Here is a 54,101-nt window from a genome sequence, read left to right on the forward strand (position 1 = left end):
CCCCTCACCGGCTCATGGAACGTCAGGACTGACCCAGCCTCAGGTCTGTGCGGACGCGACGACACCTGTGTCGTGCAGCTGCGCGATCTCCGTTCCGTCGAGGCCGAGCCCCGCGAGGATCTCCTCGGTGTCCGCGCCCAGCAGCGGAGCCGGTGCGACGTCTCCGTAGGCGCCGTCCCAGCGCAGCGGCCCGCGCGCGGAGAGCATCGGGCCGGTGCCGGGCTGGTCCACCTCGGCCAGCACGGGCAGGGCGTCCGTCTGCCGGTGCTCGGCCGCCACCTCCGGCATCGTGCGGTACGGGCTCCACAGCACCTTGGCGGCGTCGAGTTCCTTGACCACCTGGGACAGCGGCCGCGCGGCGAACCAGGGCCGGATGACCGCGGCGATGGTCTCGCGCAGCTCGTAGCGGTCCGACTCGCGGTCCAGGTCGGCCCCGATGGCGTCCTGGAGCGCGCGGAAGACCTCGGTCGTGCCGGTGACGTTCTGCAACGCCCGCCACTGGCCCTCGGTCAGTGCGACCACCATCACGCGGCGGCCGTCGCCGCACGCGAAGTCGGAGCCGAAGCTGCCGTAGAGGTGGTTGCCCAGGCGGCGCCGCTCGGTGCCGCGCTGCTCGGCCTCGGCCAGCCAGCCCAGCCCGGCCACGGCGGCGGCTGCGACGTCGGCGAGCGCCAGTTGCATGTGGGCGCCCTCGCCGTCGATGCTCCGGCGGTGCAGCGCGGCCAGCAGCCCGGTCGTCGCGGTCATGCCGGCGAGCAGGTCCCACGCCGGGAGCACGTGGTTGACCGGTGCCGCGCTGTCCTCGGGACCGGTGATGGTCGGGATGCCCATTTCGGCGTTGACGGTGTAGTCGACCGCCGGGCGGCCGTCCGCGTGCCCCTGGATGTGCAGGTGGATCATGTCCGGGCGGCGCGCGCACAGCTCCTCGTACGTGAGCCTGTTGCGGCCGACCGCGTTGTCGACGAACAGCCCCCGCGTCGGCCCGGGGCGGGTCGCGAGCTCGACGGCGATCTCCCGGCCACGCGGCGTCCGCAGGTCCAGGGCGATCGAGCGCTTGCCCTTGTTGAGCGCGGCCCAGTAGAGGCTGGCCCCGCTGTCGGCGAGCGGCCAGCGGTTGTAGTCCGCCGCGCCGCCGATGGGGTCGATGCGGATGACGTCGGCGCCGAGCTGCCCGAGCGCCATGCACCCGGAGGGACCCGCGACGAACGTCGCACACTCGACGATCTCCAGACCGCGCAGCGGCGCGGTCCCGGCCGGGGCGGTCACGCGGCCCGGTCCGCGAGTCGGCCGGCGCTGTGCGGGACGGGGACGGTCGGAGCCGACGGTCGGTGGGGCATGGGCGGGTCTCCCTCACGTGCACGGTGGTTCGGTCCGGCGACCGCCGCGGCGGCTCGGACCGATCTCTCCGCCGTTGCAACCCCGAACCGGTCGCCCAAGATCTTCGGTGGGCCTGTGAGCGCTTCCGCAGGACCTGCGGCCGCCTCGCCACCTTCCGATCCGCCTTCGGACGCTATTGAAGGCCCCGACCCGAAGTCAACATCGACAAGGCGTGGCCGACGACGCACCATGATGCGTCGGCCGGCACGGGCCGGGTGCACCCCGGGATCAAACCGGGGCCTCCCGGCCGGGACGCCGCCCGCCGCGGCGACACCGGCGGCAGCCCGGCTGCCACTGTGCCGACGCCGCCCTCAGAGCCGGGGGCCGTGCAGGGGGACGTCGGACGGAATCCACGCGGGCGGGCGCTTCTCCATGAACGCCCGCATCCCCTCGCGCAGTTCGGAGGAGTTCGCGAGCGCCCAGAACATCGTCTGGTAGTCGACCTGGCCGTACCGCTCGTTGAGCATGCGCTTGACCTGCGCGCGGGCGTCCGGCGCGGTGCGCAGCACCTGGTGGGCCGCCTCGACGGCGGCCTCGCGCAGTTGGTCGTGGGGCACCACGCGGGTCAGGACGCCGATGCGCTGCGCCTCGGCGGCGTCGAAGGTCCGCGCGGACAGCAGCAGGTCGCGGGCCATCGCCAGTCCGACGTGGGCGGGCAGGGCGGCGGCGAAGGTGGCGTCGGGGATTCCGCGCAGCAGTTCGGGGACGCGGAAGGTGGCGCGGTCGCTGGCCACGGCGATGTCGGACATCATCGCCACCAGCAGGCCCCCGGCCTGGCAGATGCCGTTGACGGCGGAGATGACAGGGGCGTTGCTGTCGCGAATGGTGAGGAACGGCAGGATCTCGTGGCCCACCGCGTCGGGCACCGATTCCTTCTCGTTGGTGCGTCCGCCGAGGTCGCCGCCCGGCCCGAAGACGTCCCCGACCCCGGTGATGATCAAAGCGGCCAGGTCGGGGTCGGTGTTGACCAGGCGCACGGCCTTCTTCAGGCCGTAGTACATCGCCGGCGTGAAGGCGTTCCGGGCCTCCGGCCGGTCGATGTAACACCAGGCGATCGACCCTTCGCGCTCGATGCGCAGATACGGGGTCCCGAGATCGTCGGTCATGCTGTCCCCTGCCCTTGAGTTCGGTAAGCTGCCCTCATTTTTACGACCTAGTCAACTAATTTCTACCCCCGACGCCCACCGGCACCGCAATCGGTGCCGACGACATCCAGCCGACGACACATAGAGGGGAACAGCATGCAGCTCGGATTCGCCATGCCGCACATGCTGCGACTGAAGGCCACGTGCCAGCCGTGGGAGGCCGCGGTCACCGGCACCGACCAGACGCGTTTGGCCAAGTGGGCGGAGAAGCTGGGGTACGCGATGATCAGCGTGCCGGAGCACCACATCATCCCACGTGCCCACGTCGACCTCTCCGGGCCCCACTACTTCCACGCGTACACGGCCATGTCGTACCTGGCCGGGGCGACGGAGAACATACGCGTCAACTCGTGCATCGCCGTCCTGCCGCTCCAGCACCCCGTCGTCACCGCCAAGTCTCTCTCGACCATGGACTGGCTCTCCGGCGGGCGGGTGACCGTGACCTTCGCCGTCGGATGGCTCAAGGAGGAGTTCGACCTGCTCGGCGTACCGTTCCACGAGCGCGGTGCGATGAGCGAGGAATACGTCCAGGCGATCATCGAACTCTGGACCAAGGATGAGCCCGAGTTCGAGGGCAAGTACGTCTCCTTCCGGGACGTGGCCTTCGAACCCAAGCCGGTCCAACACCCGCACCCGCCGGTGTGGTTCGGCGGCGACGCCGACCCGGTGCTGAAGCGCGTCGCCCGCTACGGATCAGGCTGGTGGCCGTTCCTCACCAAACCGGAGGACATCCCGGCCAAACTCGACTACATCCGCTCGCAACCCGACTACAACGGCGGACTGACCGACGTCTTCTACGGCTTCGCCACCAGCAGGGTGGGTGAGGGCCACAGCGTGAAGAGCGACCCCCGAGCCCGCCCCGGCATGTCGAAGCAGGAGATCATCGACCGCCTGGGCTGGTTCGGCGACCTCGGCGTCACCATCAGTTCCGTGCCGATACCGGCGCTGGAGCACATCGACGCCTACTTCGACTACACGCAGTGGGTCGCGGAGGAGATCATGCCGGCGATCGCGTAGCGACGGGCTCCGGGCGGGGGAAGGAACTCTCCGGCGGCCTTCCTTTCCTCGTCTGGGGGTGGGGAAATCCGTATTTCGCGCCTCCAGCGGGTCGGTTATTCTGGCGGCGCTGTGATGATCCGTCATATGGCTTACGGGGTAGGCGAGTTCGGCACTTCGGCGGGGGGCTCGGGTGCGCTTGTTCGATACCGGCCGCGCTCCTGAGGCCGAAGAGGCGACGCGACTGCTGACGGCTGCCGAGAGCATGGTGCTGGCGGGGAAATCCGAGAGCGGCCGCAAACGCTACGAAAGGCTCGCGCAGCGGCTGGACGGGGTCGCGGGGCTGGAAGACCTGCGCGGACGCGCGCTGGCGGGCGCCGCGGCGGCGACGGCGCAACTCGGGGACGGAAGCGGCGCGCTGGCGCGCTACCGGGAGGCGTTCTGGCTCCTGAACCGCCCGACCTCGGTGCTCCCGGAGTGGGCGCTGCGGCATCTCGCACACGAGCAAGTCGTCGCGGAGCAACCGGCGTTGGCGCCCGTGCTCGCCTTCCTCGCGGTGGAGTCGACACACCCGCTGGCTGCCGCGATGACGGAGTGGGTCCAACAGTGGTGCCGGTCCGGCGACGACACGGTGACCGGGGCAGTGGTCACCGCGCTGCCCCGGACGGAGTGGGCGGTGCTGGCCCGTGCGTCCGCGCTGCGCCGTGCGAAGAGGCTCGGCGAGGCCGCGGAACTGCTCGCCGCCGCGGCGTGCCCGCCGACCGACCAAGTCGCCTTCGCGCACGGGGTCGTTCTTCTGACACTGGGCCGACACCACGCGGCGGTCGATGCTTTCACGCTCGCGCATGGCCGGCCGCGATCGCCCCACCGCCATCCCTGGTCGCGCGGACCGCAGTTGCCGGGCGAGGCGCTGCTGTACCGGGCGATGTCCCGCGACGCCGCGGGCGACGCGGCCGGCGCCGGGGCGGACCTGGCTGCGGCGGCGGAGATCCTGCCCGATGATCCCCGGGTGCTGTACGCGCTGGGGGCGGCCGCGCTCCGCGAAGGGCGCGACGGCGAGGCGCAGCCGCGCTTCGAGGCCGTCCTGGCGGCCGACCCGCACCATGCCGGAGCGCACTTGGGCCTGGGACTGGTGTACGAGCGAACGGACCGCCCGGTCGAGGCCGCGGCGGCGTACCGGAGCGCGGGACCGGTCACGCCGCGCGTCCGCGTCCGCCTGGCGTGCGTGCTCACGGCTGCCGGGCTGCCCGAACAGGCCGTCGCGCTCTGGTCGGACGCGCCTGTGCCCGGGGCCGACCGGACGCGGTGGGACGACGCGGAGCCGGTCCGCGAAGACGCCTTCCACTTGGCCGCCGCCTACTTCGCCGCGGGAGACCACGAACGCGCCGCCCGGCTGTGGGGGCTCTCCGTCCCGGGCAACGCCGCGCTGGTGTGGGACCACCAGGCGCGCGGCGCGCTCGCGGCGGGACGCGTCGACGAAGCCCGCGCGCTGTGGCGGCGCTGCGTCGCGTCGGGCGGGAAGGCCGTGTTGTACCGGCGGCCCTTGGGCGAGGCTTCGTTCCGTGCGGCGACGCACGCGTTGGTCGCGCGCGACGCCGGTGCGGCCGAGGAGGCGCTGCGCGAGGTGGCGTCGCTGCTCGGCGACGAGGTGAGGGTCCGTTCGGCCCAGGGCGCCTTGGCGCTGCTCCAGGGGCGGGCGGGCGACGCGGCGTCGCTGCTCGCCGCGATCAAGGGCCGGCCGCGCGACCGCTACCACTTGGCGGTCGCCCGCCTGGCCGACGCGCGTCCCGCGCGTACCCTCGCCCTGCTCGACGCCGACTCGGACGACCTCGCCGCGGTGCGGCTGCGGGCGGTGCTCGCGTTCCGCGCCGGGAACTGGACGGCCGCTTACGAGGGGTTCCGCTTGTGTCTGCGTGCCCTGCGTCCCAAGGTCGAGCGGGATTACGTGGTGATCCCCGCGGGCCCGCGGACAGGGGCCGCCGACGCCTCGGACGGCCTGACGGCCCCCGCGGGCACGTCCGGTGTACGACGGCCTGGTGGCCTCACGGAAGCGGACTCCCCCGAGTGTGGGATCTGCGGCCGTGTGCACGCGGCACCCGGCCCGTGCGGGACCTGTGGCGCGGCCGTGTTGGAGGCCGCGGTCGCCGCCGCCCGAGGTGCGGGGGTTCACCCGGGGCTGCTGCTGACCGGTTGGGAGGGCACGGCGCTGCACGCGGAGGCGTCCCGGCTGCGCGCTCTGCTCCTCGCCGAGGAGGGCGAAATCGACGCCGCGCTGGCGTTGTTGGAACCCGGGAACGCGGCGCGCGCGCCTCTGGTGACCCGCCGGGCCGCCGAGCCCGGACGCTCCCAGGCGGATGTGCTCGCCGACCTGCGCGAGGCGGCCGGACTACCGGACCACCATCCGGGAGTCGACACCGCGCTGGCCGTGCTCGCCGAGGAAGGGGCGCTGTTGGCCGATGCCGACGGCGAACCCGCACGTGCCGTCGAGGCGTTGCGTTCGATTCTGCGTGAGCGCGGCACGACCGAGCTGCGAGTGCTGCATTCACTCGCGATCGCGGCCCATCGCGCGGCGGCCACCGATCCGACCGCCGAGCAGTGGGACTGGGTGCTCGGCTGTTGGGCGGCCGTCCTGCACTCCCCCGGTTTCTGGGAGCAGGTCGAGGAGGCCACCGGGCGCACGGTCGAGGCCGCGCAGCGTGACGCGGCGCGCGATGCGATCGGCGACCGCATACGTCAGGACCTCGCAGCCTGGGACGCATCCCAGAGCGTCTCCCGCGACTCCGCCGACGCGGCCGAGGTCCGCTGGGGCCTGGAGTGGGAGGCCGCCCGGCTGGCCTCCGGTCAGCCGGGGCTCGTGGCCGGGCCGCGACTGCTGGACCTGCTGGCCGGGGATGGTGTCGCCGACGCCGCCGCACGTCGCGCGGCGTGGCGGAAGGACACCGGTGCCGAAGGCGCCGCGCTGTTCGGGCCGCTCGGCACCGCTCACCATCTGCTCGGGCGCGGCAGGCCGGAGGCCGCGGCGGCGGTCTTGCGCGTCCAGGCTGACGAACAGGTGCCGGGGGCAGGGGCGTTGCTGGCCATGACGCTGCTGGCGGTGGCCCGCGAGCATCACCGGCACCGGGAATGGGCCCAAGTACTCGGTGTGTTGGCCGAGTCCGGCGAGCGTACGGCCGAAACCGCGGAGCTGGCCGCGGCGGCGGGTGTCAACGCGGCGCGTGAGTGGCTGCACGACCACATCGACGACCAGAAGGGCGCCGTCGACCTCTTGGAACGCGCACACCATCTCGCCCCCGACGACGCCGGTCTGCGCGAGAACCTGGCCGCCGCGTACCTCCAGTTCGGCCGCAAGGTCAACAATGAGCAGAAGGACTACGCCCGCGCCGTGGACCTCATGCGCAAGGCCCGCTCGCTGACCGCCGAACCCGGTGGCATGGACAAGGAGTTCGTCGCGGTTCTCGGGAACCTCGCCTGGCAGAGACTCGGCGACGGGGAACCGACACGCCGTCAACTGACGCTCGCCGCACCGTTATTCGCGCAGATCGCCGCGATCTCCGGTGCCGAGGCCGACCTGCTCAACGCCGCGGGCGTGTACGCCAGGCTCGCCCACGCGAGTGCGGACGCCGGCCACCGGGATCAGGCGGTGCAGGCCATGATGCGGTCCCTCGACCACGACCCGGAGTGGGACGGCCGCGACCGCCAGGCGGCGGCGAAGACCCGGCTGAGCCGCTTCTTCCGGTACAAGCTGGTCGAAAACCCGGACGCCTCGTTCAAAGCCAAGCGCGCCTGGCTCAACAAGGCCGCGGAGTACGACGAGGAGGACACCGCCTCGGCGTACGGGCTGCTGCTCCACAACGAAGGCGTCGCGCAAGCCGAACGCAAGAAGTTCCCGCAGGCGGTGGATCTGCTGCGGCAGTCGCTGGAACGCACCGGCGACACGCTGACACGGCAGCAGCTCGCGCAAGTGCTGGCGGCCTGGGCGGTGGACCACGCCAACCAGGGCGATTGGGCAGCCGCACACCGGCACATCACGGACGCCCTCCGGCACGACCCGCGCGACTTCCACATCCGCTTGCTCGCCGATCAGATCGAGACCGGCCTGCGCCGGTACCAGCGCTGGTGAGGAGTGTCTGTTGCCACCACTCGACCCGTCGCCCTACGTCGTCCTGGGCCTCCCGCCCGACGCGACCGTCAAGGATGTCAACGCCGCCGTCGCCCGGGCCGTCCGCGCCGGGAGGTTCACGCGGCAGCAGATCAACGCCGCGACCGTCCTGCTGCGCAACCCCGCGCGGCGCCTGGAGGCCGACGTCCGGCGCCACCTGCCGCGCCCGCCCGCAGCGGACGTCACCGCCGAACTGGCCGAGGCGGCTCGCGAACCCCTGCTGCCGACCCCCGTCCCGGGCCAACTGCCGGACCCCGGGACCCTGGTGGTGCTGCGGCACGCCGAGACGGCCGCCGACTGGGAGGACCCGCCCGCGTTGGACACCTCCGCGCAACGCCCGGACACACCCGAGGAGTTCCGCCCGGACCCGGCCTTGCTTCTGCCTCCGCTGCCGCTCCCGGAGTGACCCGTACGCCCGCCTGCCGCCCGCCCCGCCCCAAGGAGCACGATGTCGGACACGCCCGTGACCACCGAACCACCGTGGCTGACCGCCCGGCCGCTGCCGGTCCCGGCAGGAGCGCGCGAAGTCGACCTGGCGAAGTCGTTCGGCCGACTGCTGATCCGCGCGTCCGCCCTGCGGCAGCGGCGCGCGGAGGACGCGCGGGAGGCCCGGGACCGGGAACAGCAGCTCCTGATGGCGCTGATCGAGACGGACGACGACCTCATGGCCCTCCACCGCGGCCGAAGTCTCGCCCCGAGCCGCGCGGCCGGCGTCGACGCGGTGCGCAGGCGGTTGCACCGGCGGCTCGCGGCGTTCGGTGTCAAGGAGATCGAGTTGGTCGGGCGGACGGTGAACACCGCGTACGCCGAGATCGCCGGCACGGAGGAGACGGACGCCGTCGCACCGGACACCGTGGTCGAGACAATGGCCGCGTGCTTCGTCCGGGACGGCGAAGTACTGCGCCCGGCACAGGTGTTCGTCGCAGTGGCGCCGAGCGTACGCCCGCAGGAGGAGGTCGCCCCCGCGGACACCGGCGAACGGAAGTCGCAGGACGGGCAACCGACGGCCACCGAGCCCCCCATCGCACCGAGCGGCGCCCCCGCCGACCCTGCCGCCGCTGCCGACCCGGCCGCCGCTGCACCGACTGCGCTGTCGGTTGACAGCGTGCGGGCCATCGCGGCACCCGTATCGCCGACCAATTCGCTGCCGGGCGCGCAGCCGTCCGGTACACCGCACGCACCGCCGACATCGTCCGACTCGTCCGACTCCTTTGCCGCGCCGCCGGCCTGCGCCACGCAGGCGCCCGGCCCGTCGTCCGACAGCGGGGAGCCGCTCGTCCGCTCCGAGGACGACGCCGAGTCCCGGCCCCGCCGGGCCGGGGCCAAGCGCGAGCAGCCGAAGCGCACCACGCGGGCGAAGCGCAAGACCTCGGCGGCGCGCGACGGAAAGCCGGGGCAGCCCCGCTGACACCAGACCGTTCGGCCACAGCGCACGTCCACGAGGGGATCACCGCAATGCTCCGCACGCTCGGCATCGACCTGGGGACCACCAACTCCGTCATGGCGCAACTCCGCCGTGGGCAACCGGAGATCATCCACAATCGGCGCAACGAGGAGGCCACCCCGTCGGTTGTCACGCGCGGGCGCCACGGCGAACTGCTGGTCGGCCAGGACGCCCGGCGCCGGACGCTGCTGGACGCGGAGAACGTCATCCGCTCCGTCAAGCGCTTCATGGGCCGCAAGTTCAACGACACCGACGTCCAGGCCGCGCTCCGGGAGCTGGACTACCAGGTCACCGCGGGGATGGACGGCGACATCACGATCGCCTTCCACGGCCGCGCGTACACCCCCATCGAGGTCTCCGCGATCATCCTGCACCGGCTCAAGGAGGACGCCGAACAGCGCGTCGGCGCCCCGTTCGACCGCGCGGTGATCACGGTCCCGGCGTACTTCGGTGAACGGCAGGTCGCCGCGACACAGGAGGCAGGCCGGATGGCCGGGTTCCATGTGCTGCGGATCATCAACGAGCCGACGGCGGCAGCGCTCGCGTACGGCCTGACCAAAGACCTCGGCGACGAGGGCCGCACCGTGCTTGTCTACGACCTCGGCGGCGGCACCTTCGACATCTCCATCCTGCTGCTCGTCCCGGGGTCGGTTTCGGTCCTCGGCATCGAGGGCGACAACCTCCTCGGCGGCGACGACTTCGACCGCGCGATCTCCGCGGCCCTGCTCGACGACGTGCGTGCCGAGTACGGGGCCTCCTACCACCCGGACCGGCGCGACCGGCCGACGCTGGCCAAGGAAGCCGAGCAGATCAAGATCCAGCTCTCCCACCAGTTGAGTGCGGACGTGAGCCTGATCGGCCTGGGCGGCGGCCGGCTCACGATGGAGAACGTCTTCGAGCGCAGCCGGTTCGAGGCGTTGATCGCCCCGCAGATCGAGCGGACCATCGAACTCACCCGCAAGGCGGTCCGCGAAGCCAACCTGACCGTCGACGACATCGACGAAGTCCTGCTGGTCGGCGGGTCGACCGCGATCCCGCTCGTGGCGCACCGGCTCGGCGAGGTGTTCGGGCACCGGCGGATCCGGCGCGACGTCAACCCGATGCAGTGCGTGGCTCTCGGCGCGGCCGTGCAGGGCGCGCTGGTCGCCGATGTGGAGTGCGCGACATGCCGAGCGCCCAACGAGCTTGTCGCCGCGTCCTGTTCTGCGTGTGCGGCGTCGCTGGTGGGGGCGCCGCGCGTGTCTTGCGCGACGTGCCACCTGCCGGTGCCGACGGAGGTGGAGTCCTGCCCGAAATGCGGGCAGGCCCCGGCGGGGGCGGACGGGCCCCCGGCGGCGCAGCACGTCCGCCTCGCGAAGAGCCGCCCGGCGGCCACGTGCCCGCGCTGCGGTACGCCGGCCGGCCCGGACGCGGCGTTCTGCGACGTCTGCGGCGAATCCTTCCGGGCCGCGGAGGCCGATTCCGAGCCCAACGGCCTGCGCTGCCCGTCCTGCGAGACCGTCAACCCGCCCGGCGCGGAGGCCTGTGCGTCGTGTGGGACGTGGATGCAGGTGACAAACCCGTTCGACATCACGCCGAAGAACCTGGGCATCGAGCTCAACGACGGCCGGATGGCGGTGATCATCCCGAAGAACACGACGTACCCGACCACCGACCCGGTCAGCCGCGAGTTCGTCGTCACCGGGACCGGCGGCCGGCACCGGCTGGAGGTCGCGGTCTACGAGGGCGAGCACGAGCTCGCCCAACAGAACGAGCTGATCGGCCATCTGACGATGCGTCTGCCCGACGGGACGACGGGCCGCACCCCCGTCGACGTGTCCTTCGGTCTGGACCGCGACCGGACGATCACCCTCGCCGTGCGCGTACACGGGGGTGCCGAGAAGACCGTCAAACTGGAGCGCGTGACCCTCGACCCGGTGCTCAAAGTGCAGGTCGAGGAGAGCCGCCGCCAACTTGAGGACTTCACCGACCGCTGGTCCGACGAGCTCACCCCGGCCGAGAAGTCCGCCGCGAAGAACCTGCTGGACACGCTCGACGACACCGCGGCGGGCCAGACCGGCGGGCGCTCGGTGGACGCCGTGCTCGCCGAGGCTCGGCAGCGCCTCGACGCGCAGTCCGAGGCCCGGTACGCGGAGGCGTACCTCACCGCGTTCATCGCGTGCACCGAGGCGGTCGTCAGCGCCGAGGACCGCGACGTCCTGCGCGGTCACCTCGACAGACTGCGCCGGGCCCGTGAGTCGGGAGATTGGCGGGCGGCGCTCGACGCGGCCCAGCGCGGGCTCGCGTTCGCCGACGAACTGGGCCACACGGCACGGATGCTGACGATGTGTCGGGTCTTTGTCGCGCAGGACATGGTCTCGCCCGCGCTGGCGCACCGGATCCGCGCTGAGCTGTCGGGCCTGGAGGCGGCGGTACGCGCGGTCAACATGGAGCAGGCCAACCGGCATCTGACGATGCTCGTGGACCTGTACGCGGCGGCCATGCGGGAGCGGGGCGAGGTCGCCCCGGACTTCGACGTGCAGACCATCCGCCCGGAGGAGGCCCGGTGAGCGCGGACGCGCCCGCGGTGGTCTGCCCGGTGTGCCGCGTCGAGGCGGATGCGGAGTCGCTCCAATGCCCGGAGTGTGCCGAGGACTTGGCTGCCCTGGCACACCTGGCGTACGCCGGCCGGATGCACTACAACACGGCGCTGGAGCACGCCCGCAACGGCGAGTGGGAGGCGGCCCGGGACGCGGTCGGGGCGGCCCTGGCCCACGAGCCGGGCCTCGCACCGGCGGTGGCGCTGCGGGACGCCTTGGTGACGGAGGGGCGCACGGGCTGACGTGGGCCCGCGCGGGCAAGGGGCACGGGCGGGCAAAGGGGACCGCGCGGGCAAAGGGGCGTGGGCGGGCAAAGGGGCGTGGGCGGGGTCGACCGCAAGGGCCCGGAACGCCGCCTTTTCCCGGTCCGCCGGCGGCCGTGACGCAGATAACTTCCTCTTGCCCTCCACGGCGTTATACGTTCGTGCAGACACGTTTTCATGCACTCGCCTAAAAATGCCTCCCACCGGAAGGACGCCATGTCCGTCGAGGACGAGCTCAACGAACTCCGCCGCGAACTGCGCCACGTCACCGACCGCATGGCGATCCTCGACTGCGTCATGAAGCAGTCGCGCGGCCACGACCGCCACGACGTCGAGCTGATGGCGAGCGTCTACCACCACGACGGCACCGACGAGCACGGGCCCGTCGTCAAGTCGGGCCCCGAGTACGGCGAGTACGCCAACCAGGCCCACTCATCGGTGTTCATCGACCACCTGCACAACATCACCACCCACACGTGCGAGATCGACGGCGACGAAGCCCACTGCGAGAGCTACGTCATCGGCGCGATGCGCGCCCGCGACGGCAAGAGCGTCCACCTTTTCGGAGGCCGCTACCTCGACCGCCTCGAACGCCGCGACGGCACCTGGAAGATCGCCCTGCGCCGCTGCACCCTGGAATGGACCATGACCGGCGACACCTCACTCCTGTCCTCCGGAGCGTTCGCCGGGTTCGTCAAGGGCACCTGGGACAAGAACGACCCGTCGTACGCACGGCCGTTGACGCTGGACAAGACCCCCGTCGAACACTGGTGAGCGACGAGTGTGCGGCCGGTGCGCGCCCACAACGGACGGGCACCGGCCGCCCGTTCGCCTGAAAGCCCGTTCGAGAGACTCGTTCAGGCCGATGTTCGCCCACGAGGAGACCACCGCGCCGCGATGTCGGACTCCTTGCCGTTGTCGCCGGCCATGATCTCGCCGACTTGGTCCTGCGCGGCAGCCGTTCCGGCCGAGGCCCACTCCTTGCCGACGGTCTACGAGGGCGCGAACTGAGTGAAAAGGCAGCGCTCTTGACCTTGAGCGGCAAAGTACCGCATGTCAATATCGATGTCGATTTCGGAATATGCCGCGAAACCGCGACTCGGGAGTGCCGTGACGACTGAGACCTTCCCCGCGGCTCCCCCCACCCTGCGCGAATTCCTGTCGCCCACCTGGCTCGACGCGGCGCTCGGCTCCCGTTTCCCCGGCGTGGCAGTCACCAAGGTCATACCCGGCCCCGTGGTCAGCCGAGTCTCCACCAACGCACGCTTCCGCATCGAGTGCGCGGACGGCCTCCCCGACGGCCTCTCCCCCGACCTGTGCGCCAAGGGCTATTTCACGGACGTGGGCGGGGAAGCGGGCTGGCAGGCCCGCCATGCCGGGGTGTTCGAGGTCTCGTTCTACCGGGACCTGGCCGCTGCCAGCGGCGTCCGTACGCTGCGCAGCGTGTACGCCGGCGTCGACCCGGAAACGCGGCACGGCGCGATCATCACCGAGGACGTCGTCGCGCAGGGAGCCGAATTCCTCGACCCCACCAGCGAGTACACCCCGGACTCGGCCGCCGAGAGCCTTGCGCAGCTCGCCGTCCTGCACGGCGCGACCTGGGGGGATCCGGCGCTCCGCACGGCGGACTGGCTGACGCCGCGACTGGAGACGTACTCGCGGGGGCGTGGCCTTGCCGAGATCCGCGGCAACTTCGAAAGCGACATCGGCGCGGGAGTACCGGAGGAAGTCCGGGACGCGGAAAGGCTTTTCGACGGTCACCGGGCCCTCGCCGCCCAGACGCGCGACGCGGAACCGTGGTCGGTGATCCACGGTGACGCGCATGTCGGCAACCTCTTCCTGGACGGCGACGGGCGGCCGTCGTTCCTGGACTGGCAGCTCGTGCAGCGCGGCCCGTGGTACGTCGACGTCGGGTACCACCTCGCCTCCACACTCACCGTCGAGGACCGTCGGCGCAGCGAGCACGACCTCGTACGCCACTACCTCGACCGGCTGCGCGCCGCGGGCGTCGACGCCCCGTCGTGGGACGACGCCTGGCGGGGCATCCGCCGGGGCATCGTCCACGGCTTCTACCTCTGGGGCATCACCCAGAAGGTCGCCCCGCCGATGACCACCGCGCTTCTGCACCGCCTCGGCACCGCGGCCGCCGACCACGACGCCTTCGCGGCGGTGGGCGTGTGACGAGCGGCTCCTGACCGCGTTCGACCCCACGTACGCGGCGTGGCGAGCGACATCAACGAACCGGGCCGGGCCAGACCGGGCCGAACCGTGCCGTGCCGTGCCGTGCCACGAACTCAGCGCTCTACGTGTCGCGGTCGCGGCGACGTGACCGTAGACGACGGCGCGCGGCCTTGGCGGTCCTGGCGACCGAGCGCTTCAGCGGACCCGACATCGCGACGGCCAACGCGAGCAGGGCTGTGTCCGACGAGTCGGTCGCACACGACCCCGCGGCGTGGCGCAGAGCAGAACCTGTCCCTCAAAGGGGTGTTTCCGACGGTCGCGGCGCCCGCGTGAACGCCACTGCCCGCGCTGCCAGTTCGGCCGGGATTCGTGCGGGCCGCACTGTCCCCCGCCTCGTGCACGCGGTCGGGTGGCGGCCCCGCGGCTGTGCGTGTCCCGGCATGGGCCACGATGACAGCAAGACCGGAACGATCACTTGTGCGGCGCGGAGCCGCCGCACCGTGGCTGGAAGGGGCCCGCATGGACATCGGCCTGCACCTCGGGAGCGTCAACCTCAGGCACTGGGCCTCGGTCGCGGAGGAGGCGGATCGGCTCGGGTTCGAATCGCTGTGGATCCCCGAACACCTCGTGGTGCCGGTCGATGTCGCCGGCAGCCCGCACGAGGGGGCGGACCATCCGCCGATTCCCTCCGACATCCCGATCCTCGACCCGCTCGGCGTGCTGAGCCATCTCGCCGCCCGCACCGAACGCATCCGACTCGGGACGCACGTCTACAACATCGGTCTGCGGCACCCGTTCACCACCGCGCGCGCGGCGGTGACCGTGGACATGCTGTCCGGCGGTCGACTGTCCCTCGGCGTCGGTGTCGGCTGGCTGCGGGCGGAGTGGGACGCGGTGGGCCTGGACTTCGACCGACGGGGTGCGCGGGTGGACGAAGCGCTCGCGGTGTGCCGTCGGCTGTGGAGCGAACCGGTCGTCGAACACCACGGCGAATTCTTCGACTTCGGACTGGTCGCGTTCGAGCCCAAGCCGGTGCGGCCGGGCGGTCCCGACGTCCACATCGGCGGCGACGGCCCGGCGGCGCTGCGCCGGGCGGCGACCGTGGGCACCGGTTGGATGCCGATGAACCACACCATCGACGACCTGCCGCGCTCCCTCGCCCGCCTCTCCGAGCTCGCCGAACGCGCGGGCCGTACCGACCCGATCGAGGTCACGCTCGCCGTCGACGACGTCAGGACGCCGACGGACGTCGAACGCTACGCGGAGGCAGGGGTGACACGCCTGATCGTTACTCCTTGGACGCGTTCCCGGGACGCGTCCGACGGCATGCGGCGGTTCGCCGAGACCGTACTCGCGCAAGCCTGACGGCGGCTCCTTCCAGGCACTGCCGAACGCGGGAGGGGACCGGGAGCCGAGCGCGATCGGTCCCGCACCCGCGGCAGCGGAAGGCGGCAGTGGAAGGCGGACAGGTCAGCCGGTGGTGCAGCCGCGAAGCCGGCGTACGATCCGCCGGACGCCGACGGTGTTGTGTGCCGCATCGCGGACCTCAGCCGAAGACCACGGGGATCTCCGTCACGCCGCGCTCGTACATGCCGATGAAGCGGGGTTGGTCGCGGTCCGGATCCAGTCGCAGATTCGGCAGCCGGTCCAAGAGGGCTTCGATGCCGATCCGGATCTCCGCGCGGGCCACGTGCATGCCGAGGCAGACGTGCGGGCCTCCGCCGAAGGCGAAGGACGCCTTCATGCGCCGGGTGATGTCGTACTCGTCGGGGCGTTCCCAGCGGGCCGGGTCGCGGTTGGCCGATCCCAGGCACAGGTGCACGACCGAGCCGGCGGGAAGGTGCGTGCCGTGGAAGTCGGTGTCACGTGTCACGTGCCGGGAGAACATCGGGTCGGTCGGCATCCACCGCAAGGCCTCCTCGATCGCCGGGCGCAGCAGGGAGCGGTCCTCGTTCACCGCCCGCAGCAGATCCGGCCGCTGCAACAGCGCGGTGATCGTGATGCCCATCTGCTTCCACGTCGTCCCGGACCCGGCGAACAGCAGCAGGAGGGCGAACGAGTAGATCTCGGCGTCGGAGAGCCGGTGCGTGGTCCCGTCGTCGTCCTTCAGTTCGGCCTGCGTCAGCACGCTGATCAGGTCGTCCTGGGGTGACTCCCGGCGGGCGGCGACGATCGGGGCGAGCATCGCGACCACTTCCGCGGGGTTGTGCAGCGCCTCGCGCACATCGAGCGCCTGCTCGACCGGGACCCCGAAGCTGCCGGTGATGGTCAGGACGGGGATGGCCGCGCAGAAGTCGACGTTGAGCTCGGCCCGTCCCTCCTCGGCGAAACCGTCGATGAGATTGTGGACCGTGTGCTGGATCCAGTTGGTGATCCACCATTGCGCGCGGGCCGGGACGAACGACGGCTGCACCAAGGCGCGGTAGCGCCGGTGACGGGTCCCGTCCATCGACAGCATGCTGTTCGCGACGGCGGTGCTGTTCGGATCGGTGTCCCCTTCCGACGAAGAGAACACCTCGGAGTTGCGGTAGATCTCGTCCAGGGCCGCGTACCCGAAGACGGAGAAGTGCGGGCGGTCCGGCAGAGGCAGTCCCTGGAACCTCAACGGCCTGTGAACGCCCGTCAGTTCGTGCACGGTGCCTTCGTGGACGACCGCACGCTCGCGCAGCTCGTGCCAGACCGGGTAAGGGTCGTCGGTGAAGTCGCCGCCGGAGACGGCGTTGTAGCTGCTGCGCAGGTCGAACAGCTTCCGGATCCGGTCGCGGCCCAGCGCCTGGGTCTCGTTCGTGCCGCTCATTTCGCCACGTACCCCCCGTCGACCGGCGGCAGGACGCCGGTGACATTCCGGGCCCTGCCGACGCCTGAGCCGGCATCGGTGACCACGGCTGTCTTTCCTTCGAGCAGCACGATCGTTCACGCTCCCTTGTCGTCGGCCACAAGTGCCAGTGCGCCTGTGGGACATCCCTCCACAGCGGTCCGCACGTCGTCGGGCGGGTCGGCCGCGTGGTCGAGCAGTACGGCCTTGGCCTCGTCGTCGTGGGTGAATGTGCCGGGCGCGTAGATGAGGCACATCCCGCTTCCGATGCACCTGTCCCGGTCGACGATGACGCGACCGTCCACCTCACACCCCGCTCTTGACCGGCGGTTCGGCCGGGGTGAAGCGGTAGAGCCGTTCGGCGTTGCCGCGCAGGATCTTGTACTGCGTTTCCTCGGGCAGGTGGCTGATGCGGTTCTTGACGACGTTGATGGAGTCGGGCCAGGTGGTGTCCGAGTGGGGGTAGTCGGTCTCGCACATGATGTTGTCCTCGGGGATCTCGCCGAGGCTGGCGATGCCGTGGGCGTCGTCGATGAAGCAGCCGAAGACGTGGTCGCGGAACGTCGCCCGCAGGTCGAGGGTGTCCAGGTCGATCGAGCCGCTGCCCGCGTGATCCATGAAGGTCTGGCCGCGCTGGACCCAGTGGCGCTGCTTGTCGAGGACCTGCTCGGCGCGCTCCAGGAAGTAGGGCATCCAGCCCACTTCGCCTTCCGACAGCGCGATCCTCAGCTTGGGGTAGCGCTGGAACAGGCCGCTGAACAGCCAGGACAGCATGGTTCCCGAAGTGCGCGTGGCCCCCCACGCGAGGTTGGCCATGAACGGCGCGTCCGAGCAGATCTGCGGGAGTTGCGACGAGGAGCCGACGTGCATCGACGCGACCATCTCCAGGTCGTTGGCCGCGGCCATGACCGGCTCCCAGTAGCCGTCCTTGTCGTGGATCGTGGGCAGCCCCAGCGGCTCCGGATTCTCCGAGAACGCGAACGTGGTGGCACCCTTCGCAGCGCAGCGCTCCATCTCCTTGACCGCAAGCTGCGGGTCCCACATCGGGATCAGGATCAGCGGGATGTACCGGCCCGGCGCCGCGCCGCACCACTCCTCGATCATCCAGTCGTTGTACGCCTTCAGGCACACCAGGCCGAACTCTCGGTCACTGGCCTCCATGAACAACTGCCCGCAAAAGCGCGTCACCGTCGGGAAGCACAGCGAGGCAAGGATGCCGGCGCGGTCCATGTCCTCCAGCCGCGCCCGCGCGTCGTAACAGCCGGGCCGCATCTCGCTGTACGGCAGCGGCTCGGGGCTGAACTCCTCCTTCGACTTGCCCACCACGGCGCTCAGGCCCGAGCTGGGGAACTTCTTGCCGTCGTAGACCCAGAAGTCCATGCCGTTCTCGTCGTACTCCATGTGCGGCGCGCGGTCGCGGTCCTTGGCCGGGACGCGGTCGACCCACACGTTGGGTGGCTCCAGCACGTGGTCGTCGACGGAGATGAGCCAGTCGAGCGAGAGGTCGGATGTCATGTCATGGGCTCCTTGTCGCGTGGTGCCTGTCAGCGGGGTTCGCCGATGCCGGGTGTTCGGCCTCCGAAAGCACGGACGCCGTCGGGCACGTCGTGACCGGACGCGGAGGCGGGGAGCAAGGCCGGGCCGACGAAGGCCTCGGTCGGCCCTGGTTTCGGTCCGGCGTCGGGGTGAAGGCAGACAGGTGCTCATCCGCCCACCGATTGCCAGGCACAAAAGGAAGCCACGACGGCGGGCGTGCCGCCCCAGGGCCCGGGACAGCGAAAGGTCGAACCAAGAAGTCGGCGTGCTAGTATTTCGGCGCCATAGCAGAAATAATAGCAGCGACCTATCGCACTCCACCAGACTCGTCTGGTGTGGGATCTCTTCGATCCAGCCGCGGCGACGCGAAGAGATTCGCCGGCCAGGGCTTCGGGGTGCCGAAACACGGGGATGTGAGCACATGCCGGTCAACCCGTCTCCGGCGGTCCAACGCGCGGGCCAGATCCTGTGGCTGATGGCCCGTCGGCCCTCCGAGTCGTACTCGGTCTCCGAACTGGCCCGAGCCGCGGGCATTCCGCGAGCGACCTGCGACTCGATCCTCCAGGCCCTCGCCGAGCAGGGCCTGGTCACCCGCCAGGAACTCCGTTACGAACTGGGCGCGTTCTGCGTCGCCCTGGGCGACGCGGCGCGGGCCGCGAACTCGGTGTTGAACGCCGCGGCCCGGGAGGGCGAGGAGTTGGCCCGCAGACTGAACTCGTACGTGATGATCTGCGCGTGCGTGGGCGACGAGGTCCGCGTGGTCACGGTCTGCGACTGGGGGCCGCCGCTCGGCATGCGTATGCGCTCCGGGCAGAGCATCCCGCTTGTCGCCCCCTTCGGCGCCGTGTTCGTCGCGTGGGACGACACCGCGGCCGAGGCCTGGCTGACGCGCGCGGACAACGCCGCCGACGCGGAGCAGGCCGACCGGTGGCGGATGGCGCTCGACGCCACCCGCAGGCGCGGTTACAGCATCTCGGTGACCGCCGACCGCGCCGCGGAGCTCGCGTCCGGCCTGGACGTGCTGATCGACAATCCGGATTCACGCGACGCCCGCCGCAGACGCGACGAGTTGATCGACGCGGTGCAGCACAGCGAATACCTCGCCGTCGACATCGACGACGACGCGGTGGCGCGGCTCTCCCACGTGTCCGCACCCGTGTTCGACCGAAGCGGCACGGTCGCCGCGTCGCTGATGCTGTTGGGCTCCCAGCACGGTCTCACCGGCCGGGAGTTGCACGCCCTCGGCCGACAGGTCGCGCAGGCCGCCGCCCGCGCGACGAAAACCATCGGCGGCAGCGGCACCTGATACGGGAGGGGAGGAAAAGGGCTCGTCGAAAGCCCTTTTCCTCCCCGGGGCCGGCTCGCGTACCGAGCCGTCAGACCAGGCGCAGACTCACGCGGGGATCAGCCGGGAGAGGTTGCCGCCCATGACCTTGGCCTTGTCGGCCTCGCTGAAGCCCTCAAGGTTCTCGACGCAGGTGATCGGGTCGCCCTTGCCCTCGGGGTGCGGGTAGTCCGAGCCGAACAGGACGCGGTCGACGCCGATCAGGTCGGCGAGGTCGCGCATGTTGTCCTCGATGAACGGGCTGACGTGGACCATGCGGCGCACCTGCTCGACCGGGTCCTCCTGGAACGTCTGCGGCATCTTCTTGTAGATGTCCGCGAGCTTTTCCAGCAGCGGCCTGACCCACGACGCACCGGTCTCGACGACGGCGATCTTCAGGCCCGGGAACCGCGACAAGGTGCCGTGGCAGGCCAGCGAGGCGACCGCGTCCTCGATCGGCCGCCACTGGCCGATGAAGCGGAACGGCTGCGGCTGGAACGGCAGGTACTCGCGCGCGACCCCTTCCCACGCGGCGGTGTAGGGCGCGTAGCCGGAGTCCGAGGCGTGGAAGGCGACCAGCGTGCCGGTCTCCTCGACGCGCTTCCAGAACGGGTCGAACTCGGGCAGCGCGAACGACCGCGAGCCACCCGGACACGGCACCGGCGCCGGGCGGACCAGGACCGCACGGGCGCCGCGCTCCAGGCACCAGTTCAACTCCTCGACCGCCTTCTCGACGATCGGCAGCGTGATGACCGGCGTGGAGTAGATGCGGTCCTTGTAGTTGAACGACCAGGTCTCGTCCATCCACTGGTTGAGCGCGTGGATGACGACGTGGGTCAGCTCCACGTCGTCCTTCATCCGCTCCTCCAGCAGGCTCGCCAGCGTGGGGAACATCAGCGTCCGCTGCACGCCCTGCTCGTCCATCAGCTCCAGGCGGGGGCCGGGCTCACGGAACGCGTCGATCGCGCGCATCGGTTCGCCGACCAGCTCGCGGTACGACTTGCCCTCCGGGTTGCCGTTCTTGAAGTAGTCCTCCTGGGCCCCGGGGCGGGCGACGACCTCGAAGGTCGGGTTGGGGATGTACTCGCTTATCTGACCCCGGACCGCGAGCTTCGTGCGCCCCCTCACCTGCACGTACTCGATGGCGCCGCGGTACGCCTTGGGCAGGTGCCGGGTGAACGCCTCCTCGGTCTCGTACATGTGGTTGTCGGCGTCGAACAGCGGATACGGCAGGTCAAGCGTCGGCATTGCGGTTGTCCTCTCGTGACCGGCTCGGCGCAGCGGGCGCACGCTTGGTTGGCACCGTGCCCGGCGAAGTACGTCGCGCCTCCGCCGCCCATCGCCCATCGCCCGGGCCGGTTCGAACCGGCCGGGGCGGCACCGGACATGGGCCTCCCGCTGCGGGGAGTTTTCGCCTCGATGACGGCGGCGTGCAGCGACGCCGATCGCCAACGCTCGAAGCATGGCATCAGTTCGCACTCTTGGCCAGCTTCATGCCGACTATTCGCCGGGGGACGGCGGCAGTTGCCGCCCGGTCCAGATGGTCTTGCCGTGGGTGCCATGCCGCAGCCCCAGCGGTCGGTCAACAGTGCGACCAGCAGCAGCCCGCGGCCTCCCTTATCGGCGCTCAAGGCCCGGCATTCGGGGCGGTGTGTCGCTCGGGTCGCTCACCTCGCACACCTCGCACACCTCGCACACCTCGCACACCTCGCGCACCTCGCGCACGAGGGCCCGGTCGCGGATCAGCCGCAGGCCGATCCGCCCGCGCGCCTGCCGGAACGCATCACGCCCCGGCCGAAATCCTCACCAGATTGCGCGCAGCCGGGCGCTGAGCGCCACCACCTCCCGGATCGTCATTCGAAACAGCGCCTGTGACGGCTTCGCACATGAACACGTCTGTCTTTCGGCGCAGTTCGGTGGTATTGGTGACGGGCTCCCAGGTCCGCGGCCGGGCCTGCCCACAAGGTTTCGAACGTTCCCGTCAGACGAGCAGAAGGAGCAGCAGATGGCCCGAGGTGTGCTCTACGTCGAAAGCCGACCGGCGTCCCCGGAACAAACCGCCGAGTACCACAAGTGGTACGACGAGACGCACATCCCCCAGGTGCTCGCGCTGGACGGATTCGTCTCGGCGCGGCGCCTCGACGCCGGGGACGGCGAGTCGTTCGTGGCGCTCTACGACATCGAGGCGGACGACGTCGACGCCGCCGTCGCCGGGCTCAACGCGGCCATGGGGAACGGCACGGTGGAACTGAGCTCCACGATCGGACTGGACCCGGCGCCGGTGATGCGGGTGCTCAAGGACCGCACGGGCTGACACACCGCCGGCACACGGCACGGCGGTCCGTCATCGGCGGCCCGCCGTGCCTGGCCCCCATCGAAAAAGGGAGACTCGGTGAACCTGCCCGATGCACCGAACGTCCGGGACGCGGCCGGGATATTCACCGACCCCCGGGCCTATGCCGACAACGAGCGCTTCCACAGCTCGGCCGCGCTGCTGCGCCGCGAGCCGCCCGTATGCCGGATCGAGCACCCGGACTTCGTCCCGTTCTGGGCGGTCACGAGGCATGCGGACGTCATGGAGGTGGCCCGCAACCACCAGATCTGGCTCAACGCGCCGCGTCCGGCGCTCGGTCCCAAGGCCAAGGACGCGAACCTTGAGGAACTGCCGGTGCGTTCGCTGGTGCAGATGGACGCGCCGGACCACCCCGTCTATCGGCGCATCAGCGCGGACTGGTTCAAGCCGAGCGGCGTACGGCAGCTCAGCGGCCGCATCGCCGAACTCGCGAAGCGGTATGTGGACCGCTTGGCCGAACTCGACGGCGAATGCGACTTCTTCACCGAAGTGGCCGCTCACTACCCGCTGTACGTCATCCTTTCCCTGCTCGGGCTGCCCGAGGACGACTTCCCGCGCATGCTGAGGCTGACCCAGGAGCTGTTCGGCTCCGCCGACACGGACCTGGCCAGGGCGGCTGGTACGGCCAGTCCTGCCGCCCGGTGCTCAGCCTCCTCGGAGGCCGTCGAGCAACAGCCCGACGGTGAAACGCACGTGCTTGTCGACCTCGGCCTGCGGCGGCAGGCTGCCGCGCTCGACCGTGCGCATCAGGCCGCCGATCACCAGGCTCATGAACGCCGCGGCGGCGCGTCTCGTGCTGGTCGGGGCGATCTCGCCGGCGGCGACCGCACGGTCGAAGACGCCTGCGACGAACTCGATGATCACGCGGCTGCTCTGTTCCGCGTTGGCGGTGAAGATCTCCGGGAAGCGGTAGCTCTCGGTGTTGATGATGCGTTGCAGGCGTACACCGTGCGGGGACATCAGTTGCCCGATGCGCAGGCGGGCGACGTCTTCCAGCGTCTGGGCGAGGTCCCCGCCGTCCAGTTCCTGTAGCGACTCCAACGGCAGGATGTGGCGTTCGATGGCCCGCTGCACCGCGGCCGCGAACAGTTCCGTCTTGTGCGGATAGCGGGCGTAGATCGTGCGGCGGGTCATGCCGACCTCGGTGGCGACCATCTCGACGGTCACCAGGTTGTAGCCGTGTTCGAGGAAGAGCTCAAGCGCGACGTCGAGGAGTTCGCCTTCCCGCGCCTCGGCCTCTTCACGGGTCGGACGACCCGGTTTGCGGCGCTTGGCGGGGCCGGGCCCCGATCGCGACCTCGCCGAGATTGCCTCTTGCGCCATCGTTCCTCCCGTCGCTAAAAATGATACACACGAATGGCCATTTCCCCCGGGTCGGCGAAACGACATTCCAGGGAAGGATGCTGCATGAGCACAGCCATCGAACAACTCACCCGCCTCGCGGAGGACGACGACCGGTTCGACCACGCGTACGCCGAGTTGCGCGAGACACAGATCGCCGCGGTCAACGAGCGGTTCCAGGAGCGCCGCGACCGCATCAAGCTGCTGAGCCGCCGCGCGGACGACGCCGGCACGACCGAGATCCGCAACCGCGCGGACATCGTGCCGCTGCTGTTCCCGCACACCGCCTACAAGAGCTACCCCGAAAGCTTCCTGATCGAGGGCAGGTGGGACCGCCTCGGCAAGTGGCTGGCCTCCGTCTCGCCGTACCCGATCGGCCCGATCGACACCACCGGCATCGACGGGATCGACGATTGGCTCGCGCGGCTCCAGGACGCCGGGCACTACGTGACCTGCTCCAGCGGTACGACCGGGAGCCCCGCGATGCTGTTGTCGTCGCAGAAGGACATCGACTGGTCGTGCAAGGACGCCGTCGCCATCTTCTCGTGGGGCTCGGGCGTGCGGCCGGAGCAGGACCGGCGCATGCTCGGACTCGGGGCCACCGCGGCAGCCGGACGGAACATCGCCATCGGGCAGGCGCTGTGGGCGGCGTTCAACGATCCCGCCAAGGAGCCATACCGGCTACCGGTCCCGCCGATCACGGTCGGCTCGCTGACCTCGATGGTCGTGCTGCGGAAGAAGGTCGCCGACGGCACCGCGCGCCCCGACGAGATCGCCGAGTTCGAGAAGACCTCCCAGGAGCGGCAGGAAGCCCTCGACAACGCCATGGTCGCGGGCGCGGAGGCGCTGATCGGGTTCCGGGACGAGAAGCTCTACATCTCCGGCATGTGGGGTCCGCTGTACCAGATCGCGAAGCTCGTGCGTGACATGGGTTATTCGGGCGAGGACTTCCACCCGGACAACTGCATATACGTCGGCGGCGGCCTCAAGCGTGCGCAACTACCGGACAATTACCAGGAGTTCGTGCATCAGACATTCAACATCCCGGCGTCCCGGGACTTCCAGATGTACTCGATGCAGGAGATCGGCTCCGGCATGCCCAAGTGCCGGAAGGGGAACAGGTACCACGTGCCGCCGTGGCTCGTGCCCATGGTGCTCGACGAGTCCGGCGATGAGCTGCTCCCCCACGAATCCGGCGAAGTCGAAGGCCGCGCGGCGTTCTTCGACATCTCGCTCGACGGGCGTTGGGGCGGCGTCATCAGCGGCGACAAGATCGCTCTCAGCCTCGATCCGTGCGCCTGCGGCAGCAAGAGCCCATCGATCCGCAACAACATCGTCCGGTACGCCGACATCAAGGGCGACGACAAGATCGGCTGCGCCGGCACCGTCGACGCCTATGTGAGGGGGCTGTCGTGACCGCGATCGACGCCGAACCGACCGCGCCCGCGGTTTCCGCACCGTTCTTCCTGCGCGGTGAGCTCGTCGAGGGCCAGGATGTCGTCCAGCGTTCGCGCGACCTGGGCATCGCCTTCGCGACGCCGAGGCTCGACCTCGACCGTGCGGTGCACCCGCGCAGCGAGGTGCCTCCGCTGCTCGATGTGCCGGTCACCGAGATCATCGACTTCCTGGTCGAGACCGGCAGGCGCCTCCGTGACCCCGGCAACACGTTCGTGACCGATTGCATCGACCGCATGTGCGCGACCCACGTGTTGCCGCGCGCGATGCTTGAGGCGCAGGTCGAGGACGCGGCCGGATATCTCGACCGGCGGGTGCTGGAAACCGTCGTCGAGCAGAACTTCCCCGATCCCAGGGCGCTGGACGAGTGGGTCCCCAAGCAGGACTTCACCGGACGCAAGAGCTTCGTCCGCGCCTTCGCACCTCGGCTGATCCACGTCCTGCCGGGGAACGCCCCGGGAGTCGCGGTCCGGTGCATCGCGCAGGCCGCGCTGGTCAAGGCGGTGAACCTGTTCAAGATGTCGTCCAGCGACCCGTTCACCCCGGTCGCGATCCTGCGGACCATGGCCGACATCGACCCGGGCCACGCCGTCGTGAAGTCGATGTCGGCCGTGTACTGGCGCGGCGGCGACGACGCGGTGGAGCGGGTGCTGTACCGCCCGCAGTACTTCGACAAGATCGTCGCGTGGGGCGGCGGCGACGCGATCAACAACGTCGTCAAATACCTCGGCCCCGGCTTCCAGTTGATCTCGTTCGACCCGAAGACCTCGATCTCGATGGTCGGCCGCGAGGCCTTCGCGTCGGAGGAGACCCTCGACGACGCCGCCGAACTTGCCGCGTCCGATGTCATGGTGCTCAACCAGGACGCGTGCGTGGCAAGCCGGTTCGTCTACGTAGAAGCGGACGAGGCCGACGCGGACCGCTTCAGCGAGCGCCTTCAGGCCCGCATCGCCGAAAAGGCAGCCGCCTCAGGCGACATCCGTCCGCTCGACCGCGAAATGCGCGAGCAGATCGACACGTTGGCGATGCTGGACGACGAATTCGGCGTGTGGGGACGGGCGGACGGCAAGGGCGTCGTCATCCGGTCGGACGAGCCGGTGGACTTCCACCCGGTCAACAAGACCGCCAACGTCGTCCGCGTCGACGCGCTCGACGACGCCGTGAAGTACGTCAACGTGGCGACGCAGACGGTCGGTTTCTACCCGTTCGACCGCATGAGCGCCTACCGCGACCGGCTCGCCGCCGGCGGCGCCCAGCGCATCGTGCGGCTCGGCGAAGCCGGTCCCAGCACCATCGGCAACCCCCACGACGCGATGTACCCCCTGCACCGCTTCGTCCACTGGATGGCCCACGAAGACGGCGTCGCCCAACCCTGAGGATTCGCAGGTCATTTCGGTGTCACCCGGCCGCCGTCGTCCCCCGTGCCGGCACGATATTGCCGGGCACTCCCGCACACCGCACCCTAGACTCGGCACGGCCGGCCGCGGGACTTCGGTTGCGACTTTCGACACCGCCTCTTAAGCGATCCCTCGCAGTTCGCTCCTCCACTCCCCGGCCGGCCCTTTGTGTCCGGCCGGGGAGGGCAGGGATGTGGACCGCCGCGAGTGGGTTGCCTGCGAGGACGTCGTGTTGTTCGTCAACGCGGCGGTGACCTCGACCGGCCAGCGCGAATTCCGCGACGGCGAGCAGGCGCAGCGCATGTCGCTCGCCTTCCTTCACGAGTACATGGTCGGCAACTACCGGGAGCTGTACGCGGCGTGCCTGGCGCTGGAGATCAACGACCACAACGCCGCACTTGTCGTCCGGCACCTGCTCCTGACCAGCCGTGACCTGCCGACCGCCACCCGCCGCCGCGAGGGCGCGCTCATCGCCCGCCGCCTCGAACTCATGGCACCGCAGCGCGTATACCGCCTCTTCCGCGAATTGGCGCGCCTCGGTGTCAACAACCGCCGCACGCGGGCCATCATGCGCGATTGGATCGCACAACGGCCCGACCCGACCTTCGATGCGGTCAAATACCGTTCCGGTGTCAAGGCCGCGGCCCGGCATGCCCACCTGCCCGTGCACGGCGAGACAGGCCTGGTCCTCTTCGCGCCCCTGCGCCGGCTGAAGGGCTTCAAGACGCCGCTGTTCGAGGCGTGGCGCCAGGCCCACTACACACAAAGCGCGCTGTACGACCTGCCGTACACCGTCGCCGAAGGCCTCGCGGCCCGACACGGCGTGAGGCGGCCCGAGTTCCTGCGTCGCATCGCCCCCAAACTCACCCGCTTGGAACGTCTGCGCCTCCAGGAGGCCGGCGAGCGGCTGAAGGTCGACGAGGTCCGCGCCGACCTGACCGCGATGCCGCTGACCAGGTTGGCGTCGTACGTCTTGTCGCTGACCCGCGAGGTACGCGCCCGCCGGCACGACGAGTTGCACGCGGCGCTGACGGCCGCGGCGCGACGCGCGGCCGTTGACGCCTCCGGCACGTGGGGGCGGGTGGTCGCGGTGCTGGACGACAGCTTCTCGTCGTTCGGGTCGACCGCCAAACCGCAGCGTCCGCTGGCGGTCGCGCTTGCGTGCCACTACCTCCTCGGCACGCTCGCCGGCTCCTACACGGCGCTGTGGACGTCGGGCGCGCGGGACGCCCTGATGGTGCGGCCGAACGGCCCGACGCGCCTCGGCGATCGGCTGATCGACGCGCTGGAGCTGCGGCCCGATCGGCTGATCGTGGTCTCCGACGGCTGGGACAACGCGCCGCCCGGGCTCGCCGCCGAAGTGCTGCGGGTGTGGCGCGCGCGGCTGGATCCGGCCGGTGCGACCTCCGTCGTCCACCTCAATCCCGTGTACGACGCAGACGACTTCGGTGTAAAGGGGATCGGGGCGGGCGTGCCGACGGTCGGTGTCCGGGACGCGGAAGACATACCGACGCTTGTCGAGCTGGCCCGGTTCGCCGAGGGACGCGCGGGCTTCGAGCAACTGGACCGCTACCTGATGGCCCGTCAAGAACGTTTTCTGGCTGGAGGGGCAGCGCGGTGAGCGGGCGCGGATTCGCACTGACGGGACTGTCCGTCCGGCCGGCGCAGGTGTGGGGCGCGATCCGGCTCGTGCCGCTGGTGCGTGACGAACCGATCGCCGGCCTGCGCCTGGACAAGCGGGTCCACGCAGTCGGCGACCCGTCGATCGTCGACGTGGGCGACGGCACCGTCTACAGCTCCTACATCCCCCACGCTTTCGTCGCCTCGTGGGGCGGGGCCGCGGAGCCGTCCGCGGCGTTCGGCACCCACCTTCAGGAGAAGCCCGCGACACCGCGCCGGGCGAAGCTGCGCGCCCCGGCACGCGCGATCCGTCGCCTGGCACGTCGGACCGCCCCGGAGAGGTTGCGGTTCCTGCCCATGCACCTCGCGATGGACGGCTATCTCGCGCTGCACTTCGGCGGCCCCGAGACGGCGTGGGAGGAGTGGACGGACGCAGCGGTCCGGCACGGTCTGTCACCGCGCGTGGAGGAGGCCTACTGCGGTGCACGGGTGCGCGGACTCGCGGACGCGCTGCGGGCGTTCGAGATCCATCCGGGTCAGTGCGGTGTGGCGCTCTACGTCGCGGACGCGCTCGCAAGCGTGTTCGTGGTGCCGCATCCCGCCGACTACCGCGCGCTGCACACGACGCTGCTGGAGGACATGTACGGCGAAGTCCTGTTCCATTACACGACCTACGTCGCCGAGGTGCCGGACTTCACCGCGGCGATCGACGCCGACCGTGTCTCGTCGTTCGCGGACCTGCGGCGCGAGGCGGTGCGGCAGTCGCAGGACTGGGCGCGGTTCCACGACGGCGCGATGGCCGCCGGGCTTCTCGACGAGGAGGCGTACGCGTACGAACGCGTCTACCGACTCGGCGAGTTCACCCTGTCGCGGATGCTTCCGCCGTTCCGCCTCAACGAGGAAAACCACATCGGCGAGCTGATCACGGCGGCCGACGGCCGCCTCGCGTACTGCAAGACGTTCCGGCTCTCCCCACCGCAAATCAAGCGCGGATATCTGCTCTCGCGCCTGCACGCGCACGACTGGGACCTGCTCTCGACGGCGCGAGCACTCGGCACCGAGCCGTCGCAACTGGCCCGTCGCATCGAGGCAGCGGGCTTCACCGGTCTGCTGCGACGCGACGTCGTGGCGCGGCTGGACCGCACAGGCCGGGCGTAGCCGAGCTGTTCGCCGCCGTCACCCCCGCGGGTGGCGGGCTTCGTCTCGGCGTCCCTGTGCGGTCGGACCCTCGGGGGCGTCGTCGTTCGACGCGTAGTCACGCGGGAGCAGCGGTCCCAAGGGGCCGAGGTCGAGATTGAGGTCGGCGGGCGTCAGGTCGAACCGTCGGCGCAGGGTCTCCATGCGGTCCTCAAGGAGCATCAGGGTCAGGCCGATGCGCTCCTCCTGGTCCTCGGTCAGGTCTCCGGCGTCGACGCGGCGCAGGGCCTGACGCTCCATCAGTTGGCGGAGCAGTTCGACGACGGTGAGGACCAGGCGTACGAGGTCGCGTTCGACGCTGTCGGGGTCCGCGTCCAGCGACCTCCGAGTGCGGCTGCCGGACTTGTCCCTCGCCCGGCCCCGGTCCGGGGCCTCGGGAGCGGGCCACCAGTCGTCGAACGGGTCGTCGCTCGGCCGACCCGAGGGGCGGCCTCGCGGGGTTCCTGCGGTCATGGCCGCCCACCCCCGACCGCCGGCGGCCCGGCCTCCGTGGGCACGAGCAGCGGAAGCGGGTCCGCCGTCCCGCCGACCGTGGCGGGGGCGATCAGCGCCCGCAGGTCGATGCGGACCAGCGGGACGTCGGCGATCGACAGGACCAACTCGCCGTGCAGGACCACGCCTCCGGCGAGCACCCGGTCGAGCAGGTCGACAAGGGAGGTTTCCGCCTGGGGCAGCGGCGGTGGGAACTGCGGGGCGGGGACACTCACGGCGCGGCCTCCCTGCTTGGCTCGCCGAGCCGACCGGGCTCGGGGGCACCACCAAAACCCGCAGTGCCAGGCGCCTCGGATCCGGCGGTGGTCGCCGACGGCTGTCCGGGGTCCGACCCGCCCGTTTCCGGCTGGTCGGTTTCCCGCCGGTCCGGCCCGGTGAACGAGTACGGCACCCACGGGCCTCCGACTTCGACGCGCAGCCCGGGGAGTGTCCAGCGGGTCAGTTCGGCACCGAATGCGTCCACGCGCTCGTCGGCGACCAGGCACGCTGCGTTCAGCATGTTGGCCTCGCCCGGCTTCGACCCCGCGTCCGCACTCGGCGGCCGCAGGGGGAGGTGGCGTACCTGGTCGGCGACCGTGCGCAGCGCGGCGTCGAGTTCCGAGACGGTCCGCAGCAGTTCCGCGCGGGCACGCTCGGCGGCCGCACGCTCGTTCCGGCGGCGGTCGAGGTAGGCGCGTCCCGCCCCGCTGCCTGTCGCCCCGGCCCGCCGCGGTGCGCGGGAGGCCGCTTCGGCCGACACGGTCCCGTAGACCTTGACGCTCCACTCGGTGTGGCCGGCGACCTCTTCCAACGTGCTGCGCAGCCGGTCCGCCTCCGTGCGCAGGACGTTCCGCACTCCGTCGTCGTCGTGGTACATCGTGGCCAGGCGCAGCGGAGCGGTGGCAGCCGACGCACCGACGGTCTGCACCACGTCGTTGTGGGCGCGGGCGATCCGTTCGAGTTCGGGTGGGTCGGTCAAACGCTGCTGGAGGGCTTCCTCGCCGAATGTCTCGACGGGCACGGTCTCCACGACGGCCACCAGGTCGTCGAGTCCGTCGGCGGCGACGGTGTGGACCGGGCCGCCGCCGATGCCGGCGACGGCGTCCAACGTCGCAGTGTCGAAGGGGCGGCACACCGCGTAGACGTAGCTCGCGGTGGGGCGGTCGTCGGGCAGGCTGCTCATCGGTCCTCCCCCGGCTCGTCGGCGTCGCGGTCGGGCGGGGCCTGCGCGTCGAGCATTTCGCGCAACCGGCGGTTCTCCTCGACGAGCGCAGGGTCCGCCGACTCGATGGCGGCGGGTGAGACGTCGCCGCGCTGGGCCAGACGCCGGCGCAGCTTCTCGTTCTCGTCGGCGAGTTCCCGGTCGGCGGCCTTCGAGGACAGGGACGGGTCGCGCTCCCACCAGTCGATGCCCATCTCCCGCGCGCGGTCGACGGATGCGACGAGCAGGCGCAGCTTGATCGTCAGCAGTTCGACGTCGACGAGATTGATCTTGATGTCCCCGGCGATCACGATGCCCTTGTCGAGCACCCGCTCAAGGATGTCGGCGAGGTTGGCCGGGCCGCCGGGCGCCTGTGGTGTGCGGCGGGCAAGAGAATCCGCCGGCCACCCGCCACCTGCGGATTCGGCGGGGGGATTGCGGCGGAACTCTCCCTGAGTCATGCGCGGTGTCCTGTCCCTTCAGAGGCCGGGAGGCCGTGGGTCGGGCGGCTACGGGAGCTCCGACGCGGTCCAGGTGCTCCCGTCGGTCGGTGCGCGGTCTGCGGCGTTGTGCTCCCAGCGGTCCAACAGCTCTTCCTCGCGTTCGTCGTACGTCGCCTCGTCGATCACTCCGTCTTCCAAGTCCTTGAGCAGGGCCGCGAGTTCGGCGCGTATGACCGCCGGGTCGTACATCTCCTGCTCGGCGGCGTCCTCGACGCGCCGCGCGACCCACACGACGCCGCGGACCGGGGCGAGCGGCAGGCCGACGAGTCCCGAGAGCAGTCCCATCCGTGTTCCTCCTCGCGTCCTGTGCGGCCGACGGCCTGCGGCTCGGTCAGCCGCCGACGGGCTCCGGGACAAAGCTGTATGTGGGCAGCGGTCCCGTGGACCGCAGCTCGATGCCGGGGCCGATGTCGCCCTGCAATCCGTCGACCGCCGCCTGGAAGGCCTCCACGCCGCCTCTCGGCACCAGGAACGACAGATTCGCGGCGTGGTCCTGCACCTTCGGCCCTTCGCTCACGTCGACCGCATAGGGCCTCAGCACCTCGGCGATCCGCGCCGAGATCTCGGCTTCGTAGCGGGACACGGCGTGCGCCACCATCTCCCCCAGCCGGACCTGTTCGTCGTAGCCGCCCAGGGTGCGCGTGCGCTCGCGCTGCGCGAGCAGGTTCGGGTCAGCGGCGACGATGTCGGCGAGCACCGCGTCCAGGTCGAGGGCCGCCTTGACGTTGATCTCCGTGTTGCCGGCCGTGCGCGCAAGCGCGTCCGCATACAGCGACGCATGTTCGGCCAGGTGCTTCTCGACTGCCGAGTCATCCGGTACGACCACGCCGAATTGCAGCGGCAGGGCCGGCCCGTGGTCGGCGAGTTCGCGGAGGAGTTCATGGTGCGCGGCGACGTCGCGGCGGCGGGCGCGCAGGTCCTCGGGCGCCGGGCCCACCACGGCGGCCAGCCCTTCGGGGCCCGCGACTTTGCGCGGCCCCTCCGCCGGGGCGCCGACGCCGAGTGCGGAGGTGGGCAGCGGATGGTCGGCCGTGACGACGGCGTACACGTAGGTGGCCATCACTCCTCCTCGACCGCGTGGCGACGGCGACTGGACCGAACCGGTTCGCGCTTTCTCTCACGCTCGCGCGGCCGCACGGCCGACTGCTCCTCCTCTTCGTCCTCGTCGTCGCCCGCGCCCACGGCGCGTCGGACCTTGCCCGCGACGGCGTCGACCGCGCCCCCGACGGCCCCTTCGGCCTTGCCGCGGCTGCCGCCTTCGGTGACCTCGTTGATCAGTCCGGGCAGCGTGGACCGGCGGCCGGTGTGTTCGAGGTCGAGGCGGTTCGTCGCCTCGGCGAACCGCAGGTACGTGTCGACGCTCGCCACCACGATCCGCGCGTCGATCTGCAAGAGCTCCAGGCCGAGGAGCGAGACGCGGACGTACACGTCGATGACGATGCCGCGGTCCAGGATCAGGTCCAGAACGTCGTACAGGTTGCCCGAGCGTGACCCGTCCTGGCCGCGGACCGCCGGCTGGTTGGGCGACCCCATGGAATTCCCGCCTCCCTGTCGGTAGGCCTGGCGACGGCGCCGCACGCCGCCGTCCCGGCCGACTGGTTGACCGGCGTGATCAACTGCCGGTGTCGCTGCGTCTGTAGCGCGCGACGCGCCGCCACCCCGCGAGTTCACCGCTGCTGTCGAGGTTCAGCTCGTACGTGGCCAGCAGACTTGTCGTGTCGGGCACACGCTCCATCTCGACGACGTCGACCCTGACCTCCCACCCGTCCTCCGAGCGCCGAAGCCCGGAGATGCCCTCCACGGGACGGTCGAGCAAGTCGTCGATATACGCCCGAGCCAGACCGACGACGTCCTTGGCCGCCAGCCGCCGTCGGGTCTCCGCCCGATGCTCCGTCCCGGAAACCGTGCGGCGGCGACCTTGTCGCTCCGCCCGGTCCTTTGAAGGGTTTTGGTCGGTCATGCGTCCGCCCGTCCGAAAGCACCGGTCCCGGCGAGGTGTCCTTGGCGACATCCCGCCGCGTGCGATCTGCCGTGGACCGGTTCCCACAATCGACACTAGCCGCTTCGGGTGAATAAACACACAAAAAGTACAATTCATCCGGACCGCCGCCTGATCCCGCACCGGCAGCAGCCCGCGGGCGACGGAACGGACGTGTCCGTGACGGCGCCGGTCGCTTAGCGCGGCCGGCGCGCCGACGCGCATGCGGGCACGCCGGGAACCACCGGCGGCCGACAACCTGCGTCTCGCCGGTCGGGACCGGGTTCCGCGCTGCGGCTGACGGCCGGGATCGCGGTGACGAGGTCCGGCGACGCCGACGCGGAGAGCGAACGGCGGCCCGGGTCCTCAGCTGTCCCACGCCGAACCGCCATTCCCCGTCTTCGGTGGAGGGCGGCGGATCCCGAGGGCTCGGGTCACGGCCGTGGGCCACTCGGCTCGCGTGGCGGCCGCGTATCGCCGTCGGCCGCCCCTGGGATGCCCCGGGTCGCGGTCGCCGCACGGCGGCCCTCCGCAGACCGGACGTCACCGCGGCGGGGGCCGAACGGCCCTGTTCCGCCGGGTTGTTGCCGCGCAGACTCGTCACACGTTCCCGACAACGGCGTTGACGACGGCTCCGCGACCACCGCCCGCCCCGGCGGAGCCCCGAGGAGGCTTCCATGAAACAGCAGCGCGTCGAATCCCTGATGACCGCCGACGTCGTCACCGTCGACACTCGGACCCCGTTCAAGGAGATCGTGCGTGTGCTGCGTGAGCACCGCATCAGCGCCGCCCCGGTTCTCGACGGCGACAAATCCGTCGTGGGCGTGGTCTCGGAGGCCGACCTGCTGCGCAAGGAGGCCGACAACGAGGGCCGTACATACCCCCGCGGCACCCACGGCCACCGGGCGGCCCGCGAAGCTCGCCGCAAGGCCGAGGCCGAGACGGCAGGCGCTCTCATGACCGCGCCCGCCGTCGTCATCAGCCCGAAGGCGACCGCCGGCGAAGCCGCCCGTCACATGGAGCGGCACAACGTCAAACGGCTGCCCGTCGTCGACCAGACCGGCCAACTGCGCGGCATCGTCAGCCGATGCGACCTGTTGCGCGTCTTCCTCCGCCCCGACGAGCACATCCGCGACGAGATCCGCAACGACGTGCTGTGCCACGATCTGTGGGTCGACCCGACGAGCATCGACGTGCGAGTGGTCGACGGAGTGGTGACCCTCGCGGGCGAGTTGGAGAACAAGACCCTGGCCCGCGTCCTGACCGGCCTGGCCCGCGGCGGGGGGGGGGGGGGGGGGGGGGACGAAANAGTGGTGACCCTCGCGGGCGAGTTGGAGAACAAGACCCTGGCCCGCGTCCTGACCGGCCTGGCCCGCGGCGTCGACGGCGTCGTCCGGGTCCACGACCGCCTGACCTACGCCGTCGACGACACCAGGATCCGCCCCGGCAGCCTCGCCTGACCCGGCAGCTCTCGCCGCACCGTCATGACGCCTGGCCACGCTCCCGGCCACCGGAAGCCGGCCAGGCGACTTCCCCGCCGTAACGCATCACCGGGTGGGGTGCGCAGCGCAGATCAGGGCCGACAGCGCAGGCGAGTGCCGGAACCGAGCCCAACAGGACCACGGCGAACAACAGCGTCGCGAACTGCCCGAGCCCCATGTCGCCATCGGTCCCCGCCATGGCCACTCGTCCTACGAACGAACCCGCCCGCCGAGAAGAGCGCCGTTCCGCTTCGGCTCAGCCCATGGACTCACGGATCTCGTCCAGGATGGCCACGGCCTCGGCGGCGTCGCGTTCGCGGGCCGACGACGTGGCCGCTGCCAGGCGGGCGGCGGCCTCCTCGGGCTTGCCGTGCGCGTACTGGTCGATCTGGGCGGCGAGGCCGACCAGGTGGGCGTACGTCTCCTGCAAGTCCGGGAGGCCCGCCTCCAGGCGGGTCGCGGCACGGTCGGCGCGATCGAGGGCGTCGCCTGTGCGTTCGGCGGTCCACAGGGCCTGGGCCCACTGCAGTTCGGTGACCGCCCGCTCGTGGGCGAGGTTCAGGTCGGGGCCGTCCGAGGCGGACTCCAGCGCCGCCGTGGCATCGGAGAACATGGCCAGCGCGGCCTGCACCGCAGCGTCGGCTTCGGCCGCGCCCTCGGTGGCGGCGATGGTGTGCCTGACCTCCAGGAGGTTCCATGCCGCGGCCCGGGTCAGGCGGACCACCGCGCCGGGGCGGTCGAGTGCCGCCGCGAGCCGGATCGCTTCGGTGAAGGCCTCTTCCGCCGCCCGGTACCGGCGCGAGGCGCTGAGTGCATGGGCCGCCTCGGCCGCCAGCAGGGCCTGGGAATCGGCGTTGTCGCCCTCCGCGGCCTGGGCCGCCGCGGCGACCAGGACTTCCGCCGCGTCGGCGGCCTGCCCGGATGCGAGCAGCGACGAGCCGAGGACATACCGGGCATGCAGGCCGGCTTCCGGGCCCATGAGTTCCTCGATCTCCGCCACGGACTCCTCCAGCACCGCGGCGGCGTCGGACGGACGGCCGCGGTCGCGCAACAGCGATGCGAGGCCCAGGCGGCAGTGCGCCGCGCCGTGCCGGTCGCCGAGCCGGTCGAATTCGTGTGCGGCCCGGAGGGCGTACTCGATGGCGGGGTCGAGGCGTCCGTTCGCGGCGGCGGCGTTGGTCAGCGTGACCAGCAGGTTGCCATAGTGCGCCGGGTCGTCGACAGGGCCCCGGGCCGCGTCGAGGAGTTCGGTGAGCACGGACTCCGCGCCCGCCGGGTCACCGCTGTGCAGCAGGTACTCCCCCAGCATCAGGCCCAGTTCGACGGCCTGCCAGGGGCGTTGTGCGCGGAGGCACTCGGCGACGGCGGTCCGCAGCTCGGCTTCGGCGGGCTCCCCGGCGGTCATCGCCAGTTGGGCCCGCACCTCGGCGACCTGCGCCAGGCGGTGCGGCCAGTCGTGCTCCGCGGCCGCCGCGGCGAGGCGGTCCGCTTCCTCGGCGGTCCGTGCGCGGGCGGCGGCCCTGGCCGCTTCGTCCTCCGCGCGGAACAACGCGACGCGGGCGAGGATCAACCGCGCACCCAGCACCGCACCGTATTCGATCGGCAACGCGCTGCCCTGCGTCACGTAATCCGCGGTTTCGGCGGTCAGCGTGTCGAGGTCGGACGCCCACGGAACAGCCAGGTCCGACGGAGCCTCGGGGTGCGCGACCGCGATCAGGCTGTGCGCCCGCGCCGCGTGCGCGGCGCCCAACCGGCCGACCCTGTCGAAGAGTTCGACGGCCTGCCGGAACAACTCGACGCCCTCGGCAAACCGGCCGCCGCTCAGCAGCGCGCTCGCCCGGCACCGGGCCAGTTCGGCGGCGACCTCATCGGTGAGGGTGACACCCTGCGCCTCGGCGGCCTCGGCGTAGCGCTCCCAGGCGGCTTCCGCGTCCGGATGCCCTGCGGGCCACAACGTGCGTGCGCGCTCAAGGAGTTCGTCGATGTCGGCGGCAACCGTGGTAGTGGGTGCGGGGGTTGCCGGACGCGGAGCGGCGACGAGGGTCGAGCGTACGCCGAGCGGCAACGCGTCCAGCAGCGGCTCCTGCGCGAGCCTGGCCCGCAGTTGCGTGCTGACGAAATCCGAACCGTTGCGGGCGTCGAAGCGGGCCGCCAGCGCGAAGGCCTCACGCTCGACCAGGGCGAGCAGCCCCGCCGCCGTGCCGTCGGTGCCCGGGACGTCGGCCACCGTGGTGCCGCCGTGTCCGAGCGCGACCAACCTGCGCAGCAGCACGGCGGCCCCTCCGTGGAACATCATCTGCGTCTCCGCGCTGTCCACCGGGGAGGCCAGCCACGCGCGGTGCTCCGCAAGGATTTCGACGCCGCGTCCCTCGTTGCCGGTGAGCGCGCAGAACTCGATGTGCTGCGCGACGCTCGCGCACGTGCTGACCTTGCCGCGCACCAGGCGGTAGCCGCGCAGGTGGTTCGCGCGGGCCTCGTCGAGCCGACCGAGCCGGACGAGCGGCAACATCGAGTCGGCGATGGTGAGTTGGGGCTCCTCGGAACACGTGCGCATGCCGGAGAGCGTCGGCTCGAACACTTCCAGCGCGTCGGCGTCCTTGTGGTGTTCGGCGTACCAGCGGCCCTGTTCACGGCGTTCGCACGCGTCGCAGTCGGTCAACTCGTCCCGCCCGGCGGCCAGCCAGGCCGCGAACTCGCGTTCCGCGGAGTCTTTTTCACCGGTGTGGTCGTACAGGTAGAAGCGGCATTTGTGCACCGGCCGCAGGCTGTGGCCCGCGGTCCGGAAGCGGCGCTCCATGTCGTCCAGGAACGCCCGGATGGTGCGCAACGGCACCTCCGGCACGGCGAGCAGCGACGACGTGACCCACTTGAGGTGCCAGAAGACCTGGTACGTCAGCTCCTCATCGAACTCGCCCGGCTGTTCGTCGAACATGCGCAGGAGCCGGGCCATGGAGACCGTGCTCTTGTGCGACTCGCCGCCGTAGTTGTAGGAGACGATGGTCTGCACCAGCGCGTCCGCGATCATCGGGGTGCCGCCGATGCGCTCGGCGGCTGCCAAGAGCGCTTCGGCGTGAGCGCTGCGGGCGGTTCCGTACGGCTCCCCGCGCACCGCGGCGCGGGCGCGCGCGTAGGAGTCCGCGTCGACGACGAGGTCTTCTATGCCGTGCGGTTCGGTCATGCGTGATTCCCTCGTCACTTCGTGTCGGCGGCGTTGTCGTGCACGGCGCGTTCCAGCAGTCCCAGGAACGAGCGGTTCAGCAAGGCACTTTCGGCGGTGGTCAGCGGTCGGCGGCTGAGCAACAGGGCTTGACCGTAGAGGCCTTCGACGGTCGTGCGGACCAGGTCCGCGTCGCCGACCGCGATGATTCGGCGTACCAGCGGGTTGAGGTGGTTGAGCACGAGCCGCGCCCGTGGCGCGTCGCCGCGCAGTGCGCCGAGGATGCCGGCCCACAGCGTGTCGCCCGCCGCCGCGGCGTCCGCCTCGGATTGGGCGCGCTTGCGTTCGCCCTGCTCGTCACGGCCGTCGAGGAGCAGCGCCGGCACCGAGACCGGGTGGAACGCGCGCAGCGACGCCTCGCAGGACAGCGGGTCCAGGACGCCTCGGGCCAGGGTCAGGAAAGCTCCGGCGGCCAACTCGACGGACGGGTCCACCGGGTCCAGGTGGGCGGTGACGGTGTCGGGGTCGAGTCCGTCGACCACTGTGCCGGGCCGCAGGTCGGGCAGGCGGCGCACGAGGTCCGCGTCGTAGGTGTAGCCGCCGTTGACGACGCCCAGCCCGGCCGCGCCCGCGATCGGTGCGATCTGCCGGAACTCCTCGACGGTGTCGGTGACATGGACCACCGGGTGGCGGCGGGTGAACTCGTCGAGGTTGACTCGGCCGTCGGTGGTCTCGAAGGGCAGCCACGGCAGCATGACTTCGAACAACTCGTCGTCGTGCCGGGCCATCGCCTTGACGCCGAGGTGGTGCACGGCGAGGAACCTGCCGAGGCGTTCGGGGTCGCCGGCCGCCAGCCCGGTCAGCCAGTCGCGCAGCGTGGCGCCGATCGCGTCGCGGACGGCGGCCAACGCCTCGTCGTCGTACAGTCCTTCGCGCGACGCGGTGGGCCGCAGCGCGTCGGTGTCGACGGCGCAGCGCACGAAGAACGCCCAATCCGGCAGCAGCGCGTCCGCTGACTCGGTGAGCAACATGCCTTTGAGGTGCACGCGGTGCTTGCCGCGCATTGCCGGGCTGACCGCGGACGGCAGCACGAACGCGGCGCCGCGCACCCCGGCGAGGGGGACGTCCAAGTCGACGACGTCGAGCGGCGCGAAGCCGAGGGTGTCCTCGCAGTAGCGGGCCAGCGCGACACGGCGTGCGGACGGGTCGGGGTAGGTGCGTTCCCACACCGCGGGCGTGTCGGTGACCCGGTGGACGTTCCCGCTCCCGTCGGCAACCGTGATGTCGTACGGCAGCAACGCCCCGAAGTCGCGGGCGAGTTCGATGACCCGTGCAGGGGAGAACCACTCCTCGCAGCCGCGCCGGGGCGTCAGCCGGACCGTGGTGCCGGGAGCCGGCCGCGCGTCGTCGGGCAGGGTGCGCACGGTGTAGCGGCCGTCGGAGCCGGCGCGCCATTCGACCGGAGCCGCGCCGGGGTCGGCGGCCGAGCGTGTCACGACGGTGATTTCGTCCGCGACGACGAAGCAGGCGAGCAGGCCGATGCCGAACTGCCCGAGGTAATCGCGGCGGGCCGCCTCCAACTCGCCGCGCTTGGAGCTGCGTCCGATGGTCGCGAGGAAGCGGTGGACGTCGGCCTCGGACAGGCCGATGCCCGTGTCCGCGACCTCCAGGGCACCCTGGGCGGCGGTGACGTGTATCTCCGCGGGCGCGTCAGGGTAGTGCGCGCGCCGCGCGGTGACGGCGTCGACGCCGTTCTGGAGCAACTCGCGCAGGTACACCCGGGGACTGGAGTACAGGTGGTGCGACAACAGGTCGACCAGGCCGCGCAGGTCGACCTGGAACGTATGGTCCAGGGAGAGCCCCGGGGCGGGGACGGCGTCGTTCATGGATGCCAATCATGGCCGATCCGCCTGACACGCTTCCATCGGGCCAGACGGAGCCGCACGGTCTTGTCTCCAAGCCAACTCCCCTGACAGTGTGGGTCGGTGGCGTCCCCGTCGGCGGCTGTCGCGTTCCGCCACCACTTGTCGCGCCACAGGTAGGGCAGGCCCTCCCGGACGAAGTCGCACGTTCCGCCCGTGGAATGAGACCCGGCGGGCGACAATTCCGGTCGGCTCGCGGAACGGTTTCGACGAATCCGGAATTTGGAATTCCGATTCCGTGAATCCCAACCTCAGATATTGCTCAAGTCCAATCGACGGCCGAGTTCATGGTCGGTAGTTTTCCTGCGTACCTCAGGCTGTCTCGAAGAACGCCCTGCACGTGCCCACCCGGCCCCCCGTTGATCGTTTTGCCGGAACAAAGAGTGCTTTTGCCGGCCCGTGCGGCATTTACCGGCGAGCCCGGATCCACGGCAGTACGACCGGGTGGTCCCGACATCGCTGAGACAAGGACACCGAGCATGGCATCCGGAAAACCCGCAAAGCGCCTACCCGCGAAGGGCGCCCGTACCGCCGCCGGGCTCGTCCTGGCCGTGTCCGGCGTCCAGGTGTTGCAGGCGGCGACCGCTGCCGACGCCCACGCCGACGAATCGAACCGGGCACCGGAACCCGACAGGAGCGGCGGGCCCGGCAGGGGCTGGGCGATCAACGACTGGCTTCAGCGAAACGTGCCCGTGACACCGGATATGGTTCCGCCCGACGCCCAATTGCATTGGTCGAAAAAGTTCGTGGCCTGGCTCAACCAACGCGTCATTCTCGAAGCCCAGTTCGGTGTCATGCCCAGCGGTACTCCCAGCAGCTGGGCGGTCCTGGCCAAAGACGTCGCCTACGGAGTCACCTCGTTTCTGGGCGAGCGCGGAGCCGCGGGCGAAACGGCCAGGACCGACGCGATCCGCGAGATCCTCGAAGGACGCAGCGCCGCCATAGCCGACTACGTTGCCGAGAGCCGGACCGGGACGGTCTCACCGGAGACGTTGCAGAGATACGTCACGATGGAGGCGTCCTACCAGGCGGTCCCCGAAAACCACCGGCACCTTGAGATCAACGAATTCGCCCGGGATCTCACCGCCTGGCGACGCGAGGTGGACGGCAGCCCGTTCCGCAGCCCGCAGACCGACCCGATACTCAACGCACGCGTGGACGCCGCGCGTACTGCTTACCAGGCCGCGGAGCGCAACGGGACGCTGACCGACGCGATCGAGTACGAGCTCTACAAGGCGGTTCTCGCCACGGATCCGAACGTCTCCGCGGAGAAGTTGCAGAGCACGAACTTCGTGGACTGGCAGCAGGCCAAATACAGCGGAGAGTTGCCCGAGGGCCGGAACCAAGGCCCCCGCGGCCCCGGAACGGGCGGCGACCCGGCGGGTACCGGCCCGGACAAGCCCAAGCCGGTCACACCCGGCCCCTCGGGCGGCGCGGCCGACCCGTCGCGCGGAACGGCACCGGAGACGGGCAGACCTTCCGGCGGGCAGGCCGACGGCGGATCCGGAGCCGGTCGCGGCGGCGCACCCGACCCGTCCGGGCACGCTGACGGAACCACCCGCTCGGAGCCGGGACGGCCGCCCGCAGGCGACGGCAAGCCGGTTGCGGGCGCCCCGGAGCGCGCGCCCGCAGGCGACCCCGCGACCAAGCCCGCCCCCGGCGCCGAGCCGAAGCCGGCCCGCGCACAACAGGAGACCGGAAAAACCCCACCCGCGACCAAGCCGGAACCGGCACCGGCGTGGGACGAGACCGGCAAACCCGCGGAGAAGCCGAAGGGGCCGCCTCCGGCCACACCCGAGGCGCCGAAGTTCACGCCGGGCAGCGTGCCGGACACACACAACGGCGGGGTCTACCGATCGGTCAAGGTCAACGCGGCAGCCGAGGCGGCGATGTTCGGGCTGGAGGTCCTCCAGGCCCATTTGACGTCGGACGTCCTGAACTGGGTGGTCCGCAGGGCTCAGCAGGACCCTGAATTCGTCGACCGCTATCTGGTGCAATACGAGGAATGGCAGCGCATGAGCTGGCTCGAACGCCAGCAGTACGATTTCACCCGTTTGTGGAAGGACGGCACGGAATTCATCAACTCCGCGGCCTTCTTTGCCGAGATGGCGAATTACATGAGGGCCATGCAGGAGTTCTACCGGGCCAATCCCGGCATCACTCCCCCGGGCCTGGCGCCCCCTCCGGGTGCCGGCGACGAGTCCCAGGGGCCCGGCATTCCCGTCGCGCCGTACACCGGCGGCGCCCAGACCACCGACGCGGCCAACCGCATCACCAGGGACGAAAACGGGATGTGGCACGACCAATCGCGGATCTACATGCTCGCGGACCGCGACAAGGCCCCGGCGGCGCAGGCCCAGCCGCCCGTTCAGCCGCAGACCGGCCCCAAGCCCGCCGAGCCGAAGGCCGACAAACCGAAGACCGACAAACCGAAGGCCGACAAGCACGGAGACGACAAGCCCGGCCCCGGGCAGGTGGGGACCGCCCAGCAGCGCGTGCAGGAGCAGATGCAAGAGAAGAGGGATGCGAAGAAAGAGGAGAAGAAGGAAGACCGCAAGAGTGACAACAAGCCCGGTTACGACAGCCACGGTGATTCCGGGGGCAGCCGGCGCGGGGGCGACGGCCACGGCTCATCCGGGGGCGGTTCGACCGGGGGCGGTTCGACCGGGAGCGGCACCGGCGGGTCCGGCGGCGGCAACTCCACCGGAGGGGGCAACGGCCCCAGCGGCGGCAACGGATCCGCCGGCGCCCCCGGGGCGGACTCCGGCGACCGGGGCGGAGGCGTCAAGGGCAACTTCTCCAAGACGCCTCAGAGTTCGTCCACACGCGTGTGACCCGACCGTCCGCGGACCGGCCCCTGGGGGGCCGGCGGCGGGCGGTGACAACCAACCGAACGACCGTCACGGGGCCGCGTCGAGGTGTCCGTGACGCCTGGCCGCCGCCACGGCCGGGGCGGGCGAACCACCGTTCGCGGGCGGTGCGTTGGCCGAAGGAAAAGGCCCCGGGGCCGGCCTGCTTCGCGCACTTTGTGGCGGGCAGGCCGGGCCCGGGTGTTCCTGTCACCGGCAGGCGTGGACCGGACGCTGCGGGCATGCCGCTACCGGTGACTCGTCAAGGCTTTACGGGGAGCGCGGTATGTGGACACCAGGGACGGTTTTCAGCGGCCGGTACACCTTGGCCGAACAACTGGTCGACGCAAGCGCGGCCGAGGTGTGGTGGGCCCACGACTCCGTGCTCGGGCGGTGGGTCGTGATCAAGATCCTGCATCCGATGCGCGGTGAGAGCACCGCGGACGACCCGGCGCGGTTGCGTGCAGAGGCGGAACTCGTCGCGACCTTTGATCGCCCTGAGATGGTCGGCGTCCGCCGCGAGGGGGCCGACGGCGGTGGGCGCACCCCTTACCTCTTGGCCCGCTTCGTGGACGGCAGGCCGCCGGCCCTGCGAACGGCCGTACCCGTCTCGATGTCGTACGAACAGATACCCGACGTCGTGGCGCGGACTCTGGAAGCGCTGCACGCGGAACATCGGGACGCGTCGCTCGTACACCGCGACGTCGAGCCGTCCGACCCCACGCCGCGCAGGCACACACCGGTCGCGCGCCGGCCGGCGGACGGGCGGCGCGGACGACGGCGCCGCACCGCCGCCGTCGCGCTGCCGGCAGCCGCCGCCGGTGCGGCGGTCGCCGTGACCACGACCCTGCTCGTCCTGCACTCACCCACCGGTGCCGGCTCCGAAGCCCGGCAGGAAACACCGGCGGTCGCGTACGCGCCGGTGCTGCCGGGGTTCGCGACACCCGAGGCGACGCCGACGTTCGCCGCCGTGCCCGAGAGGGGCAGCACCTCGTCGCCCCCTGCGCCCGACGGCTCGGCCACGCCGCTCACAGCCCCGCTACCCGACCCGAACACTCCTGCCCAGACGGCGAGTTCCCTCCCGCCGCCGCCCGCACCACCGCCCGTCAAGCCTGCGGCGCACACCACCTCCGGGCGCACCGGCAACGGCACGCCGGGGGGCGACGCATCCGGAGGCCGCGGTGCGAAGCCTTCGACGCCCCCCGCCCCCAAGCCCGCCGCTCCCGCCGACCCCGCGCCTCCCGCCGCCAAGCCCGCCGCCGCTCCGCCGCCGCCCGTGGTGCCCGCCGGGTGCGGCGGCGCGGGCTGGGGAGCGATCACCAACCTCGGCAGCGGCATGAAGATCGGCATCGACACCGCGAGTCCCGGCGTCGGCAGCAGACTGGTCACGGGCGGACGCACGGAATACGGCTGGGTCGTGGTGCCGACCGTCCTCTGGCAGACCATCCGGTCTTGCGGCGCCGACGGCCTGGCCGTCACGCCGGGGACGTCCCCCAGCGGCGTGTCACTCGGCAACGCCGCCTACGCCGCGGGAATGCTGACGATCAGTGCCGCGCCCACTCCGGGCGCGGCACTGATCACCCACATGGCCGGGCAGCAGTGCCTGACCGACAACGGCCCCGGCCGTCAACTGACCTTCGCCCGCTGCACACCGGGAGACACCGCCCAGCAGTGGTACCTCCCGTGACCGGTCGAGATCGGCGAACCTTCTTCAGATATCCGATGAAGGATGGTTCTGGACGGCTGCGTCGTGAGCGGCAGCACGAGCCGGGACGGGTAGGCGGCGGCGCGGTAGATCTTGTGGGTCACCGGGCGGCCCACCGGGAGGTGGAACGCGTCGGGAGGCCGATTCCTCGGCGCTCGCAGATCCGCCCCGGTTCGTAGTGCGCGGCCGGGCCAGATCCGGCGCCGAAGCGGGCTACGACCGTCACATCTCCCATCGAATTGAACATTCGGACAATGTCAGGGGACCTGCTCAGTGGCCGGTGCCGATCACTTGTTAGGTTGTGGCCCATGGCCCGTCCTGCGCCCGCGTCCGTCCGCGCCGCAAGCATCGTGTCCTTCCTGACCGCACATCCGTCGCGCGGCTTCACGATCACCGAGCTGGTCCGCCACCTCGGCATGAACATCGCGTCCGCACACGCGACGCTCGCGGTGCTGTGCGACTGCGGGTTCGTCATCCGCGACCCGGTCCACCGCACCTACGTCCTGGGCCCGGCCCTCGCCGCGACCGGCTACGCCGCCCTCGAACAGCACCCGGCGATCGAGGCGGCCATCGACGAAGCCGAAAAACTCGCCGCCGAACTCGCCGCCGAGGTCGGAGTCACCGCCGTCGCCGGCCGGGACGTCATCTTCCTCGCCCGCCGCGGGCCCGAACCGCTCGCGCAGACCATCGGCTACCCGGGCGACCGGTCCCCGCTGCTCGCCCCCATCGGCTCGGTCTTCATGGCCTGGGCCGACGACGACGCGATCACCGCCTGGCTCGAACGCGCCGAGCTCCCGCTCGAACTGGCCGTCTACTACCGCAAAGTCCTTGCCGACGTCCGCACCCGCGGATTCAGCGTGCCCATGCCGCCGATCGCCTCCCCCGCCATGATCGAGGCGATGGCCGCACTGCGCAGCGAACCCGCCGACGGCGACGCCGAACCACGCCTGCGCGAAGTGCTCCAGAAGACCGACGAAATGCTGCTCCTGCTCGACGGCCTCTCCGGCTCCGAGGAGGTTGTCTTCAAAACCGTCACCGCGCCGATCTTCGACCCCATCGGCCGCGTGCTCCTGTCCCTCAGCATCACCGGCCCCGACCACCCGGTGAGCATCGACCACATCCTCGAACTCGGCCGCCGCGTCGCCCAGTCCGCCTCTGTCGCCACCCGCCGATCGCGTGGCCGAGCCCCCCAGCCCTCCCCCGGCCCCGGCACCGCCGACTGACTGCGGGGCCCCGACCGAGTCGCATCGCTCCGGTCACCGCGCGACGCGCCCCGGCAGCGGGGAAGCCACGGTCGCGTACCGCTGCCCGATACCGGCGAGGCAGCGCGAGTCGACCACTGCGCGCCGCGCCTTGGCCGTTCGCCGACGCACCAACGTGACCCATCCGCCAACCGGTGAATCCGGCATATGAGTTGACGTCGCGTCCCATGCCGCGCGGCGGCGTGGATCGCTGTCCACCGTGCGCTCCCGGGCGCCTCGCGGCCCCGGCTCGGGCGGTCCCGCCGCTAGCATCACCGTCCGCAGCACCCCGGGCAAAACCGGGCCACCGCCGACCCCAAGCATGAACTGCCTTGCACAGCATGCCCGTTGCCCATGCCCGTGCCGGCAGGGAACCGCGGGGGCACCGACGTCCCGACCACCACACGACCCGCCCGCCATGGGAGGCACCGCGTGAGCCAGGACCTGATCACCCTCGACACCACCGGCCGCGACCTGTATGCCGAGGCCGACCGGCTGCGCGCCGCCGGGCCCGCGGTCCGCGTACGCCTGCCCGGCGACCTGGTCGCCTGGTCCGTCACCCGCGGCGACGTCGTACGCCGGCTCCTGGTCCACCCGGCCATCTCCAAGGACGCGCGCCGGAGTTGGCCCGCCCACAAACCGGGCGACCACCCGTGGCTGACCGTGTGGACCGACATCCAGAGCATGTTCACCAGCGACGGCGACGACCACCGGCGCCTGCGCAACCTCATCGCTCCGGCTTTCCTGCCCCGCCGCATCGACGCCATGCGGCCCCTGCTGGACCGCATCGTCGGGGAACTGCTCGACGAGATCGCCGCCGTACCGCCCGGCACCGAGATCGACCTGCGCGCCGCCTACAGCTATCCGATACCGACCCGCGTGATCTGCGGCCTGTTCGGCGTCCCCGACGACCAGGGGCCGGAGATCATGCGCATCATCGACGGCGTCCTCGACACGACCGCCACCCCCGAGCAGGCCGCGCGGACCGGTGCGGACCTGTACGCCGCCATGCACACCCTCGTCGCGACGAAACGCAGGCATCCGGGCGACGACATGACCAGCATGCTCATCGCCGCACGCGACGGCCACGACCGGCTCAACGACGCCGAACTCGTCTCCACCCTCATCTTGATGATCGGCGCGGGCTCGGAGAGCACCGTCTCTCTCCTCGACCACGCCGCCCACCAACTCCTCACCCAACCCGAGGACTTGGCCCGCGCACAATCCGAACCGGGCATGTGGGACCAGCTCATCGAGGAGACCCTGCGGCTGCACCCGCCGATCATGCACCTGCCGCTGCGCTACGTCACCGACCGCATCGACCTGGGCGACGGCGTGGTCCTGGAACCCGAAGACCTGGTCCTGATCGGCTTCGGCGCCCACGGCCGCGACCCCGGGCGCCACACCGAGGCAGACCGCTTCGACCTCGACCGCGCCGACAAGGAACACCTCGCCTTCGGCCACGGCGTCCACTACTGCCTCGGCGCGCCCCTCGCCCGCCACGAAGCCGCCGTCGCCCTCCCCGCGCTCTTCGGGCGCTTTCCCAAGCTGCGCCTGGCCCACCCGGACCGGACCCCCGCGCCACAGCCGTCGTTCATCACCAACAACTTCGCCCGTCTGCCGGTGCTGGTCTGACGTCCGACGGCCGGGTGAGATGTCACTTGCGGTACTTGCGGACGGCGTCGCGAACGCGGTCGGCGATGGCGAGGAACGGCCCGGCCACGACGTTGGCCGTGGCGCCTTCGGTCCCCGGGTGCGGGTGGGTGGGTGCCATGGCCGCGGCGGCGCGCAGGGCCGGCGCGGCGGAGGCGAGTGCCGCGGCCGGGGCCTCGCGCTGGATCTTCGGGAGCTCGTACCGCTCCTCGCTGCGTGCGTGGCGCAGCACGGCCAGCCGCAGCCGGTCCAGGTCGGCATCGAAGTCGGGGCCGTCGGGACCCCGGCGTTCGAGGTCCGCGAGGAGTTCCTTGGCCTCGCGCTCCTCGGCGAGGCGGGGGGCGACGGCCCCGGCGCCACCGGAAGTGGCGGTGCGGGCGAGGGGATGGACGACTTCCTCCTCGGCGGTCTCGTGAACCGCCAGGAGCCTGACGAGCCGTTCGAACGCCTCCCGGCGCTCGCTGCCCGAGGTCTGGTCGACTTCGTCGAACAGATCGCGGATCTCGGCATGCTGACGGCGAATCAGGTCGAGGGCCGGGCTGCCCTCCAGCGGCGGGCGGGGCTTTTCGGCGATTCCGGCGGCGGTCTTGGCCTGGCGCGTGTCCATGGGCTTCTCCTCGGCAAGGGCTTTCGGCGTGGTGCGCGGCTACCCCGCGGTGCCCCGACGACACCACGGCTCCTTCTTCTCACCGTGTTGCCGTTTGATGCCCGGACGGCCCGGGCAGCCGCCGACAGCACACGGCGGCGCCCGCCCCCGGTCGCCGCCCGGCAGGCGAGCGAAAGGCCGAGAGACCCCATGACGTTCAACCCCCTCGAACACCACGGAATCCCCCTTGACCGGCAGTTGCGGACCTGGCGCGAGCTGGACGTCGAGCCGATCGACCCGGACAAGTCCGACCCGTACACCCGGTGCCGCATCATCGCCATGAACGGCATCGAGACCGAGGCGATCTTCTTCAGCCACAACTTCGCCCGCCACTGCACCGACCCGGTGGTGCGCCGCAAGCTGGCCGAGGTCCGGTTCTTCGAGCAGCAGCAGCAAAAGGCGGTCAACTGGCTGCTTCCGGGGCTGGCGTCAGTGCTGGAGACGACGATCTCGTACGAGCAGGTCGCGGTCGACCTGACGTCCTGGGTCGCGCGCATGGAACCCGACCCGTACCTGCGGCAGTGCTATGAGTTCGGACTGCTGGAGGACTTCGACCACCTGTACCGGTACGCCAACCTGTACGAGCTGATCGAGCACCGCAAGGCCGAGAAACTCGTCTCGGACCTGACCGAGATCATGCCCGGCCGCCCGACGGTCGCGCACCACCGGCACCCGGTCGACAACCTGCGCACCCCGTACGACAAGGACACCGCCTCGCCGTTGTCGAAGCTGCACGCGCTGACGATCATGGCCGCCGAGCAGCAGACGATGAACTTCTACATGAATGTCGGCCCGATGGCCATCGAGCCGATCGCCCGGCGCCTCTACCAGGAAATCGCCATGGTCGAGGAGGAGCACGTCACCCACTACGAGTCCCTGGTCGACCAGGGTGAGACGTGGTGGGAGCAACTGGTCAACCACGAGTACAACGAGTGCTACATGTACTACTCGTTCATGGAGACCGAGTCCGACCCCCGAATCAAGGCCATCTGGGAGCTCCACCTGAACATGGAGCTCGGCCACCTCCAGATCGCCGCGGACCTGATGCGGCAGCACGACGGCCGCGACCCCGCCGAGATCTGCGCCCCCGAACTCCCGCAGCCGGTGAAGTTCGAGCCGAACCGGGAGTACGTGCGCAACGTGCTCGCGGACCAGATCGACCTGACCACGCTCGGTGAGGGCTTCGTCGCCGAGGCCCACGAGCGCTTCGTGAAGATGCAGGAAGCCCTGATGCGGGACGGACAGCCCGCCAGCGAGCAGGTCATCGACCTGGTCCGCGACACCGACGGCCGCGAGTACCGCAGCGAACCGGACGGCCCCCACCCCGTCGAGCGGCTGCTCGCCGACCGGCCGGAGCTGTCCCGCCGCTGACCGTCCCCGAGCCGGAGGACGCAACCCGGCCCCGCTCATCGGTCGGGCGGGGCGCCGTCGGCTGATCACCCGCGGCGCCCCGGTCGCGCGTCGCGCGGATCAGTCGGCGGTTTCGGTGGGCCGGTCCCTCCTGCGGGTGCGGTTCGCGGTGGGCCCCGCGTGGACGTACAACTGGGTCCGCGTCACGGCGCCCGCGGCCGGTGGGAGGGGGAGCTCGTAGGTGACGGGCCTGGTGTGGTCGAACACCTGCCGGCGGGCGTTGTAGACACGGTTGAACCGCCAGAGCATGGACGCGAAGTTCGTCTGGCCGCGGGCCAGGTTGCGGGCCAGGACGCCTGCCGCACCGACCGCCGTGCGCAGTCCGAGGTGCTTCCGGTTGATGACCGCCTGCGTGCGGACGAGTTCCCGGTAGAAGTCCTCCAAGGGCAGGGCTGTCGGCACGACCGCGTGCTGGATGTCGAAGAGGCGGTAGTCCCGGGTGGTCAGGCGGCGTGATTCGGTGTGCCAGATTTCCGTTCCCGGATACGGCGTCATGACCGTGAGGTGGACGATCTCCGGCACCGCCAACGCGAACTCCCGTACCACGCGGAACCGTTCCTCGTCCCACGCGGGATCCACGATCAGGTTGATGGCGACCGTGATGCCCATCCCCCGGGCGGTTTCCAGGGCGCGGAAATTCTCGTCGGGGCTGACGCGCTTGCGGTACAGGTCGAGCCCGTCCGCGTCGATCGCCTCCATGCCCAGGAACATGTATTCGAGGCCCAATCCGGCCCAGCGCCGGAAGACTTCCGTGTTGCGCAGGAGAACATCGCTGCGGGTTTCGAGGTAGTAGCGCTTGCGGATTTTGCGGCGTTCGATCTCGTCCGCGATGCCGTGGCCGTGCTCGGGCCGGATGAAGGCGACGTCGTCGACGATGAACACATTCGGTTCCCGGATGCTCGCCAACTGCCGGCCCAGTGCCTCGGGCGCGCCTTTGCGGTAGCTGCGGCCGTAGAAGGTCCAGGCCGAGCAGAAGGAGCAGTCCCACGGGCAGCCTCGGGTGAACTCGATGGACGCGCAGGGGTCCAACTCACCGATGAAGTACCGGCGCCGACGGCGCGTCAGTTCACGCGCGGGCAAGTGCCCGTCGATCCCTTCGAGCATCGTGGGGGCGGGGCCGGCTCCGTCCGCCGTCACGACGCCGGGCACTTCCGCGACACCGCCGTCGCGTACGGCGTCCAGCAACGGGCCGACCGCCGGCTCGCCTTCGCCGCGTACGACCGCGTCGACGGCTCCGCCGGCCTGGTCGATGACCTCCGCGGCGATGAAGGAGACGCTGTGGCCGCCGAAGAACACGAAGCAGTCCGGCAGCACCTGCTTGGTGCGGCGGGCGATGTCGATGGCCTCGGGGATGTTCGCGAGGTAGTTGAGGGAGATGCCGAGGGCGTCGGGCCGGAACTCGGCGATCTCCTTGGTGAGCGCCGCGTGCGGCAGCACTTGCAGGTCGATGAGGCGCACCTCGTGCCCGGCCGCCCGTGCCGCCGAGGCCACGAGTTCGAGCCCGAGTGGCTCCAGGCGAAGGAAGATCTCCGAGTACATCAGCGGGCTGGGGTGGACGAACAGGACACGCATCGGGACCTCTGACGTCGGCAGATGACGGGCGCTGCCGATGGTTTCCGCGACGCTGTCCGGCGAACCCTGCCGTCCGAATGGGCGTCACCCGATCGGGGGGCGGCGCAGCATGCGCACACGAACCGGGCAGGGGCTACCGGCCGGGGTTTCGCGAGAGCCCGGGTGGGACGGTGGAAAAGGGAAACGACTTGATGCGTTGGACTCGTTCGCCGTACGACAGGGCGGCCCTGCGGGCCGGCCCGTCCGCAGCACCGCCGCGCAAGCGGACCGCGTTGGTGACCGGCGCGTCGTCGGGCATCGGCGCGGCAGTGGCGGAGCGCCTCGCGGCGGAGCACTGGCGGCTGCTGCTCAACGGCCGTGACGAGGATCGGCTGAACAATGTGGCGGCGGCGACCGGGGGCACCGCTCTCCCGAGGGATCTGGCGACGCCCGACGGCCCGGCGCGGCTGGCGCGGGACGCGATCAAGATCGGCGGCCGGATCGACCTCCTGGTGGCGGGCGCGGGCGTCGGTTGGGTCGGGCCGTTCGCCGACATGCCGGGGAGCCAGGTCGATCGGCTCATGGCCGTGAACGTCGTCGCGCTCATGCGCCTCGTGCACGGCGTCCTGCCGCACATGCTCGGCGCGGGCGGGGGCACGATCGTGCTGATCGGCTCCGTCGCGGGCATCGGTGTCCGGAACGAGGCGGTCTACTCGGCGTCGAAGGCGGCCGTCCACGCGTTCGCCGAAGCCCTGCGGTACGAAGTCGCCGACTCCGGGGTGCACGTGGCGCACGTGGTTCCCGGCGTGGTGGACACCCCGTTCCTCGACCGCAGGCAGATCCCGTACACGCGGTCACGGCCGCGGCCGATGCCTCCGGCCCGAGTGGCGGACGTGGTCTGGGAGGCTTGTCGCCACGGGCGTGACGAGGTGTTCGTGCCGTCGTGGATGCGGCTCCCGGGTTGCGTCCGCACGGTCGCGCCCGAGTTGTACCACCGGTTGGTGAGGCGGTTCGGGTGACTTCCCGCCCGTGCCCGTACGCGCGACGCCGCACGCGCGTGGCGGTGCTCGTCGACTTGGTGCGTACGGACAATGCCGGCGGACACGTCAAGTGCTGGGAGCGTTTCGCACAGGTCGCCGCGAGCATGGACGCGGACGCCGTCGCGCTGGATTTGACGGTGTACTTCCTGGGTGCTCGCGAGGGCACCGAAGTCCTCGCGCCACATGTTCGCTTCGTCACGCTGCGGCCGGTTTTCGGCTCCGGCCCGTTCACTCGGCTCGTCGGCGGGGTCGACGCCACCGACTTCTCCCCGTACCACCCCGCGCTGGCCCGGCTGCTGGACCGCCACGACGTTTGGCACGCCACCCACATGTTCGCGCTGAGCGCCACCGCCGCCCGTCTGGCCGGGCGCCGCGGGCACCGGGGCCGCCATGGGTTGGTCGCGTCCGTGCACACGGACGTGCCGGCTCTGACGCAGGCGTACGCCGGCCTCGGCGCGCGCCGCCTGCAAGCCGCCGGGAGCGTGCGGGGCGGCGCCCGCCGCACACAGTGGATCGCGGGCGCGGCGACGGCGTTGATGCGCCACCGCCGCGACCGGCTGCTGAAGGCGTGCGACCGGGTGATGGTGTCGACCACGACCGAACTCGCCGAGTTCCGTGCTCTTCTGGGCGACCGCGTGTCCCTCCTCGGCAGGGGTACCGACCACTCCCTCTTCCTGCCCGACCCCGGAGCGCGTGCCGAGCTGAGGCGCCACGGCGTGCCGGACGGCCACACCGCCGTGCTGTTCGTCGGCCGGGTGGACGCGTCCAAGCAGGTGATGTTGCTGGCCGAAGGCGTCCGGAGAGCCCGCGAGAGCGGGCACCCGGTGCATCTCGTGGTCGCCGGGACGGGCGCGGACACCCGGCGCATCGAGCAGCTTCTCGGCGGCGGGGTGACGTTGCTGGGTTCCGTTCCCCAGCGGGCTCTGGCCCGTGTGTACGCGGGATGCGACGTCTTCGCGTTCCCCTCCCATACCGAGACCGCGGGCAACGTCGTGGCCGAGGCAATGGCGTGCGGATTGCCGGTGGTGCTGCCCGCGGGGGTGCGAACGACCGCATGGCTGCCCGCCGACGGGACATGCGGCCTGCTGGTCGGGAAGCCCGAGCCCGCCGCGTGGGCGCGTGCGCTCACATGGCTCGCCCGGTATCCGGAGACGTGCCGGGCCATGGGCCGTCGAGCCGCGGCGGTGGCCCGGGCCGAGCACCGCGGCTGGGACCGGGTCCTCGCCGACGACCTGCTGCCGGTGTGGCACGCCGCCGCGCCGCATGTCTCGTCCGGGGGACTATGAGGACGCGTGTCCGGTGTCGACCGGCCCGCGGTCTCGCGGCTTCGCGCGCTGCTGCCCGGCGTGCAGTGTCCGGACGGCCGGGGACGTGTCCAGGAGCACGATGCCGACGAGTGCCGTCACGGCACCGGTGGCCGCCCACACCAGGCGCATCGGGCCGCCGGTGATCGACTCGCCGAACAGTGCGATGCCGATGGTGACGGCCACGATCGGCTCGGTGACGTCGACGACCGTCAAGGACGAGGCCAGCGGCCCGGTGGAAAGAGCGCTCTGGATCAGCAGGAGCCCGAGGAGGCTCGCGACGATCAGCAGATAGGTCTGCCATGAGGTGAACACCGCCCCGGCGCCGTCCCGCCATTCGCGGATCGTCGCGGCCAGCAGGACGGACTGCACTCCCATCACGACACCGCCGGCAAGCGCCAGCATCGAGGAGCGGGCGGTGCCGCAGACGGTCCGGGACAGCAGCACAGCGGCCGACACCAGTACGCAGGCGGCCCCCAGAGCGAGGACCCACCCCTTGGCGTCGGCCGTCGCGGCCCCGCCCTGTGGTCCGGCCGCCACCAGCGCGACGGCCAGACCGCAGGCGACCGCACCGATGCCGGCCCATTCACGCGGGCCGGGACGCAGCCGGTGCACCCGGAACGACAAGGGCACCGCGAAGACCAGCTCACTGACGATGATCGGCTGGACGAGGGACAAGGGGGCCCACAACAGTGCCACGCTTTGGAAGCCGTAGGCCGCGAAGGCGCAGCCGATCCCGGCCAACCACCGTTTCCTTCTTGCCAGCGCGGCGACGAGCCGCCACGACAGCGCCTCCGACTCCGGGCG

The 54,101-nt window shown here is 71.1% G+C and carries 45 protein-coding genes; 23 read left to right on the plus strand and 22 right to left on the minus strand.

What is annotated here, in order from left to right; translation table 11 throughout:
- Window positions 1–39: 39 nt before the first annotated feature.
- Entirely contained in the window at window positions 40–1,266 is a 1,227-nt protein-coding gene (locus tag ACRX5W_RS29800; RefSeq protein WP_436791477.1) for a CoA transferase, read from the minus strand.
- A 422-nt stretch (window positions 1,267–1,688) separates the two neighbouring features.
- Window positions 1,689–2,483, minus strand: coding sequence for an enoyl-CoA hydratase/isomerase family protein (locus ACRX5W_RS29805; RefSeq protein ID WP_436791478.1), 795 nt, complete (start codon window positions 2,481–2,483; stop codon window positions 1,689–1,691).
- A gap of 135 nt (window positions 2,484–2,618) precedes the next feature.
- On the opposite strand from ACRX5W_RS29805, the gene ACRX5W_RS29810 reads away from it, so the two are divergent.
- The 9 genes from ACRX5W_RS29810 (at window position 2,619) to ACRX5W_RS29850 (ending at window position 15,509) form a co-directional block, all read left to right on the plus strand.
- Window positions 2,619–3,539, plus strand: coding sequence for a TIGR03619 family F420-dependent LLM class oxidoreductase (locus tag ACRX5W_RS29810; protein ID WP_436791479.1), 921 nt, complete (start codon window positions 2,619–2,621; stop codon window positions 3,537–3,539).
- Between the two features lie 172 nt (window positions 3,540–3,711).
- A complete protein-coding gene (locus ACRX5W_RS29815; protein ID WP_436791480.1) occupies window positions 3,712–7,638 on the plus strand; it encodes a hypothetical protein in 3,927 nt (1,308 codons plus the stop codon).
- Window positions 7,639–7,648: 10 nt separating this feature from the next.
- Complete coding sequence (locus ACRX5W_RS29820; RefSeq protein ID WP_436791481.1) at window positions 7,649–8,083, plus strand: hypothetical protein; 435 nt, start codon at window positions 7,649–7,651, stop codon at window positions 8,081–8,083.
- A 42-nt stretch (window positions 8,084–8,125) separates the two neighbouring features.
- Window positions 8,126–9,085 (plus strand): nucleotide exchange factor GrpE, encoded by a 960-nt coding sequence (locus tag ACRX5W_RS29825; RefSeq protein ID WP_436791482.1) that lies wholly within the window; start codon window positions 8,126–8,128, stop codon window positions 9,083–9,085.
- A 47-nt stretch (window positions 9,086–9,132) separates the two neighbouring features.
- Window positions 9,133–11,670 (plus strand): Hsp70 family protein, encoded by a 2,538-nt coding sequence (locus ACRX5W_RS29830; RefSeq protein WP_436791483.1) that lies wholly within the window; start codon window positions 9,133–9,135, stop codon window positions 11,668–11,670.
- On the plus strand, window positions 11,667–11,942 hold the full coding sequence (locus ACRX5W_RS29835; RefSeq protein WP_436791484.1) for a hypothetical protein: 276 nt from the start codon (window positions 11,667–11,669) through the stop codon (window positions 11,940–11,942). The genes ACRX5W_RS29830 and ACRX5W_RS29835 overlap by 4 nt, the downstream gene beginning before the upstream one ends.
- 237 nt (window positions 11,943–12,179) lie before the next feature.
- Window positions 12,180–12,737: a nuclear transport factor 2 family protein gene (locus ACRX5W_RS29840; protein WP_436791485.1), complete on the plus strand. Its 558-nt coding sequence runs from the start codon at window positions 12,180–12,182 to the stop codon at window positions 12,735–12,737.
- Between the two features lie 336 nt (window positions 12,738–13,073).
- Window positions 13,074–14,144, plus strand: coding sequence for an aminoglycoside phosphotransferase family protein (locus ACRX5W_RS29845; RefSeq protein WP_436791486.1), 1,071 nt, complete (start codon window positions 13,074–13,076; stop codon window positions 14,142–14,144).
- A 519-nt stretch (window positions 14,145–14,663) separates the two neighbouring features.
- Entirely contained in the window at window positions 14,664–15,509 is an 846-nt protein-coding gene (locus ACRX5W_RS29850) for an LLM class F420-dependent oxidoreductase (protein WP_436791487.1), read from the plus strand.
- A 181-nt stretch (window positions 15,510–15,690) separates the two neighbouring features.
- Here the strand turns inward: ACRX5W_RS29850 and ACRX5W_RS29855 are convergent, their stop codons facing one another.
- The 3 genes from ACRX5W_RS29855 to ACRX5W_RS29865 form a co-directional block, all read right to left on the minus strand.
- Window positions 15,691–16,941: a cytochrome P450 gene (locus ACRX5W_RS29855; RefSeq protein WP_436791488.1), complete on the minus strand. Its 1,251-nt coding sequence runs from the start codon at window positions 16,939–16,941 to the stop codon at window positions 15,691–15,693.
- Between the two features lie 116 nt (window positions 16,942–17,057).
- Window positions 17,058–17,264, minus strand: a complete 207-nt coding sequence (locus ACRX5W_RS29860) for a ferredoxin (protein ID WP_436791489.1) — start codon at window positions 17,262–17,264, stop codon at window positions 17,058–17,060.
- Between the two features lies 1 nt (window position 17,265).
- On the minus strand, window positions 17,266–18,474 hold the full coding sequence (locus ACRX5W_RS29865) for an amidohydrolase family protein (protein ID WP_436791490.1): 1,209 nt from the start codon (window positions 18,472–18,474) through the stop codon (window positions 17,266–17,268).
- 442 nt (window positions 18,475–18,916) lie between these two features.
- Here ACRX5W_RS29865 and ACRX5W_RS29870 point away from each other — a divergent pair, with 442 nt between their 5' ends.
- Window positions 18,917–19,801 carry a helix-turn-helix domain-containing protein gene (locus tag ACRX5W_RS29870; RefSeq protein ID WP_436791491.1) on the plus strand — a complete coding sequence of 295 codons (885 nt, stop codon included), beginning with the start codon at window positions 18,917–18,919 and terminating at the stop codon, window positions 19,799–19,801.
- 87 nt (window positions 19,802–19,888) lie between these two features.
- On the opposite strand, the gene ACRX5W_RS29875 is transcribed toward ACRX5W_RS29870, so the two are convergent.
- The gene (locus tag ACRX5W_RS29875) at window positions 19,889–21,067 is read right to left on the minus strand and encodes an amidohydrolase family protein (RefSeq protein WP_436791492.1); all 1,179 of its coding nucleotides are present in this window, start codon (window positions 21,065–21,067) and stop codon (window positions 19,889–19,891) included.
- A 757-nt stretch (window positions 21,068–21,824) separates the two neighbouring features.
- Here ACRX5W_RS29875 and ACRX5W_RS29880 point away from each other — a divergent pair.
- Window positions 21,825–22,133: a hypothetical protein gene (locus ACRX5W_RS29880; protein WP_436791493.1), complete on the plus strand. Its 309-nt coding sequence runs from the start codon at window positions 21,825–21,827 to the stop codon at window positions 22,131–22,133.
- Window positions 22,134–22,273: 140 nt separating this feature from the next.
- On the opposite strand, the gene ACRX5W_RS29885 is transcribed toward ACRX5W_RS29880, so the two are convergent.
- Both ACRX5W_RS29885 and ACRX5W_RS29890 read right to left on the minus strand, forming a co-directional pair.
- The gene (locus ACRX5W_RS29885) at window positions 22,274–22,462 is read right to left on the minus strand and encodes a hypothetical protein (RefSeq protein WP_436791494.1); all 189 of its coding nucleotides are present in this window, start codon (window positions 22,460–22,462) and stop codon (window positions 22,274–22,276) included.
- Between the two features lie 355 nt (window positions 22,463–22,817).
- The gene (locus ACRX5W_RS29890) at window positions 22,818–23,495 is read right to left on the minus strand and encodes a TetR/AcrR family transcriptional regulator (protein ID WP_436791495.1); all 678 of its coding nucleotides are present in this window, start codon (window positions 23,493–23,495) and stop codon (window positions 22,818–22,820) included.
- 84 nt (window positions 23,496–23,579) lie between these two features.
- On the opposite strand from ACRX5W_RS29890, the gene ACRX5W_RS29895 reads away from it, so the two are divergent.
- From ACRX5W_RS29895 to ACRX5W_RS29910, 4 genes are all read left to right on the plus strand, one after another.
- Complete coding sequence (locus tag ACRX5W_RS29895) at window positions 23,580–24,929, plus strand: hypothetical protein (RefSeq protein ID WP_436791496.1); 1,350 nt, start codon at window positions 23,580–23,582, stop codon at window positions 24,927–24,929.
- Window positions 24,926–26,344, plus strand: coding sequence for an acyl-CoA reductase (locus tag ACRX5W_RS29900; protein ID WP_436791497.1), 1,419 nt, complete (start codon window positions 24,926–24,928; stop codon window positions 26,342–26,344). Before ACRX5W_RS29895 ends, ACRX5W_RS29900 begins: the two co-directional genes overlap by 4 nt.
- A gap of 214 nt (window positions 26,345–26,558) precedes the next feature.
- Window positions 26,559–27,986, plus strand: coding sequence for a hypothetical protein (locus ACRX5W_RS29905; protein ID WP_436791498.1), 1,428 nt, complete (start codon window positions 26,559–26,561; stop codon window positions 27,984–27,986).
- Window positions 27,983–29,143 (plus strand): ARPP-2 domain-containing protein, encoded by a 1,161-nt coding sequence (locus ACRX5W_RS29910; RefSeq protein ID WP_436791499.1) that lies wholly within the window; start codon window positions 27,983–27,985, stop codon window positions 29,141–29,143. The genes ACRX5W_RS29905 and ACRX5W_RS29910 overlap by 4 nt, the downstream gene beginning before the upstream one ends.
- Window positions 29,144–29,161: 18 nt before the next feature.
- On the opposite strand, the gene ACRX5W_RS29915 is transcribed toward ACRX5W_RS29910, so the two are convergent.
- From ACRX5W_RS29915 to gvpO, 8 genes are all read right to left on the minus strand, one after another.
- Window positions 29,162–29,635: a gas vesicle protein K gene (locus ACRX5W_RS29915; RefSeq protein ID WP_436791500.1), complete on the minus strand. Its 474-nt coding sequence runs from the start codon at window positions 29,633–29,635 to the stop codon at window positions 29,162–29,164.
- Entirely contained in the window at window positions 29,632–29,889 is a 258-nt protein-coding gene (locus ACRX5W_RS29920) for a gas vesicle protein (protein ID WP_436791501.1), read from the minus strand. Before ACRX5W_RS29920 ends, ACRX5W_RS29915 begins: the two co-directional genes overlap by 4 nt.
- Entirely contained in the window at window positions 29,886–30,836 is a 951-nt protein-coding gene (locus tag ACRX5W_RS29925) for a GvpL/GvpF family gas vesicle protein (RefSeq protein WP_436791502.1), read from the minus strand. Before ACRX5W_RS29925 ends, ACRX5W_RS29920 begins: the two co-directional genes overlap by 4 nt.
- Window positions 30,833–31,315, minus strand: coding sequence for a gas vesicle protein GvpJ (gene gvpJ / locus ACRX5W_RS29930; protein WP_436791503.1), 483 nt, complete (start codon window positions 31,313–31,315; stop codon window positions 30,833–30,835). Before gvpJ (ACRX5W_RS29930) ends, ACRX5W_RS29925 begins: the two co-directional genes overlap by 4 nt.
- Window positions 31,316–31,363: 48 nt before the next feature.
- On the minus strand, window positions 31,364–31,642 hold the full coding sequence (locus tag ACRX5W_RS29935) for a gas vesicle protein GvpG (RefSeq protein ID WP_436791504.1): 279 nt from the start codon (window positions 31,640–31,642) through the stop codon (window positions 31,364–31,366).
- 46 nt (window positions 31,643–31,688) lie between these two features.
- A complete protein-coding gene (locus ACRX5W_RS29940) occupies window positions 31,689–32,417 on the minus strand; it encodes a GvpL/GvpF family gas vesicle protein (RefSeq protein WP_436791505.1) in 729 nt (242 codons plus the stop codon).
- Window positions 32,417–32,890, minus strand: coding sequence for a gas vesicle protein GvpJ (gvpJ, locus tag ACRX5W_RS29945; protein WP_436791506.1), 474 nt, complete (start codon window positions 32,888–32,890; stop codon window positions 32,417–32,419). Before gvpJ (ACRX5W_RS29945) ends, ACRX5W_RS29940 begins: the two co-directional genes overlap by 1 nt.
- A gap of 79 nt (window positions 32,891–32,969) precedes the next feature.
- Entirely contained in the window at window positions 32,970–33,317 is a 348-nt protein-coding gene (gene gvpO, locus ACRX5W_RS29950; RefSeq protein WP_436791507.1) for a gas vesicle protein GvpO, read from the minus strand.
- A gap of 722 nt (window positions 33,318–34,039) precedes the next feature.
- Between gvpO and ACRX5W_RS29955 the strand changes: the two genes are divergently transcribed.
- Complete coding sequence (locus tag ACRX5W_RS29955; protein WP_436791525.1) at window positions 34,040–34,795, plus strand: CBS domain-containing protein; 756 nt, start codon at window positions 34,040–34,042, stop codon at window positions 34,793–34,795.
- A gap of 22 nt (window positions 34,796–34,817) precedes the next feature.
- Here ACRX5W_RS29955 and ACRX5W_RS29960 read toward each other — a convergent pair whose 3' ends face one another.
- The 3 genes from ACRX5W_RS29960 to ACRX5W_RS29970 are packed head-to-tail and all read right to left on the minus strand — an operon-like array spanning window position 34,818 to window position 39,859.
- Window positions 34,818–35,015 carry a hypothetical protein gene (locus ACRX5W_RS29960; RefSeq protein ID WP_436791508.1) on the minus strand — a complete coding sequence of 66 codons (198 nt, stop codon included), beginning with the start codon at window positions 35,013–35,015 and terminating at the stop codon, window positions 34,818–34,820.
- Between the two features lie 57 nt (window positions 35,016–35,072).
- Window positions 35,073–37,994, minus strand: a complete 2,922-nt coding sequence (locus ACRX5W_RS29965; RefSeq protein WP_436791509.1) for a hypothetical protein — start codon at window positions 37,992–37,994, stop codon at window positions 35,073–35,075.
- Window positions 37,995–38,008: 14 nt separating this feature from the next.
- Window positions 38,009–39,859 (minus strand): HSP90 family protein, encoded by a 1,851-nt coding sequence (locus ACRX5W_RS29970; protein ID WP_436791510.1) that lies wholly within the window; start codon window positions 39,857–39,859, stop codon window positions 38,009–38,011.
- Between the two features lie 515 nt (window positions 39,860–40,374).
- On the opposite strand from ACRX5W_RS29970, the gene ACRX5W_RS29975 reads away from it, so the two are divergent.
- The 4 genes from ACRX5W_RS29975 to ACRX5W_RS29990 all read left to right on the plus strand — a co-directional run bounded on the left by ACRX5W_RS29975 (window position 40,375) and on the right by ACRX5W_RS29990 (window position 47,325).
- Window positions 40,375–42,729, plus strand: coding sequence for a hypothetical protein (locus ACRX5W_RS29975; RefSeq protein ID WP_436791511.1), 2,355 nt, complete (start codon window positions 40,375–40,377; stop codon window positions 42,727–42,729).
- A 301-nt stretch (window positions 42,730–43,030) separates the two neighbouring features.
- Complete coding sequence (locus ACRX5W_RS29980) at window positions 43,031–44,431, plus strand: hypothetical protein (RefSeq protein ID WP_436791512.1); 1,401 nt, start codon at window positions 43,031–43,033, stop codon at window positions 44,429–44,431.
- Between the two features lie 326 nt (window positions 44,432–44,757).
- Window positions 44,758–45,672, plus strand: a complete 915-nt coding sequence (locus tag ACRX5W_RS29985; protein WP_436791513.1) for an IclR family transcriptional regulator — start codon at window positions 44,758–44,760, stop codon at window positions 45,670–45,672.
- Window positions 45,673–46,122: 450 nt separating this feature from the next.
- The gene (locus ACRX5W_RS29990) at window positions 46,123–47,325 is read left to right on the plus strand and encodes a cytochrome P450 family protein (protein ID WP_436791514.1); all 1,203 of its coding nucleotides are present in this window, start codon (window positions 46,123–46,125) and stop codon (window positions 47,323–47,325) included.
- 22 nt (window positions 47,326–47,347) lie between these two features.
- Here ACRX5W_RS29990 and ACRX5W_RS29995 read toward each other — a convergent pair whose 3' ends face one another.
- Window positions 47,348–47,950 carry a hemerythrin domain-containing protein gene (locus ACRX5W_RS29995; protein WP_436791515.1) on the minus strand — a complete coding sequence of 201 codons (603 nt, stop codon included), beginning with the start codon at window positions 47,948–47,950 and terminating at the stop codon, window positions 47,348–47,350.
- A 189-nt stretch (window positions 47,951–48,139) separates the two neighbouring features.
- Here ACRX5W_RS29995 and ACRX5W_RS30000 point away from each other — a divergent pair, with 189 nt between their 5' ends.
- Entirely contained in the window at window positions 48,140–49,360 is a 1,221-nt protein-coding gene (locus tag ACRX5W_RS30000; RefSeq protein WP_436791516.1) for a hypothetical protein, read from the plus strand.
- Between the two features lie 99 nt (window positions 49,361–49,459).
- Here the strand turns inward: ACRX5W_RS30000 and hpnR are convergent, their stop codons facing one another.
- Complete coding sequence (gene hpnR / locus ACRX5W_RS30005; RefSeq protein ID WP_436791517.1) at window positions 49,460–50,971, minus strand: hopanoid C-3 methylase HpnR; 1,512 nt, start codon at window positions 50,969–50,971, stop codon at window positions 49,460–49,462.
- 191 nt (window positions 50,972–51,162) lie between these two features.
- Here hpnR and ACRX5W_RS30010 point away from each other — a divergent pair, with 191 nt between their 5' ends.
- Together ACRX5W_RS30010 and ACRX5W_RS30015 are read left to right on the plus strand one after the other, a co-directional pair.
- Window positions 51,163–51,969 carry an SDR family NAD(P)-dependent oxidoreductase gene (locus tag ACRX5W_RS30010; protein ID WP_436791518.1) on the plus strand — a complete coding sequence of 269 codons (807 nt, stop codon included), beginning with the start codon at window positions 51,163–51,165 and terminating at the stop codon, window positions 51,967–51,969.
- Window positions 51,966–53,276, plus strand: a complete 1,311-nt coding sequence (locus ACRX5W_RS30015) for a glycosyltransferase (protein ID WP_436791519.1) — start codon at window positions 51,966–51,968, stop codon at window positions 53,274–53,276. Before ACRX5W_RS30010 ends, ACRX5W_RS30015 begins: the two co-directional genes overlap by 4 nt.
- On the opposite strand, the gene ACRX5W_RS30020 is transcribed toward ACRX5W_RS30015, so the two are convergent.
- Window positions 53,271–54,101: DMT family transporter (locus ACRX5W_RS30020; protein ID WP_436791520.1), on the minus strand; the 831-nt coding region annotated here is incomplete at its 5' end. The two genes, ACRX5W_RS30015 and ACRX5W_RS30020, sit on opposite strands and share 6 nt — an antisense overlap.

Origin of the sequence: Yinghuangia sp. YIM S10712, assembly GCF_051388935.1 — a bacterium.
Taxonomy (GTDB): domain Bacteria; phylum Actinomycetota; class Actinomycetes; order Streptomycetales; family Streptomycetaceae; genus Yinghuangia.

Bases quoted from the DNA above. Each gene is read 5' to 3' on its own strand.
- ACRX5W_RS29870 (WP_436791491.1), top strand. From the start codon at position 18,917: ATGCCGGTCAACCCGTCTCCGGCGGTCCAACGCGCGGGCCAGATCCTG.
- ACRX5W_RS29995 (WP_436791515.1), bottom strand. From the start codon at position 47,950: ATGGACACGCGCCAGGCCAAGACCGCCGCCGGAATCGCCGAAAAGCCC.
- ACRX5W_RS29935 (WP_436791504.1), bottom strand. From the start codon at position 31,642: ATGGGACTGCTCTCGGGACTCGTCGGCCTGCCGCTCGCCCCGGTCCGC.
- ACRX5W_RS29865 (WP_436791490.1), bottom strand. From the start codon at position 18,474: ATGACATCCGACCTCTCGCTCGACTGGCTCATCTCCGTCGACGACCAC.
- ACRX5W_RS29965 (WP_436791509.1), bottom strand. From the start codon at position 37,994: ATGACCGAACCGCACGGCATAGAAGACCTCGTCGTCGACGCGGACTCC.
- ACRX5W_RS29840 (WP_436791485.1), top strand. From the start codon at position 12,180: ATGTCCGTCGAGGACGAGCTCAACGAACTCCGCCGCGAACTGCGCCAC.
- ACRX5W_RS30000 (WP_436791516.1), top strand. From the start codon at position 48,140: ATGACGTTCAACCCCCTCGAACACCACGGAATCCCCCTTGACCGGCAG.
- ACRX5W_RS30010 (WP_436791518.1), top strand. From the start codon at position 51,163: ATGCGTTGGACTCGTTCGCCGTACGACAGGGCGGCCCTGCGGGCCGGC.
- ACRX5W_RS29895 (WP_436791496.1), top strand. From the start codon at position 23,580: ATGAGCACAGCCATCGAACAACTCACCCGCCTCGCGGAGGACGACGAC.
- ACRX5W_RS29875 (WP_436791492.1), bottom strand. From the start codon at position 21,067: ATGCCGACGCTTGACCTGCCGTATCCGCTGTTCGACGCCGACAACCAC.
- ACRX5W_RS29825 (WP_436791482.1), top strand. From the start codon at position 8,126: ATGTCGGACACGCCCGTGACCACCGAACCACCGTGGCTGACCGCCCGG.
- ACRX5W_RS29975 (WP_436791511.1), top strand. From the start codon at position 40,375: ATGGCATCCGGAAAACCCGCAAAGCGCCTACCCGCGAAGGGCGCCCGT.
- ACRX5W_RS29880 (WP_436791493.1), top strand. From the start codon at position 21,825: ATGGCCCGAGGTGTGCTCTACGTCGAAAGCCGACCGGCGTCCCCGGAA.
- ACRX5W_RS29925 (WP_436791502.1), bottom strand. From the start codon at position 30,836: ATGAGCAGCCTGCCCGACGACCGCCCCACCGCGAGCTACGTCTACGCG.
- ACRX5W_RS29810 (WP_436791479.1), top strand. From the start codon at position 2,619: ATGCAGCTCGGATTCGCCATGCCGCACATGCTGCGACTGAAGGCCACG.
- ACRX5W_RS29980 (WP_436791512.1), top strand. From the start codon at position 43,031: ATGTGGACACCAGGGACGGTTTTCAGCGGCCGGTACACCTTGGCCGAA.
- ACRX5W_RS29985 (WP_436791513.1), top strand. From the start codon at position 44,758: ATGGCCCGTCCTGCGCCCGCGTCCGTCCGCGCCGCAAGCATCGTGTCC.
- hpnR (WP_436791517.1), bottom strand. From the start codon at position 50,971: ATGCGTGTCCTGTTCGTCCACCCCAGCCCGCTGATGTACTCGGAGATC.
- gvpJ (WP_436791503.1), bottom strand. From the start codon at position 31,315: ATGACTCAGGGAGAGTTCCGCCGCAATCCCCCCGCCGAATCCGCAGGT.
- ACRX5W_RS29850 (WP_436791487.1), top strand. From the start codon at position 14,664: ATGGACATCGGCCTGCACCTCGGGAGCGTCAACCTCAGGCACTGGGCC.
- gvpO (WP_436791507.1), bottom strand. From the start codon at position 33,317: ATGACCGACCAAAACCCTTCAAAGGACCGGGCGGAGCGACAAGGTCGC.
- ACRX5W_RS29830 (WP_436791483.1), top strand. From the start codon at position 9,133: ATGCTCCGCACGCTCGGCATCGACCTGGGGACCACCAACTCCGTCATG.
- gvpJ (WP_436791506.1), bottom strand. From the start codon at position 32,890: ATGGGGTCGCCCAACCAGCCGGCGGTCCGCGGCCAGGACGGGTCACGC.
- ACRX5W_RS29805 (WP_436791478.1), bottom strand. From the start codon at position 2,483: ATGACCGACGATCTCGGGACCCCGTATCTGCGCATCGAGCGCGAAGGG.
- ACRX5W_RS29915 (WP_436791500.1), bottom strand. From the start codon at position 29,635: ATGACCGCAGGAACCCCGCGAGGCCGCCCCTCGGGTCGGCCGAGCGAC.
- ACRX5W_RS29960 (WP_436791508.1), bottom strand. From the start codon at position 35,015: ATGGCGGGGACCGATGGCGACATGGGGCTCGGGCAGTTCGCGACGCTG.
- ACRX5W_RS29855 (WP_436791488.1), bottom strand. From the start codon at position 16,941: ATGAGCGGCACGAACGAGACCCAGGCGCTGGGCCGCGACCGGATCCGG.
- ACRX5W_RS29970 (WP_436791510.1), bottom strand. From the start codon at position 39,859: ATGAACGACGCCGTCCCCGCCCCGGGGCTCTCCCTGGACCATACGTTC.
- ACRX5W_RS29940 (WP_436791505.1), bottom strand. From the start codon at position 32,417: ATGGCCACCTACGTGTACGCCGTCGTCACGGCCGACCATCCGCTGCCC.
- ACRX5W_RS29890 (WP_436791495.1), bottom strand. From the start codon at position 23,495: ATGGCGCAAGAGGCAATCTCGGCGAGGTCGCGATCGGGGCCCGGCCCC.